At 60.6% G+C, this 57,671-nt stretch carries 44 protein-coding genes and 4 tRNA genes (1 of these 48 running past the window's edge); 16 read left to right on the top strand and 32 right to left on the bottom strand.

Annotation, left to right across the window (positions count from 1 at the left end; genetic code table 11):
- Window positions 1-1,254: the 3' portion of a citrate synthase gene (gene gltA, locus JTJ32_RS24900; protein WP_004882582.1), read on the top strand. The gene continues 36 nt to the left of window position 1, outside the view; 1,254 of the gene's 1,290 nt are visible here — the last part of the coding sequence; the start codon falls outside the window, past its left edge; it ends in the stop codon at window positions 1,252-1,254.
- 69 nt (window positions 1,255-1,323) lie between these two features.
- Here gltA and JTJ32_RS24895 read toward each other — a convergent pair whose 3' ends face one another.
- The 9 genes from JTJ32_RS24895 to JTJ32_RS24855 form a co-directional block, all read right to left on the bottom strand.
- The gene (locus JTJ32_RS24895; protein ID WP_099227212.1) at window positions 1,324-1,935 is read right to left on the bottom strand and encodes an START domain-containing protein; all 612 of its coding nucleotides are present in this window, start codon (window positions 1,933-1,935) and stop codon (window positions 1,324-1,326) included.
- Window positions 1,936-1,989: 54 nt separating this feature from the next.
- Window positions 1,990-2,247 (bottom strand): YkgJ family cysteine cluster protein, encoded by a 258-nt coding sequence (locus JTJ32_RS24890; RefSeq protein WP_210043634.1) that lies wholly within the window; start codon window positions 2,245-2,247, stop codon window positions 1,990-1,992.
- A gap of 91 nt (window positions 2,248-2,338) precedes the next feature.
- Window positions 2,339-2,998 (bottom strand): translation initiation factor 2, encoded by a 660-nt coding sequence (locus tag JTJ32_RS24885; protein ID WP_210043632.1) that lies wholly within the window; start codon window positions 2,996-2,998, stop codon window positions 2,339-2,341.
- 111 nt (window positions 2,999-3,109) lie between these two features.
- Window positions 3,110-4,549, bottom strand: a complete 1,440-nt coding sequence (locus JTJ32_RS24880) for an aminotransferase-like domain-containing protein (RefSeq protein WP_099227210.1) — start codon at window positions 4,547-4,549, stop codon at window positions 3,110-3,112.
- Window positions 4,550-4,830: 281 nt separating this feature from the next.
- Window positions 4,831-5,646 (bottom strand): OmpA family protein, encoded by an 816-nt coding sequence (locus JTJ32_RS24875; protein WP_099227209.1) that lies wholly within the window; start codon window positions 5,644-5,646, stop codon window positions 4,831-4,833.
- Window positions 5,643-5,993, bottom strand: coding sequence for a DUF4398 domain-containing protein (locus tag JTJ32_RS24870; RefSeq protein WP_099227239.1), 351 nt, complete (start codon window positions 5,991-5,993; stop codon window positions 5,643-5,645). Before JTJ32_RS24870 ends, JTJ32_RS24875 begins: the two co-directional genes overlap by 4 nt.
- Before the next feature lie 10 nt (window positions 5,994-6,003).
- Window positions 6,004-6,846 (bottom strand): substrate-binding periplasmic protein, encoded by an 843-nt coding sequence (locus JTJ32_RS24865; RefSeq protein ID WP_210043630.1) that lies wholly within the window; start codon window positions 6,844-6,846, stop codon window positions 6,004-6,006.
- 119 nt (window positions 6,847-6,965) lie between these two features.
- On the bottom strand, window positions 6,966-7,895 hold the full coding sequence (locus tag JTJ32_RS24860; protein ID WP_210043628.1) for an electron transfer flavoprotein subunit alpha/FixB family protein: 930 nt from the start codon (window positions 7,893-7,895) through the stop codon (window positions 6,966-6,968).
- Window positions 7,896-8,645 carry an electron transfer flavoprotein subunit beta/FixA family protein gene (locus JTJ32_RS24855; RefSeq protein ID WP_029241471.1) on the bottom strand — a complete coding sequence of 250 codons (750 nt, stop codon included), beginning with the start codon at window positions 8,643-8,645 and terminating at the stop codon, window positions 7,896-7,898. It abuts the gene before it with no gap.
- Between the two features lie 538 nt (window positions 8,646-9,183).
- Between JTJ32_RS24855 and JTJ32_RS24850 the strand changes: the two genes are divergently transcribed.
- Window positions 9,184-10,839: an electron transfer flavoprotein-ubiquinone oxidoreductase gene (locus tag JTJ32_RS24850; RefSeq protein WP_099227208.1), complete on the top strand. Its 1,656-nt coding sequence runs from the start codon at window positions 9,184-9,186 to the stop codon at window positions 10,837-10,839.
- A gap of 58 nt (window positions 10,840-10,897) precedes the next feature.
- Here JTJ32_RS24850 and JTJ32_RS24845 read toward each other — a convergent pair whose 3' ends face one another.
- The gene (locus tag JTJ32_RS24845; RefSeq protein ID WP_210043627.1) at window positions 10,898-11,803 is read right to left on the bottom strand and encodes an AraC family transcriptional regulator; all 906 of its coding nucleotides are present in this window, start codon (window positions 11,801-11,803) and stop codon (window positions 10,898-10,900) included.
- A 180-nt stretch (window positions 11,804-11,983) separates the two neighbouring features.
- Here JTJ32_RS24845 and JTJ32_RS24840 point away from each other — a divergent pair, with 180 nt between their 5' ends.
- On the top strand, window positions 11,984-13,036 hold the full coding sequence (locus JTJ32_RS24840) for an NAD(P)-dependent alcohol dehydrogenase (RefSeq protein ID WP_099227238.1): 1,053 nt from the start codon (window positions 11,984-11,986) through the stop codon (window positions 13,034-13,036).
- Between the two features lies 1 nt (window position 13,037).
- On the opposite strand, the gene JTJ32_RS24835 is transcribed toward JTJ32_RS24840, so the two are convergent.
- From JTJ32_RS24835 to leuC, 10 genes are all read right to left on the bottom strand, one after another.
- On the bottom strand, window positions 13,038-13,850 hold the full coding sequence (locus tag JTJ32_RS24835) for an IclR family transcriptional regulator (protein WP_210043626.1): 813 nt from the start codon (window positions 13,848-13,850) through the stop codon (window positions 13,038-13,040).
- A 65-nt stretch (window positions 13,851-13,915) separates the two neighbouring features.
- Window positions 13,916-15,226 carry an MFS transporter gene (locus JTJ32_RS24830; protein ID WP_099227205.1) on the bottom strand — a complete coding sequence of 437 codons (1,311 nt, stop codon included), beginning with the start codon at window positions 15,224-15,226 and terminating at the stop codon, window positions 13,916-13,918.
- Between the two features lie 183 nt (window positions 15,227-15,409).
- Window positions 15,410-16,558: a galactonate dehydratase gene (gene dgoD / locus JTJ32_RS24825; protein ID WP_210043625.1), complete on the bottom strand. Its 1,149-nt coding sequence runs from the start codon at window positions 16,556-16,558 to the stop codon at window positions 15,410-15,412.
- Window positions 16,559-16,619: 61 nt separating this feature from the next.
- A complete protein-coding gene (locus tag JTJ32_RS24820; RefSeq protein WP_184323278.1) occupies window positions 16,620-17,249 on the bottom strand; it encodes a 2-dehydro-3-deoxy-6-phosphogalactonate aldolase in 630 nt (209 codons plus the stop codon).
- A gap of 1 nt (window position 17,250) precedes the next feature.
- Window positions 17,251-18,255, bottom strand: a complete 1,005-nt coding sequence (locus JTJ32_RS24815; RefSeq protein WP_184323277.1) for a 2-dehydro-3-deoxygalactonokinase — start codon at window positions 18,253-18,255, stop codon at window positions 17,251-17,253.
- 176 nt (window positions 18,256-18,431) lie between these two features.
- Window positions 18,432-19,544 carry an aspartate-semialdehyde dehydrogenase gene (gene asd / locus JTJ32_RS24810; RefSeq protein ID WP_210043624.1) on the bottom strand — a complete coding sequence of 371 codons (1,113 nt, stop codon included), beginning with the start codon at window positions 19,542-19,544 and terminating at the stop codon, window positions 18,432-18,434.
- A 70-nt stretch (window positions 19,545-19,614) separates the two neighbouring features.
- Window positions 19,615-20,697: a 3-isopropylmalate dehydrogenase gene (leuB, locus tag JTJ32_RS24805; RefSeq protein ID WP_099227201.1), complete on the bottom strand. Its 1,083-nt coding sequence runs from the start codon at window positions 20,695-20,697 to the stop codon at window positions 19,615-19,617.
- 67 nt (window positions 20,698-20,764) lie between these two features.
- Window positions 20,765-21,529, bottom strand: a complete 765-nt coding sequence (locus JTJ32_RS24800; RefSeq protein ID WP_210043623.1) for a class I SAM-dependent methyltransferase — start codon at window positions 21,527-21,529, stop codon at window positions 20,765-20,767.
- A gap of 214 nt (window positions 21,530-21,743) precedes the next feature.
- Window positions 21,744-22,385 carry a 3-isopropylmalate dehydratase small subunit gene (gene leuD / locus JTJ32_RS24795; RefSeq protein ID WP_210043622.1) on the bottom strand — a complete coding sequence of 214 codons (642 nt, stop codon included), beginning with the start codon at window positions 22,383-22,385 and terminating at the stop codon, window positions 21,744-21,746.
- A 10-nt stretch (window positions 22,386-22,395) separates the two neighbouring features.
- On the bottom strand, window positions 22,396-23,820 hold the full coding sequence (gene leuC, locus JTJ32_RS24790) for a 3-isopropylmalate dehydratase large subunit (protein ID WP_184323274.1): 1,425 nt from the start codon (window positions 23,818-23,820) through the stop codon (window positions 22,396-22,398).
- A 144-nt stretch (window positions 23,821-23,964) separates the two neighbouring features.
- Here leuC and JTJ32_RS24785 point away from each other — a divergent pair, with 144 nt between their 5' ends.
- The gene (locus JTJ32_RS24785; protein WP_099227197.1) at window positions 23,965-24,822 is read left to right on the top strand and encodes a LysR family transcriptional regulator; all 858 of its coding nucleotides are present in this window, start codon (window positions 23,965-23,967) and stop codon (window positions 24,820-24,822) included.
- A 92-nt stretch (window positions 24,823-24,914) separates the two neighbouring features.
- On the top strand, window positions 24,915-27,113 hold the full coding sequence (locus JTJ32_RS24780; protein ID WP_184323273.1) for a putative bifunctional diguanylate cyclase/phosphodiesterase: 2,199 nt from the start codon (window positions 24,915-24,917) through the stop codon (window positions 27,111-27,113).
- Between the two features lie 43 nt (window positions 27,114-27,156).
- Here JTJ32_RS24780 and JTJ32_RS24775 read toward each other — a convergent pair whose 3' ends face one another.
- The 9 genes from JTJ32_RS24775 to uvrB all read right to left on the bottom strand — a co-directional run bounded on the left by JTJ32_RS24775 (window position 27,157) and on the right by uvrB (window position 33,641).
- On the bottom strand, window positions 27,157-27,600 hold the full coding sequence (locus JTJ32_RS24775) for an Hsp20 family protein (RefSeq protein ID WP_099227195.1): 444 nt from the start codon (window positions 27,598-27,600) through the stop codon (window positions 27,157-27,159).
- 101 nt (window positions 27,601-27,701) lie between these two features.
- The gene (locus JTJ32_RS24770; protein WP_099227194.1) at window positions 27,702-28,682 is read right to left on the bottom strand and encodes a tRNA dihydrouridine synthase; all 981 of its coding nucleotides are present in this window, start codon (window positions 28,680-28,682) and stop codon (window positions 27,702-27,704) included.
- A gap of 29 nt (window positions 28,683-28,711) precedes the next feature.
- Window positions 28,712-29,173: an acyl-CoA thioesterase gene (locus JTJ32_RS24765; protein WP_210043620.1), complete on the bottom strand. Its 462-nt coding sequence runs from the start codon at window positions 29,171-29,173 to the stop codon at window positions 28,712-28,714.
- Between the two features lie 175 nt (window positions 29,174-29,348).
- Window positions 29,349-29,424 (bottom strand) — tRNA-Glu (locus JTJ32_RS24760).
- Between the two features lie 45 nt (window positions 29,425-29,469).
- A tRNA-Ala gene (locus tag JTJ32_RS24755) sits at window positions 29,470-29,545 on the bottom strand.
- Between the two features lie 52 nt (window positions 29,546-29,597).
- Window positions 29,598-29,673, bottom strand: a tRNA-Glu gene (locus JTJ32_RS24750).
- Between the two features lie 75 nt (window positions 29,674-29,748).
- Window positions 29,749-29,824, bottom strand: a tRNA-Ala gene (locus JTJ32_RS24745).
- A 187-nt stretch (window positions 29,825-30,011) separates the two neighbouring features.
- Window positions 30,012-31,493: a glutamate--tRNA ligase gene (gene gltX, locus JTJ32_RS24740; protein WP_184323270.1), complete on the bottom strand. Its 1,482-nt coding sequence runs from the start codon at window positions 31,491-31,493 to the stop codon at window positions 30,012-30,014.
- Between the two features lie 132 nt (window positions 31,494-31,625).
- A complete protein-coding gene (gene uvrB, locus JTJ32_RS24735; RefSeq protein WP_099227191.1) occupies window positions 31,626-33,641 on the bottom strand; it encodes an excinuclease ABC subunit UvrB in 2,016 nt (671 codons plus the stop codon).
- 385 nt (window positions 33,642-34,026) lie between these two features.
- Here uvrB and JTJ32_RS24730 point away from each other — a divergent pair, with 385 nt between their 5' ends.
- The gene (locus tag JTJ32_RS24730) at window positions 34,027-35,223 is read left to right on the top strand and encodes an amino acid aminotransferase (protein ID WP_210043619.1); all 1,197 of its coding nucleotides are present in this window, start codon (window positions 34,027-34,029) and stop codon (window positions 35,221-35,223) included.
- A gap of 286 nt (window positions 35,224-35,509) precedes the next feature.
- Window positions 35,510-35,812, top strand: a complete 303-nt coding sequence (locus JTJ32_RS24725; protein WP_210043618.1) for a hypothetical protein — start codon at window positions 35,510-35,512, stop codon at window positions 35,810-35,812.
- A gap of 59 nt (window positions 35,813-35,871) precedes the next feature.
- Here JTJ32_RS24725 and pvdQ read toward each other — a convergent pair whose 3' ends face one another.
- Entirely contained in the window at window positions 35,872-38,211 is a 2,340-nt protein-coding gene (gene pvdQ / locus JTJ32_RS24720; RefSeq protein ID WP_210043617.1) for a bifunctional acylase PvdQ, read from the bottom strand.
- A 196-nt stretch (window positions 38,212-38,407) separates the two neighbouring features.
- Between pvdQ and JTJ32_RS24715 the strand changes: the two genes are divergently transcribed.
- Genes JTJ32_RS24715 through JTJ32_RS24705 form a run of 3 tightly spaced genes read left to right on the top strand, consistent with a single transcriptional unit; the run spans window position 38,408 to window position 42,948 of the window.
- Entirely contained in the window at window positions 38,408-39,580 is a 1,173-nt protein-coding gene (locus JTJ32_RS24715) for an efflux RND transporter periplasmic adaptor subunit (RefSeq protein ID WP_210043616.1), read from the top strand.
- Complete coding sequence (locus JTJ32_RS24710) at window positions 39,581-41,548, top strand: MacB family efflux pump subunit (protein ID WP_099227187.1); 1,968 nt, start codon at window positions 39,581-39,583, stop codon at window positions 41,546-41,548.
- An 11-nt stretch (window positions 41,549-41,559) separates the two neighbouring features.
- Window positions 41,560-42,948, top strand: a complete 1,389-nt coding sequence (locus tag JTJ32_RS24705) for an efflux transporter outer membrane subunit (protein WP_210043615.1) — start codon at window positions 41,560-41,562, stop codon at window positions 42,946-42,948.
- 171 nt (window positions 42,949-43,119) lie between these two features.
- On the opposite strand, the gene pvdP is transcribed toward JTJ32_RS24705, so the two are convergent.
- The gene (gene pvdP, locus JTJ32_RS24700; RefSeq protein ID WP_210043614.1) at window positions 43,120-44,754 is read right to left on the bottom strand and encodes a pyoverdine maturation tyrosinase PvdP; all 1,635 of its coding nucleotides are present in this window, start codon (window positions 44,752-44,754) and stop codon (window positions 43,120-43,122) included.
- A gap of 322 nt (window positions 44,755-45,076) precedes the next feature.
- On the opposite strand from pvdP, the gene pvdM reads away from it, so the two are divergent.
- The 6 genes from pvdM to JTJ32_RS24670 all read left to right on the top strand — a co-directional run bounded on the left by pvdM (window position 45,077) and on the right by JTJ32_RS24670 (window position 55,563).
- Window positions 45,077-46,420, top strand: coding sequence for a pyoverdine-tailoring dipeptidase-like protein PvdM (pvdM, locus tag JTJ32_RS24695; protein ID WP_210043613.1), 1,344 nt, complete (start codon window positions 45,077-45,079; stop codon window positions 46,418-46,420).
- Window positions 46,417-47,697: a pyoverdine-tailoring periplasmic protein PvdN gene (gene pvdN / locus JTJ32_RS24690; protein WP_210043612.1), complete on the top strand. Its 1,281-nt coding sequence runs from the start codon at window positions 46,417-46,419 to the stop codon at window positions 47,695-47,697. Before pvdM ends, pvdN begins: the two co-directional genes overlap by 4 nt.
- A 57-nt stretch (window positions 47,698-47,754) precedes the next feature.
- The gene (gene pvdO / locus JTJ32_RS24685; RefSeq protein ID WP_210043611.1) at window positions 47,755-48,615 is read left to right on the top strand and encodes a dihydropyoverdine dehydrogenase; all 861 of its coding nucleotides are present in this window, start codon (window positions 47,755-47,757) and stop codon (window positions 48,613-48,615) included.
- A 63-nt stretch (window positions 48,616-48,678) separates the two neighbouring features.
- A complete protein-coding gene (locus JTJ32_RS24680) occupies window positions 48,679-50,343 on the top strand; it encodes a cyclic peptide export ABC transporter (RefSeq protein ID WP_210043609.1) in 1,665 nt (554 codons plus the stop codon).
- A 306-nt stretch (window positions 50,344-50,649) separates the two neighbouring features.
- The gene (locus tag JTJ32_RS24675) at window positions 50,650-52,896 is read left to right on the top strand and encodes a TonB-dependent siderophore receptor (protein WP_099227180.1); all 2,247 of its coding nucleotides are present in this window, start codon (window positions 50,650-50,652) and stop codon (window positions 52,894-52,896) included.
- 237 nt (window positions 52,897-53,133) lie between these two features.
- Window positions 53,134-55,563: a TonB-dependent siderophore receptor gene (locus JTJ32_RS24670; protein WP_408004638.1), complete on the top strand. Its 2,430-nt coding sequence runs from the start codon at window positions 53,134-53,136 to the stop codon at window positions 55,561-55,563.
- Between the two features lie 242 nt (window positions 55,564-55,805).
- Here JTJ32_RS24670 and JTJ32_RS24665 read toward each other — a convergent pair.
- A partial coding sequence (locus JTJ32_RS24665) for a thioesterase domain-containing protein (protein WP_210043607.1) occupies window positions 55,806-57,671 on the bottom strand: 1,866 nt, incomplete at its 5' end.

Here is a 57,671-nt window from a genome sequence, read left to right as displayed (position 1 = left end):
GCTGCCCCCGTCGAGCTGCCAATTCTGACCGGTACAGTGGGTCCGGACGTGATCGACGTACGCGGTCTCACCGCCACCGGCCGCTTCACATTCGACCCGGGCTTCATGTCGACCGCCTCTTGCGAGTCGAAGATCACCTACATCGATGGTGACAACGGAATCCTGCTGCACCGCGGCTACCCTATCGAACAACTGGCCCAGCACTCCGATTATCTGGAGACCTGCTACCTGCTGCTCAACGGCGAACTGCCAACCGCCGAGCAGAAAGCCCAGTTCGTCGCCGTGGTCAAGAACCACACGATGGTCCACGAACAGCTCAAGACCTTTTTCAACGGCTTCCGTCGCGACGCCCACCCGATGGCCGTCATGTGTGGCGTGGTCGGTGCCCTTTCAGCGTTCTACCACGACTCGCTGGACATCAATAATCCGCAGCATCGCGAGATTTCCGCCGTGCGCCTGGTCGCCAAGATGCCGACCCTGGCAGCCATGGTCTACAAGTACTCCATGGGTCAGCCCATGATGTACCCGCGCAATGACCTCAGCTACGCCGAAAACTTCCTGCACATGATGTTCAACACCCCGTGCGAGATCAAACCGATCAGCCCGGTACTGGCCAAGGCGATGGACAAGATCTTCATCCTTCACGCCGATCACGAACAGAACGCCTCGACGTCCACAGTGCGTATGGCGGGCTCTTCGGGTGCCAACCCGTTCGCCTGTATCGCCGCAGGCATCGCGGCACTCTGGGGCCCTGCTCACGGCGGCGCCAACGAAGCCGTACTGACCATGCTCGATGAAATCGGCGATGTTTCGAACATCGACACCTTCATCGCCAAGGCCAAGGACAAGAACGATCCGTTCAAGCTCATGGGCTTCGGCCACCGCGTCTACAAGAACCGCGACCCGCGTGCGACCGTGATGAAGCAGACCTGCGACGAAGTCCTGAAGGAACTGGGCATCACCAACGATCCTCAGCTCGAACTGGCCATGCGTCTCGAAGAGATCGCCCTGACCGATCCGTACTTCATCGAGCGCTCGCTGTATCCAAACGTCGACTTCTACTCGGGCATCATCCTGAAAGCGATCGGCATTCCAACCAGCATGTTCACCGTGATCTTCGCACTTGCGCGGACCGTCGGATGGATCTCGCACTGGAAGGAAATGCTCTCGAGCCCTTACAAGATCGGCCGCCCACGCCAGCTGTATACCGGCAACGTGCAGCGCGACATCGTCGAGCTCAAAGACCGCAAGTAAGCCGCACCGCAAAACGAAAAAGGGCTGCCAATGGCAGCCCTTTTCAGTTATTGCATCAAGACCGCAACATCACTTCGATTGCGCAGCCCTCTCCCGCAACGCTTTCAAGGTATTGAACGGCGCATCGACAACGAACTTGTTGGCCAGCATGGACGGTACGCTGCCGCCGGGCTCGGTGTGCACCTGATACGTCACCTCGGTCTGATTCGGCCCCTTGGGCACCAGCTTCCAGAAACCCTCAACCTCAGCCACACGTACATAGCCCTTTTCTTCAGGGATGTAGTCGGGCTGCTCCTGAATATTCCGGGTCAGACTGCCATCGGCACCCTCCTGCGTGGTAATCAGCAGCACCGAGTCGCGGGGTGTAACGGGCCAGGGCGTATTGAATCGCGTATAGGTCCAGGCCTTGTTGCCTTCATGCTTGAGCACCTTCTGTGACTGACACTCATGGATCCAGGCACAGGCGCCCGCCACATCCTCCTGTAGCGCACGCAACCTGCTCACACTGGCGTTGATGGTCGTCACCCCACGATAAGCCTTGTACTTGGAGCCCGGCACATCACTGAGTGAAACCTTGATGCCATCTTCGTCCTTGGCAACCTGCCAGTCTTCAGCCTGAACGGCGCCCACCAGCATTACAGTCAAGCCACACGTTACAGCCATGCGATATAGCGGACCCATTGTCTTATTCCTTATTGTTTAGATGCCGACGAAACCATGATGCAGACAGCTGATTCAGGCGACTGAAGTCATTTTTTCCCACCAGCCGATCAGACGTATCGCGTCTGCCTGATCGACGCCACATACATCTTCGGCAGCCTTGAACTGACTGCAGACCGCTGGCCGTTCAGGGCGACCGAACAGCCCGCAGAGAGACTGGATGGAAAGATGAAGACAGCGCTCCCCCGCCGGCTTGCCGTTCGGCATACCCGGTATGGGAGACGTGATGGAAGGCGCGATGCAGCACGCACCGCAACCCGAGCGGCAGTCCATGACGCGAACCCTTGCTGAATGATTGAAAGAAACAGGATAGTACTCATCAATACGCACGCTTGAAAACGGCGTTCCGGACGATGATGAGACCTTACTGGTGGAATTTGAAGTCCAGCGCTGCACCTTCGACGTCGCGACGATTGTCGTTGCGCATCTGCAGCTGCATTTCGTTGGACAACAATCGACCGTTCAACTCGAATGGACCCGAGTCCGAAGGCGAGTCTTTGCTGCCGAACATCTGCGGCAATATGGGCTTTCGCTTGGCCGTGATGACATTGGCGGGTGGATCGAGCGCCTTGACCATCTCGGGTGGCAGACTCAGGTCCAGCTTCGGCCGATTGAGCCGCACATCCTTGGCCTTGACCTCTTTGCCAGCCTTGGCGGCCACCTCACGCTTACCCGTTGCAGGCTTTGTGGTTACCGCCTTGCCAGTCGATCGTGCCGGGGCAGCCACTTCGTGGATTGGCCTGGGTGCCACGGGCTGAGAGGCTTCCTTGCCGGCCACCACAGGTTTCACCGGGATATTGGGCATAAGCTCATGCGTGGTGACGGGGGCCTTGTCGGATGCCGAGTCGGTGACCACGGACTCGCGCGGCGAATCGACCGTGGAACGCGCCTCGGCAGCCACAGGAGCCTGCACGGCGGCAGGCGCACCGCTTTCGGTCTTTGGTTTGGGCACCGGCGCTTCCCGAGCATCACACGCGCCCAGTAAAACGATGACGGACAGCCCCAGACAGCGAAACATATTCATAGGCAAAAATCAGACAAGACAGTGGCAAAGCCGAAAGAGCTACATGCTGTGCCTTTGAGGCATACATGACAAGCCAAGAGTTCCGAACAATTGACGAAAATCAGTTGACGCTCAGTAGGCTGGCGACACTTCCTGACACAACTGTTTCGCCAACATCCCCAATGTCATCAACGCGCGCTCGGCTTCCCTGTTCCAGGGCATGCCGCAGTTAAGGCGAATACAGTGGTTGAATTGCTCGGTGTTACTGAAAATAAGCCCTGGCGCAATACTGATGCCCTGTTCAAGCGCCCTGACATGAAGTTCCTGAGTATTGACCCGGCCAGGCAGACTGACCCAGAGAATAAAACCACCTGCCGGCCTGCTCATCTGCGTGCCTTCAGGGAACGACTGCTGAACAGCGAGCTGATAGGCACTCAGATTCTTGCGGTATTCCAGCCGAATGAACCGCAGATGTCGGTCATAGCCGCCATTCTCGAGGTAAGCGGCGATCGCCATCTGCGTCACACTGCAGGCCGAATGGGTGCTGAAGGTCTGCAAACGCTGGATTTCGGCCTGATACTTGCCAGCAATGATCCAGCCAATGCGCACGCCCGGTGAAAGCGTCTTGGAAAAGCTGGAGCAATAAATCACCCGGCCCAGCCGATCAAACGCCTTGAGGGCCTTGGTCCGCCCCACCTCGAACATCAGCTCGCCGTAGACGTCATCCTCGACGACCTGAATGTCGAAATCAGAGGCCAGTCGCAAAAGATTTTTCTGCCGCTCTTCCGGTATGGTGCCGCCCAATGGATTACTCAGTCGCGAGGTCAGCACCAGCGCCTTGATCGACCACTGATTGGCGGCGAGCTGCAAGGCTTCGAGACTGATACCAGTGGCAGGGTCGCTTGGAATCTCGATGACTTTGAGGCCAAGCAGATCGGCCAACTGGAGCAGGCCATAGTAGGCGGGTGACTCGGCGGCAATCAGATCGCCGGGACGGGTCAAAACACGTAACGCCATCTGCAACGCATCGACGCAACCGTGAGTGATAACCACCTCAGAAGGATCGACCACCACGCCTGCATCACGCATTCGAATGGCCACCTGCCGGCGCAGTGGCTCGAAACCCGGACTGAACATGTAACTGAAAGCCCGCGGACTGTGAAAACGTGTGACCTTGGCCAGTTGCTGATGCAAAGCGCGAACGGGGAGATAGTCGACATGAGGCACCGCCGCACCCAGCGCAAAGACACCTTCCCGGCGCGACTCTTCGAGCACCTGTTGAATGATGCTGCTGCGCGTAACCAGACCCGGACGCTCAACACGGGCGATGTCCGGCGTCGAAGCCGTCAACGCAGGCGTCTGATGCACGTAATAACCGGACTGCGGTCGAGCCCGGATAAGCCCTTGATCTTCAAGATTGGCATACGCCTGCAAGACCGTGGCGTGACTGACGTTAAGCTGCGAGCTCATCTTGCGCACCGACGGCACACGCTCGCCTGGCTGATAAACGCCGCGCCGAATGTCTTCAGCCAGTTGCTGAGCGATGCGCTGATAGAGCAAAAGATTGGTCATGACCACAGCCTCATGAAGACCGGCCATTTATTTTTGTATAACAGATAGGTGGCTGCCGGCCATTGTCATGAAGTGTACTGGAACAGTTTAAGAACGGGCCAGCGAATCTGTGGGCTGCAGGTGTTTTAATGAGACCGCGCTCAAGCCAAGTACTGATCGTGTCCATTTGCGCGGACGTCATTCGAGAGCGGACAGACGGCGGACTCAGTGAGCCAGGCGCGCGACTCACGTCACCCTCCCCCTTGCTAGCTCAATTTCACGGCGCAAAGCGCCCCCCCCACCTACCGAGCGGCACCCAGCTGACCCTTGTCGTCGGAAAAGACGATTTCAACTCGACGATTCTGCGCGCGCCCACGTTCGGTTGCGTTCACGCTGACCGGGAATTCCTGGCCATAGCCCTCGACCTTGATCCGCTTTTCATCAATGCCCAGATCCATCAGCACGTCAGCAACAGCCTGCGCCCGATCACGGGAAAGCTTGAGGTTTTCCTGACGATCGCCAGTGCTGTCGGTGTAGCCCTCGATCCTGACGATCCGGCGTGGGTTGATCTGCAGGAACTGTACGACTTTGAGCACGGTACGACTGGCCGAATTCTTGAGCTCGGCATGCCCGGCATCGAACAGCACATCGCCCAGGGTCATGACCAACCCACGGTCGGTCTGGGTCGTGGCGAGGCTGAGGATCTGGTCTTCAAGCCACCTGCCCTGCTGCTGGGCGCTGGCCAGCTTGGCCTCACGCAAACCCAGTTGCAGGCGCTGACGCTCCATCTCCATCTTCGCCAGACGCTCCTGGCTCAGCATGAGGTTACTGTGCTCACGGGCGATTTCGCTGTAGCGGCTGCTCAGGTAGGCGTAATGACTCACGTCGGCGCCACTGCCCAGGTAAGTGGAAAGACGCTCGGCACGGGCCAGCGATTCACCGGCGCGGATCACGTCTTTCGGCGCACTGCGCAGCACGTCGGTGTCTTCCTTGACCTTCTGGAAGTCCGTACTGGCCTGCTGCAGGGCCTGATCAGCGTTCTGGTGACCGGCGCAACCGTAAAGACCTGCCGACGCCAGCAAGAGACCTACACTCATGGCACGCGGGATACGGTTCATTGAGCCTCTCCCAGTTGCTTGCGCAAACGATTCAGGCGGGTGTTCAACTGCGTGATCTGCTCCTGACTTTTCAGCGTAAGAACGCGCGCCTCGGCCAGGCGCGCATCCAGTTCAGCCTGCTCAGCCTTCATGCGCGCATCCTTGTAGGACTTGTCAGCCATGTCCGCACGGGCATCGGCGAACTTGGCCTCGGCCGTTTCCAGCTCGGGCTGCTCGTCAGCACCGACGGCCTTGGCCTGCTCAAGCGCCTGCTCGGTCAATTTGAATTGTTCGGTCGGAACCGGATCACTGACGCAACCGACCAGCGTGGCGATTGCCAGGGCGGCGATTGAAAAACGAATACTCACAAAAAACATCCTACTTGGTTGAGGCGCTGGCACTGGCAGGCTGCAACAGCTGGGCTTTCCACAGATCCAGATTGTGTCGGATCACCTCGCCTGCGAGGCCGGAGGCGGCCGATTCTGTCATCTTTTTCGCCAGCTGTCCGCGCAACCATGGATCGTTGCAAGCCGAATTGAACGACAGAGCCAGGTAAAAACCAGGCCTGTCTAGGGGCAAAGGCTGGGCGACCACGTCAGATGACAAGCCCAGTGTCTGCACCATGACCATTCCTGCGTAGCGGCCGGCCAGCACATATTCAACCTCACCGAGCGCCAGCTTCTGGAAGGCAGGAGTCAGACCGGAAACCCGCTCCAGCGTCAACTGTTGCCGGGCTGTCTCATCGAAGGCGGGCGTCAGTCGCGTCTTGTCAGAGATGGCACCACCATGCCCATGAAGCTCGCTCAGCGTGGTCAACGGAACATCATGATCACGGCGCGTCCAGATCACGATATCGTTCTGAACGATGGCAGGATGGATGTAGTCGAGGGCATCCAGTTGCGCGGCATTCATGGGCGCATCAGCCAACAGGTCCATGCGCCCGGTACGCACCTCTTCCAGCGCCTGACTGCGCTTGCCTGCGTACAGAAACTCGACCTTGATACCCAGCGTCCCCGCTGCCTGCTTCAGCAGATCGGCGTTGGCCCCCATCAGGTGCCTGGGGTCCTGAGGGTCGCGCCACAGGTAAGGCGGCGCATCCGGACTGCCGGTCACGAACAGCCGCTCGCATTTGCCAGCCGCGAAACCCGGCGTCGGAGACACGAGCAACCCCAGCAGGAGCGAACCAAACAGTCTGGAACGGCGAACGGAATGGCGTTGCATGGACAGCCCTTTCACAAGTCGATAAAAAACCCGCTCATCAGGCTTCAGACACCACAGGCAAGCCTGACAGCGCATGAAGCCGAATAGAACGGGTTCTCTTTATAGTGGAAGAGAGTGGATCAGACCAGCTTCTCAAGCTCCGGGATTGCTTCGAACAGGTCTGCTACCAGACCGTAATCGGCCACCTGGAAGATCGGTGCCTCTTCATCCTTGTTGATCGCCACGATCACCTTGGAGTCCTTCATACCTGCCAGATGCTGGATCGCGCCGGAGATACCGACCGCAATGTACAACTGAGGCGCGACGATCTTGCCAGTCTGACCGACCTGCATGTCGTTGGGCACGAAACCGGCATCGACGGCCGCACGCGAGGCACCGACCGCAGCGCCCAGCTTGTCTGCCAGCGCATACAGATGCTTGAAGTTGTCACCGTTCTGCATGCCGCGTCCGCCGGAAACGACGATTTTGGCGGCCGTCAGCTCAGGACGGTCCGACTTGGCCAGTTCTTCGCCAACGAAACTCGACTTGCCCGCGTCGTGAGCAGCCGAAACCGCCTCAACGGACGCCGAACCACCTTCTGCAGCAACCGGATCAAAACCGGTGGCACGCACGGTGATGACCTTGACCGAAGCAGTGGACTGCACGGTGGCAATGGCGTTACCGGCGTAGATCGGACGTGTGAAGGTGTCAGCCGACTCGACCGAGATGATTTCCGAGATCTGGTCCACATCCAGCTGCGCGGCCACGCGTGGCAGGATGTTCTTGCCGTTGGAGGTGGCGGCACCCAGTACGTGGCTGTGACCCGCAGCCAGCTCGACGACCAGCGGCGCGACGTTTTCCGGCAACTGGTGTGCGTAGGCGGCGTTGTCGGCCACCAGCACTTTTGCCACGCCAGCGATTTTCGCAGCGGCTTCGGCAACGGCGCTCACGCCGGAACCGGCAACCAGCAGGTGAATGTCGCCACCGATCTTCTGGGCAGCAGCGAGGGTGTTGAGCGTCGCTGGAGCTACGGTTGCATTGTCATGTTCAGCGATAACCAGGATCGTCATTTAGATTACCTTCGCTTCGGTTTTCAGTTTCTCGACCAGTTCGGCCACCGATTTGACCTTGATGCCCGCGCTGCGTGCAGCCGGTGCTTCGACCTTGAGGGTTTTGTTGGTCGAGGCCGTGGAAACGCCCAGTGCATCGGGTGTCAGCACTTCAAGCGGCTTCTTCTTGGCCTTCATGATGTTGGGCAGCGAGGCGTAACGTGGCTCGTTCAGACGCAGGTCTGTGGTCACGATGGCCGGCAGGCTGAGGGAAACGGTTTGCAGACCGCCGTCGATCTCGCGGGTCACGGCAACCTTGTCGCCGGACACTTCGACCTTCGACGCGAAGGTGCCCTGCGGATAGCCGCTCAGCGCAGCCAGCATCTGGCCAGTCTGGTTGTTGTCACTGTCGATGGCCTGCTTGCCAAGGATGACCAGTTGCGGCTGCTCCTTGTCGACAACGGCCTTGAGCAGCTTGGCGACAGCCAGGGACGTCAGTTCTTCGGCGGACTCGACCAGCACGGCGCGATCGGCACCCAGTGCCAGCGCGGTACGCAGTTGCTCTTGTGCAGTGGTCGGGCCGATGGTCACCACGACGATTTCAGTCGCTACGCCCTTCTCTTTCAGGCGCACAGCCTCTTCCACAGCGATTTCGCAGAAAGGGTTCATGGACATTTTGACGTTAGCCAGATCGACGCCGGAGTTGTCCGCCTTGACGCGAACCTTGACGTTGTAGTCGACCACTCGTTTGACAGCTACAAGAACCTTCATGGATTCCTCACTCTCCGGTGAAAAGAAGTCGCCCGGCAATACCAGGCGATCGATATGTGTCCTCAACAAGCAATCGTATTCGTGCAGGCGAACATGACTTCATGCAAATCCCGCCAAAAGCCCGATAAAAACAGGGCGTCACCCGTCATGCACCGGCAGGGTGTGTAAAATGCGCCGGGCGACACTGGCCGTTTACGTGAGTGCCTGCACTGCATTTGCCTGATGCCTTTTTCCGGGGTCCGCTGCAGATATCCGCAAGAGATGTCCGTGGAAGCCCGTTTCAGCCTACGGCAAATGCAAAACCGCCCGTATCTTGACTGCAACGCCTTTTCCGGTCAATACGCCAAATCGGCCAGTCATGAGTCGCGCATCTTTGATTTATCTGGCCTGCGGCCGATTCAAACAAACGTTTGTATTGGACCCGTACAGTGGTGTAGATATACTGCACGCCTTAAAAAGATGTGCGGTCCAAGTCCGTATGTCGGTCCACCGTGACCCATAAAAAAATACCGTGAGCCTTGAGAGTAGGAGATAGCCTGTGGAACGCGAATACATGGAATTCGACGTCGTCATCGTCGGAGCCGGCCCGTCCGGGCTTTCAGCCGCTTGCCGCCTCAAGCAGAAGGCTGCCGAAGCCGGGCAGGAAATCAGCGTCTGCGTGGTGGAAAAAGGCTCGGAAGTCGGTGCACATATCTTGTCCGGTGCGGTGTTCGAACCCCGCGCCCTGAACGAACTGTTCCCTGACTGGCAGGCGCTAGGCGCCCCGCTCCACACGCCTGTCAAGCGCGACGACATTTATGTCCTGAATGATGCCGAGAAGGCTCGCAAGGTCCCGAACTTCTTCGTGCCCAAGACCATGCACAACGAAGGCAACTACATCATCTCGCTGGGCAATCTGTGCCGCTGGATGGCCCAACAGGCTGAAAACCTCGGCGTCGAGATCTACCCCGGCTTCGCGGCTCAGGAAGCCCTGTTCGACGAAAACGGCGTCGTGCGCGGCATCATCACCGGCGACCTGGGTGTCGACCGCGAAGGTAACCCGAAAGAAGGCCTTTACACGCCCGGCATGGAATTGCGCGCCAAGTACACGCTGTTTGCCGAAGGCTGCCGTGGCCATATCGGCAAACAACTGATCAAGCGCTTCGATCTGGACAATGAAGCCGACGTGCAGCATTACGCCATCGGTCTCAAGGAAATCTGGGAAGTCGATCCGGCGAAGCATGAACAGGGCCTGGTGGTGCATACCGCAGGCTGGCCACTGGACGACGCCAATCCGGGCGGCTCCTTCCTTTATCACCTGGAAAACAATCAGGTGGTGGTCGGTCTGATCGTCGATCTCTCCTACGCCAACCCGTACCTGTCGCCGTTCGACGAATTCCAGCGCTACAAGCATCACCCGGTCATCAAACAATACCTGGAAGGCGGCAAACGCATCAGTTACGGTGCCCGCGCCATTGCCAAGGGCGGCCTGAACTCGTTGCCGAAGATGGTCTTCCCGGGCGGCGCACTGATCGGCTGCGACCTGGGCACCCTGAACTTCGCCAAGATCAAGGGCAGCCATACCGCCATGAAGTCAGGCATGCTGGCGGCCGACTCGGTTGCCGAAGCCTTGCTGGCAGGCAAGGAAGGCGGCGATACACTGACTTCCTACGTCGAGGCGTTCAAGGCCAGCTGGCTGCATGATGAGCTGTTTACAAGCCGTAATTTCGGCGTGGCGATTCACAAGTACGGCGCGATCAAGGGCGGTGCGTTCAACTTCATCGACCAGAACATCTTCGGTGGCAGACTGCCGTTCACGCTGCATGACACCAAGCCGGACTATGCCTGCCTCAAGCTGGCCGCCGACTCGAAGAAGATCGACTACCCGAAACCCGACGGCAAGCTCAGCTTCGACAAACTCAGCTCGGTATTCCTCTCCAGCACCAACCATGAAGAGGAGCAGCCTTGCCACTTGAAGCTGACCGACCCGAGCATCCCGATCAGCAAGAACCTGCCTCTGTACGACGAACCCGCCCAGCGCTACTGCCCGGCGGGCGTGTATGAAGTGATCACCAAGGAAGACGGCGAGAAGCGCTTCCAGATCAACGCCCAGAACTGCGTCCACTGCAAGACCTGCGACATCAAGGACCCCTCCCAGAACATCACCTGGGTGGCACCAGAGGGCGCTGGCGGTCCGACCTACCCGAACATGTAAAAGTTGCTACCAGTCAATAAAGGCTCCCTCGGGAGCCTTTATTGTTTGTATCAGCAGATCAGGCGGAAACGCCCGGATAGGCACCCTCCTCACCCGGACTGCGTTCGAAATAGCGTTTGTACTCACGACTGAATTGCGACGCGCTCTGATAACCGACCCGCAACGCCACCTGCGCAACGCCCAGCCCTTCAGCCACCAATAACTGCTGAGCCTTGAGCAGTCGCAGGCGTTTGAGGTACTGCACCGGAGACAACAAGGTGCTGCGCTTGAAGTGTTCGTGAAAGGTCGAGGTGCTCATGTTCGCGCAGCGAGCCAGCGTATCGACGTTCAGTGCTTCGGCGTAATGCTCATGCAGGTAGGTCACCGCCGATGCGATCCGGGCGAACTGCCCTTGCTGCTCGACCAGCGCACGCAGCACGCCTGATTGCGGGCCGCGCAACGCGCTGTACAGCACATCGCGAATCCGCGCCTGACCCATCGCCTGACATTCCAGCGGGTCGTGCAGGCAGCGCAGCAGCCGCTCGACACTGTCACGCATTCCGGCATCGATCAGTACCGAGGTCATGGACTCCGGCGTCTGCGGCTGGCAATCCTGTGGCGACAGCGAACCCATCACCTGCACGAGTTCACCCAGCAATACCCGGTCGATGGATACCGATACGCCATACAGCGGCTTGTCCGGCGTGGCAAAGGTCTCGCATTTGAAGGGCACCGACAGCGCCTGAATCAGGTAATGGCCAGTGCCGTATTCGAATGTGCGCGTCCCCAGGCAGGCGATCTTGCTGCCCTGCACCACGATCATCAGGCTAGGCTCATACATCTGCGGGCTACTGGCCACATAGCTGAATGCCGAGAGCACGCGCACCTCAGGCAGGTGCGTGTCGACAAAGCCCGGGCGCACCGCCAGCGGCTGGATCAACGAAGCCAGAACAACATTGCCATCGACAGGATGAAGGAGTGACATAAGGCGTACCGGCAGAGAATCAGACAGCTCTATGATCGCAGATTTGCGCGCTTGAGCGGCACCCGGATTCTGGCTCCGGAGGAATAGGCATGAAACACGGAGGAATCACCCTAGCGATACACGTCCATCACGCGGACAATGATTCGCCTCTTCTCCGTATCATTTCGCGAGGTCATCTTTATGTACACAGCCATCGGTTACGCCGCCCAGTCAGCCACCGCTCCCCTCGCCCCGATGACTTTCGAACGTCGCACTCCGCGTGCCGACGACGTTGCCATCGAAATTCTCTACTGCGGCGTCTGCCACTCCGATATCCACCAGGCGCGCAACGAATGGGGCATTGCCGTTTATCCGTTGATGCCAGGCCATGAAATTGTCGGCCGCGTCACAGCCACCGGCGCCAACGCGACCAAATACAAAGTCGGTGATCTGGTCGGAGTCGGCTGCATGGTCGACTCCTGCCGCCAATGTTCGGCGTGCCAGTCGGATCTCGAGCAGTATTGCCTCGAAGGCCCGACCATGACCTACGCCACGCCTGATCGCGTGGACGGCAGCAACACCATGGGCGGTTACTCCAACAGCATCGTGGTCAGCGAGCACTTCGTGGTGCGCGTTCCCGAGAAGCTGGATCCGGCCGCTGCTGCTCCGATTCTGTGTGCAGGCATCACCACCTATTCGCCGCTCAAGCACTACGGCGTGAAAGCCGGCGACAAGGTCGGCATTCTGGGCATGGGTGGCCTGGGCCACATGGGCATCAAGTTCGCCAAGGCGATGGGCGCTGAAGTCACCCTCTTCACCCGTTCCGCGTCGAAAGCTCAGGAAGCGCGTCGTCAGGGCGCCGATCACGTGATCGTCTCCACCGATGCCGAACAGATGAAAGCGGCCGCAGGTCACTTCGACTTCCTGCTTGATACCATTCCGGTCCAGCACGATCTGAACCCCTACCTGCAGACCCTGCGTTTCGATGGTGTGCACATTCTGGTCGGCCTGATCGAACCGGTTGAACCGCCGGTCCATGCCGCCAATCTGGTGATGAGCCGTCGCGTACTGGCCGGCTCGCTGATCGGCGGTATCGCAGAAACCCAGGAAGTGCTGGATTTCTGCGCCGAGAACGACATCACCTGCGACATCGAGATGCTCGACATCCGCAACATCAACGAAGCCTACGAGCGCATGCTGGCCGGTGACGTGAAGTACCGCTTCGTCATTGACATGGCGACGCTCAAAGCCTGATTCAGGCGGCCCCGAGTTCGGCCGACAGTCCCGCTGCGATCTCTTTGATCAGCGGGACCAGTTCGGCCATCTTTTCAAGGGGCATGTACGGAACCGTACTGGCGACGCTGATGCCGGCCACGATCTGCTGGCTGGCATCACGCACCGGCGCTGCAACACAACGGATCGACGGTTCGTTGTCTTCCAGATCGAACGCGTAACCTCCCGCCACATATTCCTGCCTGCGCTGCTGCAGCTGTTCCCATGTCTGTTGTTCATGATTGGGCCACAGCGGATGCCTGCCTGATGCTGGCAGACTGATTTCATACAGACGCAGCCACTCGGCCTCCGGGCTGTCCAGCAACAGGGCCTTGCCGATACCGGTACGCACCAACGGCATGCGATGCCCGACCCGGGAACGCATCTCCGGGCCATAGCGACCGGGATTCTTGTGCAGGTACAGCACATCATCGCCTTCGCGTACCGCCAGATGCACGGTGTCTCCGGTCAACGCCGACAGCCTGTCCAGAAACGGTCGCGCCAGAATCGCCAGCGGCACTTCTTCACGTGCCTGAAAACCCAGTTCGATCAGTTTCGGCCCCAACAGATAACCCACCTGCGGAACCACGCGAAGATAGCGCTCGTCCACCAGACAACTGGCCAGACGATGGGTGGTGCTGCGCGTGGTGCCGATCAGACGGGCGATTTCCTTCAGGTCCCGGGCGCCACTGGCCACGGCCTGAACCACACCCAGGCCGCGCAACAGGGTCTGGGTGCCGGCGGGTGCCGACTCTTTGCCTGCAGGGTTTTCAGCGGGAAGCGGTTCGTTGTGCATGACAAGCCTTAATCAGATCGGGACGCTGACGGCATTATCGTCGCCAGCGTCAGGACACGTCGATATCAGAGTTCGATACGCTCGACTTTGCCCACCAGCAGGATGTAGGACAGCGCACCCAACAGTGCCAGCACCGAGATGTAGGTGATGGCCGGTGCGAACGAATCGCCCGAGGCCAGGAAACCGATCACGATCGGCGTGGCGATGGCCGCCAGATTGCCGATGAAGTTGAAGGTGCCGCCTGTCAGACCCAGAAGACGCGCCGGGGCCAGTGTTGAAACCAGCGACCAGGTGATCGAGGCCAGTCCGTTGCCGAAGAACGCCAGCGCCAGGAACGCGATGACCAGCGGCGTGGATTCGACGAAGTTGGCGCCTATGATCGACGTGGAAATCAGCAGACCGGCAATGATCGGCAACTTGCGAGCAAAGCCCACCGTATGCCCGCGACGGATCAGCCAGTCGGAGAAGAAGCCGGAACACAACACGCCCACGAAGGCAGCCAGAAACGGCAGTGACGCCAGCAGCCCGGACTTGATGAAGTCCATGCCCCGGTATTTCACCAGATAGGTAGGAAACCAGGTCAGGAAAAACCAGAGTGTGGAGTTCAGGCAGAACTGGCCAAGGTAAATACCCCAGAGCTTGCGCTTGCTCAGCACGATGCCCAGGTCCAGCCAGCTGAAACCCTGCTTCTGCTTTTCGACGTCCTTCTGAATGTCCACCAGCCCGCCGCCTTCGCGGATCAGGTCGATTTCCTGCTGGTTGACGCCCTTGAAATCGCGCGGCTCGCGATACACCGCGTACCAGATCACCGCCCAGAGCACACCGACGCCGCCGGTGGCGACGAACACCATGTGCCAGCCGTAATGCGCCTGCAGCCAGGCCAGCACCGGCGTCAGAAATGCCAGACCAACGAACTGCCCGGACGTGTAGAACCCAATCGCCGTGGCACGCTCGCGCTCAGGAAACCAGGTGGTCACCACGCGGCTGTTGATCGGATAGGCCGGTGCTTCCAGCGCGCCGACCGCCATGCGCAGCACGAACAGCGCAATGAAACTGGCGGCAAAACCAAGCATGATGGTGGCGATCGACCACAACATCAGCGCCACGGTGTAGAGAATGCGCGGCGGCACGCGGTCCACCAGCCAGCCACCCGGCAACTGCATGGCCGCATAGGTCCAGCCGAAGGCGGAGAAGATCAGACCCACGTGAACCGGATCGATGCCCAGCTCGGACGTCAGCGCCGGTGCGGCAATGGACAGGTTGCTGCGGTCCAGGTAATTGATGACCACGGTGATGAACAGCAGCACCATGATAAAAAAACGTTTGCGGGACGGCGTCACCAGTGATGCCGCGCCCTCCATCGTACGAGTGCGCATTCAGATGTTTCCTCTTTTTGGATTTATTGAGGACGGTGTGGTGTCGGCAGATCGTGTAGATCGTTCCTCACGCGCTGCGTGGGAATGCCGCTCGGGACGCTCTGCGCCCTTCCCCTGACAGGGGCGGCGTGCCCACGCAGAACATGGGCACGATCAGGCATGCGGCGCCTGCTCCGGGTCAGATCACCACTCGGCAAAACTGCCATCGGCATGACGCCAGATCGGGTTGCGCCAGCGATGGCCGATGGCGGCGCGCTCCTTGACGTATTCCTCGTTGATCTCAATGCCCAGGCCCGGTCCGTTGGGGATCTTGACCATGCCCTTGTCGTAGTCAAAGACTTCCGGGTGCTTGACGTAGTCCAGCAGGTCGTTGCTTTCGTTGTAGTGAATGCCCAGGCTCTGCTCCTGGATGAACGCGTTGTAGCAGACCGCATCCAGTTGCAGGCACGCCGCCAGTGCGATCGGGCCCAGCGGACAGTGCAGCGCCAGCGCGACGTCGTAGGCTTCGGCCATGTTGGCGATCTTGCGCGTCTCGGTGATGCCACCCGCATGGGACGCGTCCGGCTGGATGATGTCGACGTAGCCTTCACTCAATACACGCTTGAAGTCCCAGCGCGAAAACAGCCGCTCGCCCAGCGCAATCGGCGTGCTGGTCAGCGGTGCAAGTTCTTTCAGCGCTTCGTAGTTTTCGCTGAGCACCGGCTCTTCAATGAACATCAGCTTGTATGGGTCCAGCTCTTTCATCAGCACTTTGGCCATCGGCTTGTGTACGCGGCCATGGAAATCGACACCGATACCGACGTTCGGACCGACCGCATCACGCACGGCTGCGACGTTAGCCAGGGCCAGATCGACCTTGTCGAAGGTGTCGAGGAACTGCAGCTCTTCGGTGCCGTTCATCTTCACCGCCGTGAAGCCACGCTCGACCGCGTCCCGTGCAGCTCGCGCCGTGTCGGCCGGGCGGTCGCCACCAATCCAGGAATAGACACGAATCTTGTCACGCACCTGACCACCGAGCAGGTCGCTGACCGACACACCCAGCGCCTTGCCCTTGATATCCCACAGCGCCTGATCGATACCGGCCAGCGCGCTCATGTGGATCGCCCCGCCACGGTAGAAGCCGCCGCGGTACAACACGGTCCAGATGTCTTCGATGTTGCGTGGGTCCTTGCCGATCAGGTAATCGGAAAGCTCTTCAACGGCAGCGGCGACGGTATGGGCACGGCCTTCGACGACCGGCTCGCCCCAGCCGACGACACCCTCGTCGGTCTCGACTTTCAGGAAACACCAGCGCGGCGGAACGATGAAGGTGGTCAGTTTGGTGATTTTCATGAGTACGGTTTCTCTTATTGATTCTCTTGTCGAGCGGCTGCGTCTGGCGCGCCGATCCGTTTCAAAGCGACGAAGTCTGTTCTTTCCAGGCGGCCACATAGGCCTTGGCGCGCTCGGCGACGTCGGCCGCACTCATGCCCGGCTTGAACAGCCCTGAGCCGAGGCCGAAACCTTTGACGCCCGCGTCGAGAAACACCTTCATGTTGTCTGGCGTGATGCCACCAACCGGCAACAGGATCGTGCCTGCAGGCAGCACCGCCAGCCAGGCCTTGACCACCGCCGGCGACATTTGCTCGGCCGGGAACAGCTTGAGCACATCAGCGCCTTCCGACAGCGCGGCAAAGGCCTCGGTCGGCGTAGCCACGCCCGGCGAGAGGAACAGGTTGGCCGCTTTGGCCGCACGCAGCACCCTGGGATCGCTGTGCGGCATGACGATGACCTGCCCGCCTGCGTCCTTGACCTGCGTGACCTGCTCAGGCGTCAGCACGGTTCCGGCACCGATCAGGCAATCGGCAGGCAGGCGCTGGCGCAACAGACCGATGCTGTCGAACGGCTGGGGAGAATTGAGCGGCACTTCGATGACCCGAAAGCCCGCCTGATACAGCTCGTCGCCTATCGCCGGAGCTTCTTCGGGGCGCAGGCCGCGCAGAATCGCGACCAGGCCGTTTTCCTTCAATGCTTGCTTGAGCATGTCACACCTCTTGAACGTAATGGGACGACTGGCGCGCGACCAGGCCAGCCTGAACCGCGACCTGCCAGAGGCCGCGCTCGGTCGCCTGAGCGGCCACCGTCACCCGAGGAAAGCCACAGGCGGTCAGGCCACGCGCATAGCGCTCGCACAGCGACTCGCTGCCGATCAGAATCACTGCGGGGAGATGGCCATGGGCGTCGTATTGAAGTCTGGCGAGCGAGGTCAGTTCATGACCGATCAGCAGACCGGACAGGTAATCCGGCTGGCTGCTCGCAGGCAACTGGCCGGTAAGGCCGAGCGTGCGGCAACTGAAGATGGTGGACAGAGGACCGGCAGCGCCCTCCTCCGACTGTGCATTGGCGAGCCCACGATCAAACGCGGCGCTGTCGAACGTATCGCCCGGCCGCATGGTGCGCCCAAGAATAGTATGGGCGCACAACGCCGCGTAGACCTCGCCGGTCATGAAGGTATCGAAATGAACGATGCGGTCCTGCGCCACCTGCACCCACTTGGAGTGGCTGCCCGGCAGACCGATCAACAGCGGCTGGCTGGCCGACTGCCCGTCAAGGCCGGCCAGCACGCCCAGTACCTGGGTCTCTTCACCGCGCATGACATTGGGCAGCGTCGAACGCTGCAGCACACCGGGGATGATATGGACGGTGACGCCACGCACGCTGCGTACGGTTTGCAACGCCGCACTCAGTTCGTCGACGCTGGCCGGCGCCTCGCGATAGGTTGCCTCGCGCCAGCCCTGCGCGCTGCCCACCATGCCGCAGGCGATCACCGGCACATCGGGCCGCGCGTCGATCCAGTCGCCGCACGCTTCATCGAAGGCCAGCTCGAAACCGTCGCTGCACAGCACGCCCGCGATCATTCGTGGGTCATTCGGCAATTGCATGATGCCCGCGCTCAGAGCGCGTTGTTCCAGGACCTGGCCGTGTTCGCCAAGTCGATAAGCACGAAGAGAGGTCGTCCCCCAGTCGAGCGCGATCAAGTGCGCCTGCATTGCTTCACCTTTTGTATTTTTGGAAGTGAGTGCAGGACAGACTATAAACCCGAAATCGAAATTATCTCAATATGTAAATTTCAATCCCATATATTGGGATTGAAATCAGTTATCAGCAGGCAATAAAAAACCCGCGTCCTGATCAGGGCGCGGGTTTGGATGCAGCAGCGTTGCGATCAACGTTCCAGCAGGATTCTCAGCATGCGGCGCAACGGCTCGGCAGCACCCCACAGCAGTTGATCACCGACAGTGAAGGCGCCCAGATACTGCGAGCCCATGTTCAGCTTGCGCAGACGACCCACCGGAATGCTCATGGTGCCGGTCACAGCCGTCGGGCTGAGGTCCTGCATGCTGGCTTCACGGTTGTTCGGTACCAGCTTGACCCAAGGGTTGTGCTGGCTGATCAAGCCTTCGATGTCCGCAATCGGCACATCCTTGTTCAGCTTGATGGTCAGTGCCTGGCTGTGGCAACGCATGGCGCCGATGCGCACGCAGATGCCGTCGACCGGAATCGGGCTCTTGAAGCGACCCAGAATTTTGTTGGTCTCGGCCTGGCCTTTCCATTCTTCACGGCTCTGGCCGTTCGGCAGCGCCTTGTCGATCCAGGGAATCAGGCTGCCAGCCAACGGCACACCGAAATTCTCGGTCGGGAACGCTTCGCCGCGCATGGCTTCAGCCACCTTGCGGTCGATGTCCAGAATGGCACTGGCCGGGTTGGCCAGTTCATCGGCAACCGACGCGTGCACAGCGCCCATCTGCTTGATCAGTTCACGCATGTTCTGCGCACCGGCACCGGAAGCCGCCTGGTACGTCATGACGTTCATCCACTCGACCAGACCGGCTTCGAACAGACCGCCCAGCCCCATCAGCATCAGGCTGACGGTGCAGTTGCCGCCGATGTAGTTCCTGGTACCGGCGTCGAGCTGCTGATCGATGACCTTGCGGTTGACCGGATCCAGCACGATGACAGCGTCATCCTGCATGCGCAGGCTGGACGCCGCGTCGATCCAGTAACCCTGCCAGCCCGCCTCACGCAGCTTGGGGAACACCTCGTTGGTGTAGTCGCCGCCCTGACAGGTCAACACCACGTCCAGGGTCTTCAGCTCGTCGATGCTGTACGCATCTTTCAGTGGCGCAACGTCCTTGCCCACCGAAGGCGCCTGGCCACCGACATTGGAGGTAGTGAAGAACACCGGCTCAATGAGATCGAAGTCCTGCTCTTCCCGCATCCGCTGCATGAGCACGGAACCGACCATGCCACGCCAACCGATCAGACCTACACGTTTCATCGCAACACACCTAGAAAAAAAGTGGGACCGCTATTCTGCGGATGCACAGCAGAATGGCGGGCCAGAGAGATTACAGATTCCGCAGCGCGGCGACTACTGCGTCGCCCATTTCTTGCGTGCCGACCTGGGTGTTACCCGTCGAAAAGATGTCGCCGGTGCGCAGCCCCTGATCCAGAACTACGCTGACGGCTTTTTCGATGGCGTCGGCGGCGTCGGTCAGATTGAAGCTGTAACGCAGCATCATCGATACCGAAAGGATAGTCGCCAGCGGGTTGGCAATGCCTTTGCCTGCGATGTCCGGTGCAGAACCGTGACAAGGCTCGTACATGCCCTTGTTATTGGTATCGAGCGACGCGGACGGCAGCATGCCGATGGAGCCGGTCAGCATCGAAGCCTGGTCGGACAGGATGTCGCCGAACAGGTTGTCGGTCACGATCACGTCGAACTGCTTGGGTGCACGCACCAGTTGCATGGCGGCATTGTCGACGTACATATGGCTCAGCTCGACTTCAGGGTAATCCTTGGCGACCTGCTCGACGATTTCGCGCCACAGCTGGCTGGACGACAGCACGTTGGCCTTGTCCACCGAGCACAGTTTCTTGTTGCGCACCATGGCCATGTCGAAGCCGACGCGAGCGATACGACGGATCTCGCTCTCGCTGTACGGCAGCGTGTCGTAAGCTTCGCGCTCGCCATTGTCCAGCACACGTACACCCCGTGGCGCGCCGAAGTAGATACCGCCGGTCAGCTCGCGCACGATCAGGATGTCCAGACCGGCAACGATTTCGGGCTTGAGGCTCGAGGCGTCGGCCAGTTGCGGATAGAGAATCGCAGGGCGCAGGTTGCCGAACAGGCCCAGTTGCGCACGGATCTTCAACAGGCCACGCTCAGGACGGATGTCGCGTTCGATGGTGTCCCACTTCGGGCCACCCACGGCGCCGAGCAGAACGGCGTCGGCTTTACGGGCGCGGTCCAGGGTTTCGTCGGCCAGCGGCACACCGTGCTTGTCGATGGCGGCGCCACCGATCACGTCGTGAGTCAATTCAAAACCCAGCTGATACTTCTCGTTGGCCAGCTCCAGCACCTTGACCGCTTCGGTCATGATTTCCGGACCAATGCCATCACCCGGGAGAATCAGAATCTGCTTGCTCATAACTTCCTCGATGTTTTATCGACGCCTCGGACAGCGCCCGTTTATAACGTTTCAAGCCGCAAAAAGATTAACGCTCGGCCCAAAGCACCAGCACATCGGTACTGAATGAACCCTGCGCATCAATCTCGAAATACTGACGCACTTCATCGCCCATCGCCTGCTGCAGCTCGCGTATGGCCACCCGCAGTGGCTGTGGCGTGCGCATGCGCTCCACCCACGAACCGAACTCCAGATGCAGGCGCTGGCGGGTATGGCTGCGGGTGAACAACCCCGCGTCGCTGACCTGATGCAGCCATTCGGCGGCGGAATAATCGCGCACGTGGCTGGTATCGCGCAGCACTTCAACCGTTTGCAAATACGTATCCAGCAACGGACTGCCCGGCGACATCACGTCAATGAACGCCGCCACACCCCCCGGCTTCAATACCCGGCGCACTTCACGCAACGCCAGGGCCAAATCGCTCCAGTGGTGAGCCGAGTAGCGGCTGAACACAAAATCGAACTCGCCATCGGCAAATGGCAAGCGTTCGGCCGCGCCGCATAACGTGCGAACGTTGCTCAACCCCTTGTCGATAGCCGCAGCGGCGACCACATCGAGCATCTGCTGCGACAGGTCATACGCGATCACTTCAGCGACAGACGGCGCAACATTGAAGCTCACATGGCCTGCGCCGCACCCCAGATCCAGCACCCGCGCATCGCCCCGCCCCCTGACCGCGCTCTGTAACAACGCGAACTCGGCCCCTTGCGCGTGCACGGCGCTGTTCAGGTAGGCCGAAGCCTGTTCGCCGAATTGACGTTGTACAACCTGGGTGTGGGCGGAGGTGGTCATGGGTGGATGCTCTGATGTTCAAGGGTATTTAACTGCGGCGTTCGTGCCATGGCTTTCGCGAGCACAAGACCGACAGACACGCCGACATTTCCTGTGAGAGACGGCGTGCCGGCGATGGCGTCATCTCGGGCATGGAGATGTCGCCCCTAAAACAGCATCGCCGGCAAGCCGCCTCCCATAATTTCTGCGATCGCCAGGCGACAGCCGCTGTATGTCAGTCGCGAAACAACCACGGCTGGCTAGCACGGTGCCGGCTCTCGAACGTCGCAATGGCATCGGCGTCCATCAGCGTCAGGCCGATGTCGTCCAGACCATTGAGCAGGCAATGCTTGCGAAACGCATCGATCTCGAAGCTCAGCACCTTGCCGTCGGGACGGGTCACGGTCTGGGCCTGCAGATCGATGGTCAGCTGATAACCCGGACTGGCTTCGACCTGCTTGAACAGTTCGTCAACTTCAGCTTCGGTGAGGATGATCGGCAGCAGGCCGTTCTTGAAGCTGTTGTTGAAGAAGATGTCGGCATAGCTGGGCGCGATGATCGCGCAGAAACCGTACTCTTCCAGCGCCCATGGCGCGTGCTCGCGGCTGGAGCCGCAACCGAAGTTCTCGCGGGCCAGCAACACGCTGGCACCCTGATAACGCTCGTGATTGAGCACGAACTCATGGTTCAACGGGCGTTTGGAATTGTCCTGGTAGGGCTGACCCACATCCAGATAACGCCACTCATCGAACAGGTTCGGACCAAAGCCGGTGCGCTTGATCGACTTGAGAAACTGCTTGGGAATGATCTGGTCGGTGTCGACGTTGGCGCGATCCAGAGGAGCGACCAGGCCATTGTGCTGGGTAAAGGCTTTCATGCGGGTGTCCTCAATGCTGGATCAGGTCGCGAACGTCGATGAAACGGCCGTTGACGGCGGCTGCGGCCGCCATCGCCGGGCTCACCAGGTGAGTGCGGCCGCCAGCGCCCTGACGCCCTTCGAAGTTGCGGTTGGACGTCGAGGCGCAGTGCTCGCCGGAACCCAGGCGATCCGGGTTCATCGCCAGACACATGGAACAGCCCGGCTCACGCCATTCGAAACCGGCTTCGATGAAAATCTTGTCCAGACCTTCCTGCTCGGCCTGCGCCTTGATCAGGCCTGAGCCCGGCACCACGATGGCCTGCTTGATGGTCGCGGCCACCTTGCGGCCCTTGGCGATATCGGCGGCGGCACGCAGGTCTTCGATGCGCGAGTTGGTGCACGAACCGATGAATACACGATCCAGCTGAATGTCGGTGATCGGCTGATTGGCCTTGAGGCCCATGTACTTCAAGGCGCGCTCGATCGAACCACGCTTGACCAGATCCATTTCCTGCGCTGGATCGGGCACGTTCTGATCGACAGCCAGTACCATTTCCGGCGAAGTCCCCCAACTGACCTGCGGCTTGATGTCTGCAGCGTCGAGCCTGACCACGGTGTCGAACACTGCGTCCGGGTCGGAGACCAGATCTTTCCACGCTTCCACCGCCAGATCCCACTCGGCACCCTTTGGCGCAAACGGACGACCCTTGACGTACTCGACCGTTTTTTCATCGGTGGCCACCATACCGACGCGAGCGCCTGCTTCGATGGACATGTTGCAGATGGTCATGCGGCCTTCGATGGACAGGTCGCGAATCGCGCTGCCGGCGAACTCGATGGCGTAGCCGTTGCCGCCCGCGGTGCCGATCTTGCCGATCACTGCGAGCACGATGTCCTTGGCGGTCACGCCGAATGGCAGTTGCCCTTCGACCGACACCAGCATGTTCTTCATCTTTTTGGCGACCAGGCACTGAGTGGCCAGCACGTGCTCGACCTCGGACGTACCGATGCCATGAGCCAGTGCGCCGAAGGCACCGTGCGTGGAAGTGTGCGAGTCACCACAGACCACGCTCATGCCCGGCAGTGTTGCGCCCTGTTCAGGCCCGATCACGTGGACGATGCCCTGACGCGGATCGTTCATCTTGAATTCGGTGATGCCGTATTCGTCGCAGTTGTCGTCCAGGGTCTGGACCTGCAGACGCGAAACCTGATCTTCGATGGCACCGATGCCGCCCTTGCGTTCCGAGGTGGTCGGCACGTTGTGGTCGGGCGTCGCGATGATCGAGTCGATGCGCCACGGCTTGCGTCCGGCAAGGCGCAGGCCTTCGAAGGCTTGTGGCGAGGTCACTTCGTGAATGATATGACGGTCAATGTAGATCAGCGCCGAACCATCGTCGCGCTGTTTGACCAGATGCGAATCCCAGAGCTTGTCGTAGAGCGTTTTACCGGCCATTGGACGTACTTCCTCATCAGCTTTTTTATGCCTTGGGCTACGGACGTCCATGGGCCCTTGGCTTGTGTGACCATCCTATGGAATGTGCTTAAATAACTCAAATTCATATTTTTTATGCTTTGGATAACCAACTGGAATGCGACAATGGATCTCGCCAATTTGAATGCTTTTCTGGCCATTGCCGAGACGGGAAGTTTTTCCGGTGCAGGAGAACGCCTGCACCTGACCCAACCGGCCATCAGCAAACGGATCGCAGGCCTTGAGCAGCAACTCGGCGTGCGTCTTTTCGATCGTCTGGGCCGTGAAGTCAGCCTGACCGAGGCAGGACGCGCCCTGCTGCCAAGGGCCTATCAGATCACCAACGTACTGGATGATACGCGCCGGGCGCTGACCAACCTGAACGGCGAAGTGTCCGGGCGCTTGAAGCTGATCACCAGCCACCATATCGGTCTGCACCGTCTGCCACCTTTATTGCGCGAGTTTACGCGCACCTATCCGGCCGTGGCGCTGGACATTCGGTTCATGGACTCCGAAGCGGCCTATGACGAGATTCTGCATGGCCGCGCCGAGCTGGCTGTCATCACGCTTGCCCCGGAACCTCATCCACTGGTGCGCGCCACCGCAGTATGGGACGACCCGCTGGACTTCGTGGCGGCGCCGGAGCACCCGCTGGCCAATAGCGGTCCGATGAAACTGGAAGAGATCGCCCGCTACCCGGCAGTGCTGCCCAGCGACAATACGTTCACTCACAAAATCGTCAGCAACCTGTGCGAGGCCCACGGCCTCAAGCCTGATATCGCGATGAGTACCAACTACCTGGAAACCATAAAAATGATGGTATCCATCGGGCTGGCCTGGAGCGTTCTGCCACGCACGATGCTCGATGAACAGGTTGCGCGCATTCCGTTGACAGGCGTGCAACTCAATCGCCAGCTAGGCTACATCCTGCACACGGAGCGGACTCTATCAAATGCGGCAAGGGCATTCATGAAATTGTTGTAATGCACGATACAGCGATTGATAGTGTTTTTTTATGCGATACAGGATGCAGAACGATCGTTTTACTGGCTTTATTCATTAAAGGCTCGTGATCAATGCCCAACCTTCTGGACCCGACCATGCTGCTGGCGTCCGCACAGCCTGCAGCCGCACCAGCGGCACAGCGCACTGTGGAACAGACCCTCAAGGAAACGCAGGATCGTCTGGATCTGGCGTTGAATTCCGCGCAGATGGGCATCTGGGAATGGGACATTGCCACCGATCAACTGCACGCCTCCGCTCGAGCCGCTCAACTGCATGGCCGCGAAAACCAGCCACTCGATTACAACTTCACCCGTTTTCTGGCCGGCGTGCCGACGGCGGAACGTCACCGCATGCGCAATGCCTACGAGGCGGTAGCGGCCGGCAAACAGGACATCTTTCAGCTGACCTACCGTTTTCAGTTGCAGAACGGCCTGTCACGCCTGCTCGAAAGCCGCGCCATTCTTTACCGCAACACCGACGGCACGCCATCGAGACTGACCGGCACGCTGCTGGACATCACCCAGCAACAGGCACAGGCCGCACTGGAAGCCAGCGAGGAGAAGTTCGCCAAGGCGTTCCATTCCAGCCCTGACTCGATCACCATCACGGAACTGGGTACCGGCCGATATGTGGAGGTCAATGACGGCTTCTGCCGCCTCACCGGTTACACAGCACCCGAAGTGCTGGGCAGGACGGTTCAGGAGATCGGTATCTGGACGGATCCCGACCAACGCCAGAACATGATCGATCAGTTGCGCGACACCGGTCGGGTGCATCACCGGGAAATGGCGGGCCGCAACAAGAATGGCGATCCGCTGACTCTCGACGTATCGGTGGAGTTCATCACCCTTAACGAAACCGCCTGCCTGCTGATGAACGCCCGGGACATCGGCCAGTTGAAAAGCGCTCAGGCACAGATCCAGCACCTGGCCTATCACGACCCGTTGACCGGCCTGCCCAACCGCGCGCTGCTCATGGACCGCCTGAGCGAGCAACTGTCGCTGCTCAGGCATCATCGCCTGCGTGGCGCCCTGCTGTTCATGGATCTGGACCACTTCAAGCACATCAACGACTCCCTGGGCCACCCTGTTGGTGACAGCGTGCTGAATATCGTCTCCGCACGACTGGAGGCCAGCGTTCGCCTCGAAGACACCGTGGCGCGCCTTGGCGGGGACGAATTCGTGGTGCTGGTCTGTGGCCTGGAAGGATCTCGTCACGAGGTCACTCAGCAGGTTCAGGAACTGTCCGATAACCTGCGCGAGTTGCTCGCAGAGCCCATGTTCCTCGACGGCCATCGGCTGCAGGTGACACCCAGCATCGGCATGGTACTGATCCCGGATGACGGTTCGACCCCTGCCGACCTGCTCAAGCGTGCCGATATCGCGCTGTACCGCGCCAAGGATTCGGGCCGCAACGCCGCGCAATTTTTTCATAGTTCCATGCAAAAGGCGGTAAGCCAGCGCCTGCGCATGGAAAACGATCTACGCCTGGCGCTGGCCCGCAACGAGTTCCACCTGCACTTTCAGGCTCAAGTGGACTGCCGGAACGAAGCGCTTACCGGCGCCGAGGCACTGCTGCGCTGGCAGCATCCGGATTACGGCGTGCTGCCGCCCACCCAGTTTGTGCAGATCCTTGAAGAGAGCGGGATGATTCTCGAAGTGGGCAGCTGGGTGCTGGACGAGGCATGCAGGACCGCAGGTCGCCTGCTCAAGCAGGGGCTGATCGCACACAATGGCTTTCTGATGGGCGTCAACATCAGCCCGCGCCAGTTCAGGCAGACCGACTTTGTCGCACGCGTGGAGCGCAGCCTGACACTGCATCAATTGCCTGCCACCATGCTGAAACTGGAAATCACCGAAGGGATCGTCATTCAGAACCTGGAAGACACCATTGCCAAGATGCGCGGCCTGAAAAAGCTCGGGATCAGCTTTGCCATGGACGACTTCGGCACCGGCTATTCGTCGCTGACGTATCTCAAGCGTCTTCCGGTGGATACACTCAAGATCGACCAGTCATTCGTGCAGGACGCCACCAGTGACCCTAATGACGCCGAAATCATTCGCGCCATTGTGGCCATGGCCCAGAGTCTCAACCTCAATGTCATCGCCGAGGGCGTCGAGACCGTCGAGCAACTGGCGTTTCTCGAGAAACTGGGGTGCCACGTGTATCAGGGGTACCTGTTCAGCGAGCCGCTGGACGACTCACAATTTGAAGCGCTGCTGCGGCTGAAACAGCCTGTTCGGCACCCGAGCCTGCTGCCGGATCGCTAAACGCAGAAAGGCGCCCGAAGGCGCCTTTCCGTTACAGCAATCATCACTGCTCGATGGCTTTCTGAGTATTCAGCGGAATCCGCTTTGGCTTGGCTTCTTCAGGCACATTACGCACCAGGTCGATGTTCAGCAGCCCATGGGACAAGTCAGCACCCCGAACCTCGATATTGTCTGCCAGCCGGAACGACAGCTTGAATTCGCGCCGGGCAATGCCCTGATGCAGATAGGTCACGTTTTCGGCTTCGCGTTCGCGCCTGCCGCCAGTGACTGTCAGCACCCCTTTCTCGACCTGCAAGTCAAGGTCTTCTTCCTGCATGCCTGCCGCCGCGATCACGATCCGGTACTGATCGTCGCTATGCCGCTCCACGTTGTAGGGAGGGTAGCCACTGGACGAATCATTACGTGCCGCCGACTCGAAAAGGTCGTTGAAGCGGTCGAAGCCCACTGAGTGACGAAACAGTGGAGCCAGAGAAAATGCAGTCGTCATGATAATTCTCCTGTTAATCAGCGAGTAGTTTGCGCGACCCGGATTCGGCATCGCGTAATCCCCAAACTAGGGTCGGCCACTGACTTTTCAAGAGCGATTTTTTACGAAAAACATAACCGTTCGTCGGGCTGACTTTCGGCTGAATAACCCAGCAAAACACTGATCCGGTCGCAGTCGGTTTCACGCCGCAACGCGTTGAACATCAACGTGGCTTCAGGGTAACTCTTGGTCAGCAACACCAACCATTGCTTGAGACGGCCCGGCGCCTGCACCAGGGTCATCTTGGCCAGACAATCGCCCCAGAACGTGCGCAGCATCGGTTGCAGCTCGGTCCAGGTCATCTCGACCACCTCTTCGCCCGCGTGGGCTGCCGCAATCTGCATGGCCAGATCGGGACGCGCCACCAGACCACGACCGATCATGATGTCACGTGCACCGCAGATTTCCCGACAACGCCGCCAGTCCTCGACTGTCCATATCTCGCCATTGGCGACGACCGGCACCTTGACCACTTCCTGGATACGCGCGATCCATTCCCAGTGCGCTGGCGGCTTGTAACCGTCGACCTTGGTGCGCGCATGAACCACGATGCGCTCGGCACCGCCATCGGCCAGCGCTCGTGCGCAGTCCAGAGCACCGTCGGTGTTTTCATAGCCCAGACGCATCTTGGCAGTGACGGGAATCTCGCCGGGCACCGCGCGACGCACCTGACTGACGATCGAGTGCAGCAGGTCAGGCTCCTTGAGCAGAATTGCGCCGCCACGGGAGCGATTCACGGTCTTGGCCGGGCAACCGAAGTTCAGGTCCATGACCGGCGCGCCCAGTTCACAGGCGAACGCAGCGTTTTCTGCCAGGCAGACGGGGTCGGAACCCAGCAATTGCACGTGCAGCGGTACGCCTGCTGCCGTTTTGGCATCGGTGTGCAGCTCAGAGGCCATCTTGTAGTAGTAGGTGGCGGGCATGACCCGCTCGGTCACCCGGATGAATTCGGTCACGCACCAGTCGATGCCGCCGACGCGAGTCAGCACATTACGCAGGATGTCGTCGACCAACCCCTCCATGGGCGCCAGAGCAATTTGCATGGGTCACACTCGAAAAAAAGTCCGGCAGTTTACTGTTCGTCACCGGGATTGGGAACGCCGGCGTCCAACATTGCCGCACCATAGCCCTCGATGAACTCGGCGGGCATACGCTTCGGGCGACCCGTGGACAGCTCGATACAGACAAAGGTGGTTTGCGCCCGCAACAACGTGAGGTTGTCTGCGGGACGCTTGAGCTGAAAGCAGCGAGTCATCTTCAGGCGACGATCCCAATCGACAATCCAGGTTGCCAGCTGCAACTCATCGCCCTCGTAGGCGCTGGCCAGGTAATCGATTTCGTGCCGAACCACGGCCATGGCCCGATCCAGTCGCCGGTACTCACTCAGATCCAGCCCCAGATACTGCGAATGACGCCAGGCGCAGCGTTCGAGCCAGGTGACGTAAACCGCGTTATTGGCGTGCCCCAGACCGTCGATGTCATCGCTGCCGACATTCAGGTCGATGACGAAAGGCGTTGTCCGATCCCAGACCATGCTCGCTCCTGTTTGGATAATAGGTTGGCGGCAGTGTAGCTGGAATGCAGGCCCGGCAAGGCATGCCTGGAGGGTTCTGGAGAGAGATGAAGGGTTCTACGAAAATAAAACCCTGAAAAAACAAAAGGGCCATTCAATAATCGAATGACCCTTGGTCCCGCAGAGCGGGAAATCGTGGCGTCCCCTAGGGGACTCGAACCCCTGTTACCGCCGTGAAAGGGCGGTGTCCTAGGCCACTAGACGAAGGGGACGCAAAACCTTCAGTCAGGTTCATCAGTGATGAACCCTGGCAAAATTGGTGGAGCTAAGCGGGATCGAACCGCTGACCTCCTGCATGCCATGCAGGCGCTCTCCCAGCTGAGCTATAGCCCCGGATTTATCGCCTCGCGGCGGAGTTCAACCTTCCGGCATCACTCGGTGAAACTGGCGTCCCCTAGGGGACTCGAACCCCTGTTACCGCCGTGAAAGGGCGGTGTCCTAGGCCACTAGACGAAGGGGACAAACCTTCTACCTGATCAGAGTTGGGACTCCGATCGATTCAACATCCTGTTTTACCAGGCCTTGAACCTTGAATTTGGTGGAGCTAAGCGGGATCGAACCGCTGACCTCCTGCATGCCATGCAGGCGCTCTCCCAGCTGAGCTATAGCCCCACATCAGTGGACGGGGCGCATGTTAAGCGTGAGTCGCTAACCTGTCAAATTTATTTTCGAGAAATTTGAAAGTTTTTCGTCGGCATAACAATCACTTACCGTTTCGACCCGCAAATCCGAGGCCGAGTCGGCCACTGTCTGCCCCACTCGCGCTGGCACACAATGGCTTCTTCACATCATTGACGGGTCAGGCAATCGCGCCCAGCAGTTTTTCCCACTCTTTGTTTTCTTTCTTCGAGACGCCGCCCAGCAGATCAATGGCCTGACGCAGACGGAAACGCGTAAGGTCCGGACCGAGAATCTCCATGGCGTCCAGCACCGAAACGGAACTGGCCTGCCCGGTGATCGAGGCGAACATGAGCGGCATGGCGTCACGCAGCTTGAGGCCAAGGTGCTCGACCACCGCCTGGATGCAGGCGGTGATCGGGTCCTTCTCCCACTGACGCAGCGACTCCAGCTTCCACAGGATCAGTTGCATCAACTGGCGCACCTGGTCACCCGACAGTTTCTTGTGCTCGAACAGTTTCACGTCCGGGGTAACGCCACCGGCGAAGAAGAAGCTGGCCAGTGGCGCAATCTGACTGAATGTCTCGACCCGACCCTGCACGTGCGGTGCGATCTTCATCATGTACTCGGGGTTCAGCGCCCACGTCTGCACACGAGTGGCAAATTCCTCGACGGGCAGCTCACGCAGCCATTGACCGTTGAGCCAGGACAGCTTCTCGATATCGAAAATCGGACCGCCCAGCGACACGCGGGACAAGTCGAAGTGCTCGACCATTTCCTGCAGCGAAAACTTCTCGCGCTCGTCCGGCATCGACCAGCCCATGCGGCCCAGGTAGTTGAGCATGGCTTCAGGCATGAAGCCCATGCGCTCGTAGAACGTCACCGAGGTCGGGTTCTTGCGCTTGGAGAGCTTGCTCTTGTCCGGGTTACGCAGCAGCGGCATGTAGCACAGCTGTGGCTTGTCCCAACCGAAGTACTCGTACAATAGAATCAGTTTCGGCGCCGAAGGCAGCCACTCTTCGCCACGCAGCACGTGGGTGATGCCCATCAGGTGGTCATCGACCACGTTGGCCAGAAAGTAGGTCGGCAGCCCGTCGGTCTTCATCAGGACCTGCATGTCCATGCGGTCCCAGGGAATTTCCACTTCACCACGCAAAAGGTCCGGCACCACACAGACGCCTTCAGTCGGCACCTTCATGCGGATGACGTGCGGCTCGCCAGCGTCCAGACGCCGTTGCACTTCTTCCTTGGAAAGCAGCAGCGCACGGCCGTCATAACGCGGGGTTTCGCCCCGGGCCATTTGTTCGGCGCGCATTTCATCCAGCTCTTCAGCAGTGCAGAAGCACGGGAAAGCGTGACCCATTTCAACCAGTTGCTGAGCGTATTTACGGTAGATCTCGCCCCGCTCGCTCTGCCGGTACGGACCGTGCGGCCCGCCGACATCCGGACCTTCACTCCACTCGATGCCCAGCCAGCGCAATGCGTCGAAAATCTGCTGCTCAGACTCGCGGGTCGAACGCAACTGATCGGTGTCTTCGATCCGCAGGATGAACTCGCCACCGTGCTGCTTGGCAAAGCAATAGTTGAAAAGGGCGATGTAAGCCGTGCCAACGTGGGGGTCGCCCGTGGGCGATGGCGCGATGCGGGTACGAACGGTGGTCATGGAAAATCCCGAAATAAGGTCGATCAAGCGCGGAATGTTAACAGGCCGGAGGCGTCGGGCTCCAGCATGGGCGCTGGCGGAGCTGTGATGGCTCCCGAGCCCGGCGCTCACCCTGTCATCGGAAAACCAGCCTCAAACCGTCAGCAAGCGCTCGCGCAGCTTGCCGATTTCGTCGCGCATCTGCGCCGCTGCCTCGAATTCCAGGTCGCGGGCAAGTTGGTACATCTTCTCTTCCAGTTGACGGATGCGCTTGGTGATTTCGCTGGGCGAGCGCAGTTCGTTTTCGTACTTGGCGTTTTCCTCGGCGGCCTTGGCCATGCCTTTGCGCTTCTTGCTGCGTGAGCCGGGCACGGTGGCGCCTTCCATGATATCCGCCACGTCCTTGAATACGCCTTTCGGCGTGATGCCATGCTCCAGGTTGAACGCGATCTGCTTATCACGGCGCCGCTCGGTCTCGCCGATGGCGCGCTCCATGGAGCCGGTGATGCGATCGGCGTACAGAATCGCCCGGCCATTGAGGTTACGTGCCGCCCGGCCGATGGTCTGGATCAGCGATCGGTCGGAACGCAGGAAACCTTCCTTGTCCGCGTCCAGAATCGCCACCAGTGACACTTCCGGCATATCCAGACCTTCGCGCAGCAGGTTGATCCCCACCAGCACATCAAAGGCCCCCAATCGCAAGTCGCGGATGATCTCGACCCGCTCCACCGTGTCGATGTCCGAGTGCAGATAACGCACCCGCACGCCGTGGTCGCTGAGGTAATCGGTCAGGTCCTCGGCCATGCGTTTGGTCAGCGTGGTCACCAGCACCCGCTCGTCGATAGAGGCGCGCTTGTTGATTTCCGACAGCAGGTCATCGACCTGGGTCAGCGCCGGACGAATCTCGATCTGCGGGTCCACCAGACCGGTCGGCCGCACCACCTGCTCGACAATACGCCCGGCATGTTCCTCTTCGTATTTGCCCGGAGTCGCCGAGACGAAGATGGTCTGCGGGCTGACGTTCTCCCACTCTTCGAAACGCATCGGCCGGTTGTCCAGCGCCGACGGCAGACGGAAACCGTATTCCACCAGCGTTTCCTTGCGCGAGCGGTCGCCTTTGTACATGGCGCCCACCTGCGGCACGCTGACGTGGGATTCGTCGATCACCAGCAAGGCGTCCGCCGGCAGGTAGTCGTACAGTGTCGGCGGCGGAGCGCCGGTCGGACGGCCCGACAGGTAGCGAGAGTAGTTCTCGATGCCGTTGCAGTAGCCCAGTTCCAGAATCATCTCCAGATCAAACCGGGTGCGCTGCTCCAGACGCTGGGCTTCGACCAGTTTGTTCTGGCTGCGCAGGTATTCCAGACGCTCGCCGAGTTCGACCTTGATGCCTTCCATCGCCTCCAGCAGTGTTTCGCGGGGCGTGACGTAGTGGCTCTTGGGGTAAAAGGTGAACCGCGGCAGCTTACGGATCACTTCGCCGGTCAACGGATCGAAGGCCGACAGGCTTTCGACTTCGTCGTCGAACAGCTCGACACGAATCGCTTCCAGATCCGATTCGGCCGGATAGATGTCGATCACATCACCGCGCACCCGGAAGGTGGCCCGGGCAAAGTCCATGTCGTTGCGGGTGTATTGCAAGTCAGCCAGACGGCGCAGCAAAGCGCGCTGATCGAGTTTGTCGCCCCGGTCAATGTGCAGCACCATGCGCAGATAGGTTTCCGGACTGCCCAGGCCATAAATGCACGACACCGTGGTGACGATGATGGCGTCCTTGCGTTCCAGCAGGGCCTTGGTCGCGGACAGCCGCATCTGCTCGATGTGGTCGTTGATCGACGCATCCTTCTCGATGAAGGTGTCGGACGACGGCACATAGGCTTCCGGCTGATAGTAGTCGTAGTAGGAGACGAAATATTCGACGGCGTTGTTTGGAAAGAACGCCTTGAATTCGCCGTACAACTGCGCCGCCAGGGTCTTGTTCGGCGCCAGCACCAGCGTCGGACGCTGCACCTGAGAGATCACATTGGCGATGCTGAACGTCTTGCCCGAACCCGTCACACCCAACAGGGTCTGGTGCGCAAGTCCGGCGTCGATCCCTTCGACCAGTTGGCGAATGGCCTCGGGCTGATCACCTGCGGGCTCAAAACGGGTAACGAGCTGGAACTCGGACATAACCTACCTCTTGAATTCGTTCGCGTCGGGGTTCGCGACAAGGACTCGTCCGCGCGGCCTGTACCGGCAATGACGAAATCACCACCGACGACTCATCCCGTCAACGGGAGACGACGTACGGCAGTGACAGTGCTTGAAGTGATGCACTGTAAATGGAGACGTTTGCGCATGTTTCAAGGCGCTCATTTGATCAGTGGCTACATCATTGAGGTTTCAACGGGACGAACGTTCTGCAAATAAACCGAAAAACCTTGAAAAAACCCGCCCTGCCCTGTCGCCCCTCAGGGGGATGCTCTTTATACTAGGTCCCCGTTTGTGCACCGCTTTGGCGCATTCGGCCGCGGCGTGCATACCCCTCCCTCCTTCATTCAGAGCTGCCGCAAAAATGAGCCTCTTCTCCGCTGTCGAAATGGCACCCCGCGATCCTATTCTGGGTATCAACGAAGCATTCAACGCCGACACCCGCACCACCAAGGTCAACCTTGGCGTGGGCGTCTACTGTGACGAAGACGGACGCATCCCTCTGCTGCGTGCAGTGGCTGAAGCCGAGAAGATTCGTGTTGCGCAGCACGCACCTCGTGGTTATCTGCCGATCGACGGTATCGCCGCCTACGACCAGGCCGTGCAAAAACTGCTGCTGGGTGCCGACTCGCCATTGATCGCATCGGGCCGCGTGCTGACCACCCAATCGGTCGGCGGCACCGGGGCGCTGAAGATCGGCGCTGACTTCCTCAAGCAACTGTTGCCCAACGCCGTTGTGGCCATCAGTGATCCGAGCTGGGAAAACCATCGTGCGCTGTTCGAAACCGCGGGCTTTCCGGTCCAGAACTACCGCTACTATGATGCCGCTTCCCACGACGTGAACCGTGGCGGCATGCTCGAAGACCTGCAGAACCTGCCTGACCATTCCGTGGTCGTGCTGCACGCCTGCTGCCACAACCCGACCGGCGTCGACCTGAATCTGGAAGACTGGAAAAAGGTTCTGGAAGTGGTCAAGGCCAAAGGTCACGTACCGTTTCTGGATATGGCTTATCAGGGCTTCGGCCAGGGCATCCAGGAAGACGCCATCGCGGTCCGTCTGTTTGCCGAGTCCGGCCTGACCTTTTTCGCCTCCAGTTCGTTCTCCAAATCGCTGTCGCTGTACGGCGAGCGTGTGGGCGCGTTGTCGATCATCACTGAATCGAAAGAAGAAACCGCCCGCGTCCTGTCCCAGGTCAAGCGCGTGATCCGCACCAACTACTCCAACCCGCCGACCCACGGCGCAATCATCTCCGCAGCCGTGCTCAACGACCCGGCGCTGCGCGCCATGTGGGAAGCGGAACTGGGCGAAATGCGCGTGCGCATCCAGAGCATGCGCAAGGCAATGGTCGAGCGTCTGGCCGACAACCCGGCCGGTCAGGACTTCAGCTTCGTGGGTCGCCAGTGCGGCATGTTCTCCTATTCAGGCCTGACCGCCGAACAGGCCCAGCGCCTGCGTAGCGAGTTCGGCATTTACGCGCTGGACACCGGCCGCATCTGTGTCGCGGCGCTGAACCAGAAGAACATCGACGTGGTGTGCGACGCGATCAAGAAGGTGTTGTAAGTCACCTGCCCGGCACACAGAACGGTGCGAGACAGCGCCGCCTCATCGAGGCTGCACCGTCTCGCAGCAAACAAGGGATTGTGGGAGGCGGCTTGCCGGCGAGGGCGTCGGGCAGGTCGCTGATAGGGCGCTGGGTAAAACGCATCGCCGCAAGCCGCCTCCCCCATCGCGCAGTGTTCAAAACGCCATCCCCGCGCCTACCACTCGGCAATCCAATCGAACGATCCCCTTCTCCTGGACCTCGAAAGTCTGTCAGCCATTTCTGAAGCAGACTTTCGAGGTATTCATGTCTACCGAACCGCAACGGCAAAAAGAACAGGCACCCGGTCAGCACACGCCGCCGGACCAGGGCACGGACCGCAACGATCCGGCCATCGATCCACAAGAGCCGGACGCTGTACCGGATTCGAGCGGACATGAAGACCAACGCCAGAACCAGCAGCAGAGCCAGAGCCAGAGCCAGTCGCAAGGATCGCCGGGACAAAGCGCCTACGTGCCTGACTATGAGCCGCAGGAAAAGCCCCAGACCCAGCGCAATCATCAACCTACCCAAGGCGTCGATGCGGACATTGATACTCAGGGCGGTTGAAGTCTTGCGGTTGCCACGTGGATTGGGTACTGAGGCCCAATCCATCCGTGCACTACCCCCTAAGGCTTGCGCTCTTCCCGGATTTCCTGCACCTGATACGCCGGATCGGCCTTGATCTGCTGTTCGGTGAAAGGGAGTTTGGCCCGCTGCTTGTTGGAGAACGCCTCGGTCTGGTCACGCGAGTGCGTCGACTGCGGATTGCTTGACTCGGAGAACGCCAGCAAACCCTCGGCCTGTGGGCCATGTTCATCGAACGTCACCACTTGCAAATAGCTGGTGCCGCTGACCACCTCACGCTTGCCGTTCTTGCCCGCCACTGTCTGCATGGCGTTGTAGACGCCCAGTGTGGCAGGACCGCCGTGGATCGGAATCGGCACGCCGCTCAGGCTCGACACCTGAATATCACCCCAGGTCGTCTTGTCTGACAGACCCGCCTTGCTCACTTCCTCCTGCGCGGTCAGCATGGCAGCGCGTAACGCCGTGGCGACTTCCGGGTATTCGATGGCCAGGCCGCGCGGCGTGTGAATCGGGTCGTTGGCATCGAACACCACCCGCCAGCGCGAGCCGACGGACTGCATGGCGGTCATGATCTTCTGGAAATAAACAAAGCCCACGCCGCTGCTCAGGTCAACTCGACCGTCCCAGGCTTTCAGGGCCGTGCACAGCGGCGTCAGACGCTTTTCATCATCGCCCAGTCCGGTCGCACAGAACTGCAAGAGGTCCGGCAACACTTGCCCGGCCTGATACACCTCGTTGTCCATCACCATCGCCTGCAGGTTCTCGACACCGACTTTGCCCGCCTGCTGCAGCTTGCCGAGTCGATCCAGCGCAAAACGCGCCCGCAGCCCGAGCGGCTGGCCTTCCTGGCTGATCAGCGGCGAAAAGTTTTTCTGCGGCGCGGCCGGGTTGACCATCCAGGCCGAGTCATTGGAATGCTGTACGAAATCGGTCCGCAGCAGTTGTGGCTGACGCGACGACGGATAGATACCGGGTTGCGCCGCCTCGGGCGCGATGTCCCAGTTACAGTCGCTGCGCGACCCGTCGAGGATGATCAATTCGGTGCCGATGCGCGGGTCGCTGCACGTGGCAAGCTTGACCGCGTCAACATTCGGCACCACCGACAGGTTCATGTACAACGCCTGGCCACTGGCATCGACCGCCACGGTGTTCACCCATGGAATCCCTTGAATGCTGCGCACCGAATCCTGAAACGCCTCGAGGCTTTTCGCCTGCCCCATGGCGTACCACTGCTGCAGCACGCGATCATTCTGGACGTTCGCGTCGCGCAGGCTGAAGGCGTACTTGTCGTCCCAGTCGAGCTTGCCCGGCCATTGCACCACAGGGCCGAATTTCGACGAATAGATCGTGCGGGTTACAGGCTTGATGCTGCCGTCGGCCTGTTTCGCCTCGACACTCACCTGCTGCCTGCCCATCGCCACTGATTTGCCGTCGAGCATGTAACGGGTCGAATCCCTGGGATCAAGCGCCAGTCGATGCAGCGTGAAGTGCTTCGACGTATCGACGGTGTGAGTCCAGGCCAGGTGCTGATTGAAGCCGATATTAATCAGCGGCAGACCCGGCAACGCCGCGCCCATCACGTCCAGCTTGCCGGGGATGGTCAGGTGCATCTGGTAGAAGCGCATACCACCACCCCACGGAAAATGCGGGTTGGCCAGCAACATGCCGCGTCCGTTCGCAGACAGCTCGCGTCCGATCGCCACCGCATTGCTTCCACGCTCCAGCGCGAACTGTTCATTGCGGGCGGCAGCCAGTCGCAGGGCCTCACGCTGCTCGTTCTGAAGCCCGGCCTGAGCACCCGCTTGCGGCGGTGCCGCACCGGCCAGCGCTTCGGTGAACTGAACCACGCCACCCTCGACCAGCAATCGACGGGTCAGGCGCACCAGATCGTCGGTGCTGATCGGCCGTACCCATTCGGCGGCGCAGGCTGTCGGCAACCCTTTGGCACGCTGCTCATCCAGTGAGCGGTTATAGCCAGCCGCGTAACCTTGCATCAGATGACGAATCCCGGGCGGCTGGGCCTTCCAGAAATGCGCGAGTGTTTCAGGTGTGTTCAACCATTTGAACAGCAGGTCGCTGGCCATATTGTTGCGCTGCTCGAGGGTCGCCTTGTCGGGGCCGAAATAGCGGGAACGTTCACCATTGACCGTGACAATCTCGTTGGCCAGCAGGCACAGGTTGTCCTGGGCATAGGCGTAACCGATGCCGTAACCCAGCCCGCGTTCGTCGGCGGCCACGATATGCGGGACGCCGAATCCGGTGCGACGCACTTGCGCCGAGGCGTTGTGATTCTCGGAGGCAACCAGTGCCTGGGCGGGCAGCACCAGCCCTAACGAAAGACTTGCAACAAGCAAACCGGGCAATGGTCTGGACATGATCATGCTGACGCCACCTCGAAAGGAAAACGGAATACGACGGGAATGAGTTGCTCCCGTTAAACGATCAGGCAGAACGAAATTTAGTGAATACAGCCAATTAATTGACAGCGCTAAATTCCGCCGCACTCGCCTCGTCTTAATGACAGCCCCCGTAGCCGTCGCCCGTCGACCGGCTGATTTTTTCCAGGCAGGATCCTGCATGAAACGCTCTCGACTCCCTCGACGCACTGTCCTCGCGGCACTGTGCCTGTTTCCGGTCATCGCCGTGTGCGCATGGCAGATCCTGCCGGGCGACCATGACAGGGCGCCCACCGTGACGGTGACACGCAGCAGCATTGAAAACAGCGTGACAGCGTTAGGCACGCTGCAACCGCGCAGTTACGTGGACGTCGGCTCGCAGGCAACCGGGCAGATCATGAAGATCCATGTGCAGGTGGGTGATCAGGTCAAGGAAGGTCAATTGCTGGTCGAGATCGATCCGTCCACACAAAAGGCCAGGCTTGATGCAGCGCGCTATGCCATCGACAACCTCAAGGCCCAGCTTCAGGAGCAACGCGCGCTGCACGAACTGGCGCAGCAGAAGCAGCAGCGTCAGCAACGTCTGGCGGCCGGTGGCGCGACGCGGGCCGAGGATGTACAGGCGGCCGAGTCCGAATTCCGAGCCACCCAGGCCCGGGTCGACATGTTCAAGGCGCAGATCCTTGAAGCCCGGGCGGCGCTGCGCAGTGACGAGGCCGCGCTGGGTTATACGCGCATTTATGCGCCCATGAGCGGCACAGTGGTCGCACTGGATGCCCGCGAGGGTCAGACCCTCAACGCACAGCAACAGACTCCGCTGATCCTGCGCATCGCCCGGCTGTCGCCGATGACCGTGTGGGCCGAAGTCTCCGAGGCTGACATAGGCCACGTGAAACCCGGCATGAATGCCTACTTCACCACCCTGAGCGGCGGCAGTCGGCGCTGGAAAAGTACCGTGCGGCAGATTCTGCCCGTGCCACCCAAGCCGCTGGAACAGGCCAACCAGGGCGGCGGCAGCCCGAGCAGTTCGCGCAAGAGCGGCGGAGGCCGAGTGGTGCTGTATACCGTTCTGCTGGACGTCGACAACGATGATCAGGCACTGATGGCCGAAATGACGGCGCAGATCTTTTTCGTCGCAGGCAGCGCGCAGAACACCCTCACTGCACCGCTTTCGGCGTTCAAGATCGGCACACAGGACGACCTGCAGACCGCACAGGTGCTGACCGCCAGCGGCGAAGTCCAAAGCCGTCAGGTGCGTACTGGCATCAGCGACCGTTTGCGGGTGCAGATACTCGACGGTCTCGAGGAAGGCGACCGTCTGCTGGTGCCCTCCGCGCTTGGCAGCGGAGGCTGAATGCAGACGCCGCTGATCGACCTGCGGGCCATCCGCAAATCTTACGGCGGAGGCGACAGTCCGCAGGTCAACGTACTGCAGGGCATCGACCTGTCGATTCATGCCGGAGAATTCGTCGCGATTGTCGGCGCGTCCGGTTCCGGCAAGTCGACACTGATGAATATTCTGGGCTGTCTGGACCGGCCCACCTCGGGCGAGTACCGGTTTGCCGGCGAAAACGTCGCCGAACTGGGCAGTGACGAACTCGCCTGGCTGCGCCGTGAGGCGTTCGGCTTCGTGTTTCAGGGCTATCACCTGATTCCGTCCGGCTCAGCCCAGGAAAACGTCGAGATGCCAGCGATCTATGCCGGCACACCCGCCGCGCAACGCCATGCCCGCGCCGCCGCTCTGCTGGAACGGCTGGGCCTTGGCTCGCGTACGGGCAATCGCCCGCATCAACTGTCCGGCGGCCAGCAACAACGGGTGTCCATCGCCCGCGCCTTGATGAACGGCGGCCACATCATCCTTGCTGACGAACCGACCGGCGCGCTGGACAGCCACAGTGGCGCGGAAGTGATGACATTGCTGGATGAGCTGGCCAGTCAGGGCCACGTCGTCATTCTGATTACCCACGACCGCGACGTCGCTGCCCGCGCCAGACGCGTCATCGAAATCAGCGACGGGCGCATCGTCAGCGATACGCTCAGCGAGACTGTCGGGAATGCTCAGCCAACGGGCGCACTGCAAGCGGTGGATCTGCAGGCGCGACTGGCTCAGAGCAGCAATGCCCGCAGCGCGTGGAGGGGCGAGTTGCTCGACGCCGTTCAGGCAGCGTGGCGAGTGATGTGGATCAATCGCTTTCGCACTGCACTGACGTTGCTGGGCATTGTCATCGGCGTAGCCTCGGTGGTGGTGATGCTGGCGGTGGGCGAAGGCAGCAAGCGTCAGGTCATGGCGCAAATGTCGTCGTTCGGTTCCAACATCATTTACCTGAACGGCAAGGCGCCCAGTCCGCGCGCACCGAAGGGCGTCATCACACTTGAAGAGGTCGCCGCGCTGGGTGATCTGCCCGAGGTACGCATGATCATGCCGGTCAACGGCGGACAGGCAGGTGTGCGCTTCGGTAATGTCGACCATTCCAGCTACGTGGGTGGCAACGACACGCACTTTCCGGCGATCTTCAACTGGCCGGTGGTGGAAGGCAGTTACTTCACTGAGGCTGATGAACAGAATGCAGCGGCAGTGGCCGTGATCGGACACAAGGTTCGGCAGAAACTGTTCGGCGAGCGTATCGACCCCATCGGCCAGTACATTCTGATCGAGAACGTACCGTTTCAGGTGGTCGGCGTGCTTCAGGAAAAAGGCGCCAGTTCGGGTGACCTGGACAGCGACAACCGCATCGCGATTCCCTATTCGGCGGCCAGTATTCGCCTGTTCGGCTCGCAGGACCCTGAATACATCACCATCGCCACCCGCGATGCCGACAACGTCAAACAGGCCGAAGCAGCGATCCGCGGCCTGCTGAATCAGTTGCACAATGGCAAGCCGGATTATGAGCTGACCAATAACGCGGCAATGATCCAGGCAGAGGCCCGCACTCAGAACACGCTGTCGTTGATGCTCGGCTCGATTGCCGCCATCTCGCTGCTGGTCGGCGGCATTGGCGTGATGAACATCATGCTGATGACCGTGCGCGAGCGGACCCGTGAAATCGGCATCCGCATGGCCACCGGCGCACGCCAGAGCGACATTCTGCGCCAGTTCCTTACCGAAGCGGTGATGCTCTCGGTGGTCGGAGGTCTGGCCGGCATCGTGCTGGCGCTGGGCATGGGAGCGGTGCTGTTGCTGAGCAAGGTCGCGGTGGCCTTCTCGCTGTCGGCGGTCGCCGGGGCCTTTTGCTGCGCGCTGATCACCGGGGTGATCTTCGGCTTCATGCCCGCCCGCAAAGCGGCCCGCCTCGATCCGGTTGCGGCCCTCACCAGTCAATGAATGATCAATCCATGAAAACACGCCTGACGCTATTGACCACGTGCCTGTTGCTGGCCGCCTGCGGCACGCCTGTATCTGCCCCGGACAGCGGCATCCAGCCACCGCCAACCTGGGCGTTTGCGCAAAGCGCGGCGATTCAACGCAACGATGCCCGCTGGTGGCAACACTTCGGCAGCCCGGAACTCAACCGCCTGATCGAACAGGCCAGTCGTGACAGCCATGAAGTCGGCGCGGCCATGGCGCGAGTGCGACAGGCACAGGCAACGGCGATCATCGGTGGTGCGCCGCTGTTGCCCGAACTGGGTTACGACCTGCGTGGCGAACGCAATAAGTTCATGCGCAGCAGCGACCGCAAGGCCAACCCGTCGGACGACAATAACACCGACATGTTTACCGCCGCCCTGACCGCCAGTTACGAGGTGGACTTCTGGGGCGGCGTGGCGGCCGGTCGCGACAGCGCCGTGCAGCGCCTGCGTGCCAGCCAGTTCGATCAGGCGACCGTGGAACTGACGCTGCTCGGCAACGTTGCCGACCGCTACGCGCAAACCTTGTCGGCCCGCGAGCAAGGCCGTATTGCCGCGCTGAACCTGGCCAACGCGCAGAATGTGTTACGCCTGGTGCAGACTCGTTACGACTCAGGCTCGGCTACGGCACTGGAGCTGGCGCAGCAAAAGAATCTGGTCGCCACGCAGCAACGCGAACTGCCACGCCTTCAACAACTGGCCAACGAGCAGTTGATCACCCTCGCCGCCCTGCTGGGCCAGCCGGTGCAGAACCTCAGGCTCGGCAATCAGGCGTTCGACACATTGAGCTGGCCGGACATCGGCAGCAGCGTGCCCAGCGATCTTCTGACCCGCCGCCCGGACCTGGCCAAGGCCGAAGCCGAACTGGCGGCCGCGCATGCCGACGTTACGGTCGCCCGCGCCGCGATGCTGCCCACACTGACCCTGAGTGCCCGCATCGGTACCGAATCGGTCCGCGCTGAAGACTGGCTGCGCGCACCGTTCAGCAGTCTGGCGGCAGGTCTGGTCGGCCCGATCTTCAACAACGGCCGCCTCGGGGCCGAACGCGACCGAGCCACGGCGCGGCAGGAAGAGCTGCTGGAAACCTACCGCGGCGCGATCATCAACAGTTTCGCCGACGTGGAAAAAGCCCTGAACAGCATCGACGGTCTTGATCAACAGCGTGGCTGGCACGAAGAAGAATTGAAACAGGCACAAACCGCGTTTCGCATCGCACAGAGTCGCTATCAGGAAGGCGCAGAAGACCTGCTGACCGTGCTGGAAACCCAGCGCACGTTGTATCAGGCACAGGACGTCAGCGTGCAGTTGAGGCTGGCGAGGGTGCAGGCCAGTATTGCGCTGTACAAAGCGTTGGGAGGTGGGTGGCAGGTGCGCTGACGTGCATGGCAGACGCGTCCAGATACCCCTGAAGGAACACAATTCAGACTGTGGGAGGCGGCTTGCCGGCGATGCGGTTTTTGAAGCGCCCTATCAGTGACTGAGTTGACGCCATCGCTGGCAAGTCGCCTCCCACAAGCCGATGTTGACTGCAAGGAAGTAGTCAGGTGCTTAAAACCACTTCTCCGGCAACAGATTGCGCGCATACCACGGCCGACGCGGCACACGGCGGACCAGGTCGCCGAGTTTGTCATCGGCGGCGAAGGTAATGCGCAGCGCAAGCTTCATGACTTCCGGATCCATCTCCATCGACGTCCCGGCCTGCAGGCCCGGCGTGGTGCTGCAACCGTGGGTAGCCGGCCCCAGCCACGGGTCGCTGACTTCCACCCAGCGACCCGGCGCGAACCAGGGCACGCCGTTGACCTCAAGGCGCTTCACCTCACCGGGATGAAACCGTTCGTGTGCCCGGAACCAGTCATCGATACGGTCGTCGATCCAGCCATGGAACATCCAGAACACCGGGTTCACATGGGATGAGAACGGGTCGGCCAGAAAATCATTTTCCGGCCCGAACCAGCGCTCGGCAAAGTCATCCGAACGCCGCGCCATCGGCACCGGCTGACCGTTGGCCGGGTCGCGGGCCACGGAGGCCCAGCGCATGTGCAGCCAGTCGTGCAGTTCCAGCTCGACCTGCGAACCGAACTGCCCCAGCGTCAGCTTCGACAGAAAGCGCGGGTCACGGTACTGGGATTCCCAGACCTGAAAATGCGTGTGATAGGTCTCGGGGCTTTTGATGTCGCTGACCAGTTGGGTGTATTCCTCATCGCCCTGCGCCAGCCAGTTCGGCGGCAGTGAACAGCCGTCGTGGTTGTCGAAGTAACGCGCAAAGCCCAGCCGGTCACGCTCAAGCTCCGGCTGCGGCATCGGAAAACGCGGCCAGGATGGCAGGTTCTGAATCTGCCGCGCCTCAATCAGCATGTGCCGGTGCATGAAGAAGAAATCCACGCCAGAGCCGTTGCGATCCTTGTACGGTCCGCGAGCATCGCGCTCCTTGTCCCGCGGCCCTGGCTGCCAGCCAATCCCGCGCAACGCTTCTTGCTTGTCGGTCGGCAGTTTGTGCCACTTGTCCCGGGACGCATGCCACAACTGGTGAAACAGACGGTGCTCTTTGGAGATCAGCCAGGCATGAAACTCAGGCGTCAGGCTGACCCGCTCCCGCGCCTCGGGAAACAGTTGTCTGATCGCGATCACCCGGTTTTCCAGCTCCGGCAAGGCCAGCGGTCGATCAAGGCGCTCGATACGGCCACTCAGGGTGCCACTGCCCGCATTGCCGAATCCGCCCCACACCTCATCGAGGATCAGGCTGAACTCGTAATCCGGGGTATCGCTGCGCGGGTCATTGCCTGCGTGACCGTCCATGACCCGCAGATACAATGTGGCGGCGTTGGCCGGCTGCAGGTCGCCGATCACCCGAAAGCGTGGCATTGCGTCGCCGCGCAGGTTGTTGGCGGTATCAATGTAACCGCGTATTCCACGGCCGCGCGGGGCGATGTCGAGGAACATTTCCAGGCCGTGCAGCGGCGCCTCACACAATCCGGCATCGCGGCCCTCGAAGCGCAACGCCCAGACACCGCGCAATTTGTCGGCCAGACGCTGTGTGGCCGTGTCGGCCGGGCCCGCGGTGGCTTCGCCGGGTGTAATGGGCTCCTCGACGCGGGTGAGTTCCCGATGTGCATACCAGGCAGCCGGTACTGCCGCGCCGGTGAGCGCCAGACCTGCCATGAAACCTCGTCGAGAAATCGTCATTACCCTACCTGTTACAGCCCCCGAGACACCGGGTATCCAGCTAGAACGTAAAGCCTTGCCATAAATTTACTTCGCGGCTCGCCTGGGCAGGACGAGCACTGAGCGTGCCCGAGCGCCTGGCTCACTGAATTCACAGTCTGTGCCTTTTGGGACGCAGAGCGTCACGGCCTGCATGCCCACGCGCAGCGATGGGCACGATCAGTCGCGGCCTGACAAGACCACCGCTAAATTTTCCCGCCATCCGCTCGTTCTCCCCAGATAGCAACGGCCCTGCTGCCTGCATGCAAGGCTGACCTGCACCGATCACCTGAACGAGACGGCAATGACAAAACCGCGTTGGAAAAAGGCTCTTTTCATCGGCCTGCCCCTGGCTCTGGCCATCAGTGCAGGTGCGGGTTATCTGGCCTGGAATTACGGGTCGCCAGCGGGTTACCCGGTCAAGGTCATGAAGCAGGCCGAAGACCTTCAGGAGCGAATCATTTCCTTCGACAGCCACATCACGGTTCCGATGAAGTTCGGCAGCGAGCGTAACGAAGCCGACAAGGATGGCTCAGGGCAATTCGATCTGGTGAAAACTGCACGCGGCCGTCTCTCGGGCGCGGCCTTGACGGTATTCGGCTGGCCGGAAATCTGGAACGGCCCCAACGCACCGCATCGCCCGACACCCGGCTTTGTCGACGAGGCGCGTCAGCAGCAGGAGGTGCGCTACAAGATCATCACCGGCATGGTTCGCGACTTCCCGAATCAGGTCGGCATCGCCTACACCCCTGACGACATGCGCCGCCTGCAGGGCGAAGGCAAGTTCGCGATCTTCATCAGCATGCTCAACGCCTACCCGCTGGGCAATGACCTCGATGCGCTGGACCGCTGGACTGCCCGGGGCATGCGCATGTTCGGTTTCAGTTACGTCGGCAACAACAGCTGGGCGGACTCGTCGCGCCCGCTGCCCTTCCTGAACGATACGCCGGATGCACTGGGCGGTCTGTCCGAAATCGGCAAACAGGCGGTGCAGCGCCTGAACGACCTGGGCGTGATCATCGACGTGTCGCAGATGTCGAGCAAGGCGCTGGAACAGGTCAGCCAATTGAGCCGCACGCCGATGGTCGCCTCGCACTCGGCCCCCCGTGCGCTGGTGGACATTCCGCGCAACCTCAGCGACGAAGAAATGCAACTGATCAAGCAAAGCGGTGGCGTGGTGCAAGTGGTGGCCTTCCCCGCCTACCTAAAGCCCTTGAGCCAGAAGACCCAGGACAAGCTCAATGCGTTGCGCAAGGAATTCGACCTGCCGCCGTTGCCGAATCTGGCCATGGCGCTGATGCCCGGCGACGCGATCATTACGGTATGGCCAGAGCAGCGCTTCGGTGCCTACGCCAGCAAGCTGTACGCCATTCTCGAGGAAGAGCCCAAGGCCACGGTCAAGGATTTTGTCAACGCCATCGACTACACCGTGCGCAAGATCGGCATCGACCATGTCGGTATCAGTTCCGACTTCAATGACGGCGGCGGCGTAAAAGGCTTCAACGACGTCAGCGAGATCCGCAATGTGACCGCCGAACTGATCGAACGCGGTTACGCCGAAGCGGACATTGCCAAGCTGTGGGGCGGCAACTTCCTGCGTGTCTGGGAACAGGTGCAGGCCTCGGCAAAAGCGGTGGCCCAGCCATGACTGATCGCAGAACGTTCCTCAAACAGGCCGGACTGCTGGCCGCCGCCCTGCCGCTCGGATCAAGCCTGACGGTGCCTGCTATGGCCGCCACGTCAGACCCCGTGGACGCAGACAAGTGGACCGCACTGAAACAGCTGTTCAATCAGGATCCGGACTACATCCACTTATCCAACTTTCTGGTGACGTCGCACCCAAGACCCGTGCGCGAAGCCATCGAGCAACACCGCGCCCACATCGACCGCAATCCCGGACTGGCAATGGATTGGGATCTGCAGGAAACAGAGCTGCGTGAACATGATGTGCGGGTCTGGGCTGGCAGATACCTGAACGCCAAACCCGGCCAGATCGCCCTGACCGGCAGCACCACCGAAGGGCTGGCGATCATCTACGGCGGCCTGCACCTGCGGCCGGATCAGGAAATTCTCACCACTGAACACGAACATTCCTGCGCCCGCAGCATCCTCAATTTCCGCCAGCAGCGTGACGGCACTCAGGTGCGCCGAATCCGCCTGTTCAAGGATCCGGCGCAGGTCTCGGCCGACGAAATCATCGGCTCGATTGCCCGCAGCATTCAATCCAACACGCGCGTACTGGGCATGACCTGGGTGCAATCGGGCAGCGGCGTGAAGCTGCCGCTCGGGTCCATCGGTGATCTGGTCGAAGAGCACAATCGCAACCGCGATGCCAAAGACCGCATCATCTATGTGGTCGATGGCGTGCACGGCTTTGGGGTGGAGAATCTGGATTTCCCGGAAATGAAGTGCGATTACTTTGTGGCGGGCACCCACAAATGGATGTTCGGCCCACGTGGCACCGGAATCGTCTGCGCCCGTTCGGAACAGATGACTGATCTCACGCCGACCATCCCGACCTTCTCCGAAGCGACCAATTTCGCCACCACCATGACGCCGGGTGGCTACCACTCGTTCGAACATCGCTGGGCGTTGAACAAGGCGTTCGAGTTGCACCTGCAACTGGGCAAGGCCGACGTGCAAGCGCGCATCCATCAGCTCAACAGCTACATGAAGGAACGTTTGCAGGCCCAGCGCGCTATCGAGCTGGTCACGCCGATGGAACCGGCCCTGTCGGCAGGCTTCAGTTTTTTCAGAATCAAGGATCAGGCCAGCGACGACGTAGCGGCCTGGCTGATGAAAAACCGCATGGTGGTCGATGCGGTCAGCCGCGATGTCGGCCCGGTGGTACGCACCGCGCCGGGCCTGCTGAACAGCGAAGCCGAAATCGACCGCTTCATGGCGCTGCTCAGCCAGCGCACCTGACGCCTGAACACTCGTTCTGCATCACCTGCTTTCCGTTTTTTGCCACTGAGGCCTGTCATGAAAAAGATGCTGTTCACCCTGTCCCTGACCTCGCTGCTGGGCCTGTCCTTGAGCGGCACCGCTCAGGCGGCAACCCCCGAGGCTGGCAACGTCTTCAAGGACTGCAAGGATTGTCCCGAGATGGTCGTGCTGCCTGCGGGCACCTTCACCATGGGCGCGCCGGAAGAGGAACTGGGTCGCCAGCCGGACGAAGGCCCTATGCACGATGTGACCTTCGCCAAGCCTTTCGCCATCAGCCGCTTTCAGGTGCTGAGCGGCGAATGGGACGCTTACATCAAGAGTTCCGGTTACAAAATGCCGGATGGCGATACTCGTCCCGGACGCGAATGCAAAGCGGGCAAGCCTCGCTATCCGCTGGGTCCGCGTCAGCCTGCGGTGTGCATGGACTGGAACGAAGCCAAGGCTTACGTCGCCTGGCTGTCGAAGAAGACCGGCAAGTCGTACCGGATGGTCAGCGAAGCGGCCCGTGAATACGCCGCACGCGGCGGCAGCAAAGGCTCGTTTCCCTTCCCGATGGATGAAGGCAAGCCTTATGGCATCGCCAGGCACGCCAATACCTATGGCCCTGAAGACGGTTTCAGCTACACCGCTCCGGCGGGCAGCTACAGCCCGAACGACTTCGGCATCTACGATGCTCACGGCAACGTGTACGAGTGGACCGCCGATTGCGAGACCAGCAACTACAACGGCGCGCCCACCGACGGCAGTGCCTGGCTGGCAGGCGATTGCACCTGGAAGATGATTCGCGGCAACGACTGGACCGAAGCGCCGATCTTCTCGCGCTCCGGCAACCGCAACAGCCGCCAGCCGGACGTGCGTGGCGACTGGCTGGGCTTTCGGGTCATGCGCGACCTCTGACCGACTCATCGAGCCTGCGGCCTTTGGCAGGAGCCGCAATCACGGACACTCACGAGAACCATCATGACGCTCAAAACGCAAAGCCTCGCCGGGGAAACCCTGAGAATCCTCAAACCCTTCTGGTGGCTGGTGGCGCTGTCGACGGTGCTGGGGATCGTCAGTGGCCTGAGCGTAACGGCGCTGCTGGCCACAATCAATAACGCGATGAACGTGCCGGGCGGACCGAACACCCATACCGCGCTGCTGTTCGCCGGGCTGTGCGTGCTGACACTGGCGTGTTCGACGCTGTCGAACCTGTCGACCCACTACGTGGGTCAGCGTGTGGTCGCCAACCTGCGCCGCGAACTGGCGGCCAAGGTGCTGGTGGCGCCTATCGAGCAACTGGAACGCTACCGCGCGCACCGGCTGATTCCGGTGCTGCTCAACGACGTCAACACCCTCAGCACCTTCGCCCTATCGGTAGCGCCGATGGTGATCGCCTTCACCGTGACCCTCGGCTGCCTGACCTATCTGGCCCTGTTGTCCTGGCAGATTCTGGCGCTGACGGTATTGACCGTGGTACTGGGCACCGGCGCACAGTTCGTTGCCCACCGATTCGGCATGCGCAGCATTCTGGCGGCGCGCAACGGTGAGGACGAACTGCAGAAGCACTATCAGGCGCTGTCGGCAGGTGCCAAGGAACTGCGCATCCAGCGCAAGCGTCGCCAGCACATGCTCGATGAAAAGATTCAGGGCACCACCGAACAGATCTGCCGTTCGAACATTCGCGCGGCGAATATCTTTGTCAGCGCAGAGACCTTTGGCTCGATGCTGTTCTTTGCGGTGATCGGCATGGCCATCGCCTTCCAGGCCATGTGGCCGACCACCGAGAAGACTGTGCTGGGCGGTTTCGTGCTGGTGATGCTGTACATGAAAGGCCCGCTGGAGCGCCTGATCAACTCCCTGCCCGCCATCAGCCGTGCACAGATCGCCATGCGCCGCATTGCCGAGCTGTCGTGGAAGTTTTCAAGCCCCGAGCCTCACCTGCTGGTCAGCGACCGCCCCAATTCGCTGGCCAGTCTCAAGACCCTGGAACTGCATCAACTGCGTTACGACTATCCGCCTGTGGAAGGCAGCGACGCGTTCCACCTCGGCCCGGTCAACCTGAGCATCAAGCAGGGCGATATCGTGTTCATCGTCGGCGAGAACGGCTGCGGCAAGACCACGCTGATCAAGCTGCTGCTGGGCCTGTACACGCCGCAACAGGGCGAAATCCGCCTCAACGGCCAGACAATCACCCCGGAACACCTGGACGACTATCGGCAGTTGTTCACCACCATCTTCGCCGACTATTACCTGTTCGATGAGCCGCTGCAGGGTCAGGCCAGCCTGCCCGAAGACGCTGGCAAATACCTGGAGCGTCTGGACATTGCCCATAAGGTCAGCATCCGCGACGGCGCGTTTACCACCACCGACCTGTCCACCGGTCAGCGCAAGCGTCTGGCGCTGATCAATGCCTGGCTGGACGAGCGTCAGGTGCTGGTCTTCGACGAGTGGGCCGCCGATCAGGACCCGGCCTTCCGTCGCGTGTTCTACACCGAGCTGCTGCCCGAGCTCAAACAACAGGGCAAGACGATTATCGTGATCTCCCACGACGACCGGTATTTCTATATAGCCGACCAACTGGTGCGCATGCAGGCCGGCAAAATCGACGTCGAACAGGTGCAGAACGCCTCCGTTTCCGCCTGATTTCAAGTGCTTTCCGAAACCCCGCCCGGCCTGTCCGCGAGCGGGGTTTTTTCATTCTGCGGGCAACCTGCGCATGAGCATTACTAGCCATCCGCCATCTTTTTTCGGGGCATGTGAAAAATTCATTAAATAACAGTGATTCGCGTTCGTTCTCATTTACAGCAACGGTGCGCATGGCTGCCTTCCCGCCCGATTGCTCATAAAAAAAGTTGCTCACGACTGCGCGAATGGCCGGCTGGACCAGACGGCGCAGATCTGATCGACGCTATCTGCCCTCTGCCGATACTTACTAAAAAGAGCCACGTCATGCACAACCCGTCACGACTCACCCCGCTCAGCAAAGCCTTGCTGCTCAGCCCGATGTTCAGTTCCCGACCCTCCATGGCAGCCATGGGTTTCGCGCTTTGCATGCCGCTGGCCGCGCAGGTTCAGGCAGAGGAAGTCACTCAGGATGGCTCGACCACCGCAGGCACGGTGACCCTGGCTCCGACGGCCATTGACTCCAAATCGCTGGGCACCACCACGGACGGAACCGGTTCCTACACCACCGGCGCCGTGAGCATTGGCAAGGGCGCACCGCAGTCACTGCGTGAAACGCCGCAATCGGTCAGCGTCGTGACCCGTCAGGTGATGGACGACAACAACCTGAACAGCCTCAGCGACGTTCTGGAAGACACGCCCGGCATGAGCTTCCAGTACCGCAACTTCGGCGGTCACGTGTACACCTCGCGCGGATTTTCCCTGCTGGCGGAAAGTTTTCTGGTCGATGGCATCGGCGGTCAGGGCTATCAGATCACCGGCTGGATGCAGCCGGACATGGCCATTTACGACCGTGTCGAAGTGTTGCGTGGCGCCTCCGGTCTGCTGGTCGGCGCAGGTCAGCCTGGCGGCGCGGTGAACCTGGTGCGCAAGCGCCCGACCGCCGAAAACAAATTTTCCATCACCACCCGCGCCGGTTCCTGGGACCAGTACCGGGTCGATCTGGACGGCAGCGGCAAGCTCAATGATTCGGGCACCCTGCGTGGCCGTATGGTCGCCGCCTATGACGACAGCGGTTCGTACCTGGATGGCCGCGACAGCCGCACGCCGCTGCTGTACGGCATCGTCGAAGCCGACGTGACCGACAACACCACGCTGACCATGAGCCTGCGTCGTCAGGAACAGGTAATCAACGGCTACTCCATCTACGGCCTGCCGCGCTACAGCAACGGCCAGTCGCTGGGCCTGTCGCGCTCGACCAACCTGGCGCAGGACTGGAACCGCCTCGAAAGCGACATGACCGAGGTGTTCACCGAAATCGAACACCGTTTCAACGATGACTGGAGAAGCCGTACGTCGTTGACGTATTCCCAAGGCGGGTTTGATCAGGCGATTGCGTATGCACGCGGCGCGGTGAACCCGGTCACGCTGGCAGGCTCGACCTTCCAGAACACCTTGTTTCGCAAGGACGAAGTCAACAGCACCGGTCTGAACAGCCAGTTGGAGGGCAACTTCAACGCGTTCGGCCTGAACCATCAGTTGACGCTGGGGGCTGACTGGTCCAGACAGGAATCCAATACCAAACAGGCGACGGTCAGGACGGCTTCGCCCATCAACATTTTCAATGTCAACCAGAACGCCTTCGCCAAGCCGGTGCGTCCGGCCTGGGGCAACGACATCGACATGACCGAAGAACGCGCGGGCCTTTACGCCAACGCGCGCATTCACTTGAGCGAGCCGTTGAGCGTGGTACTCGGGAGCCGCTTGAGCTGGTACGACTACGAATACGACGTCAAACGCGGTGCCGCCAACAGCTACGAATCCAAGCAGACGCAGGAATTCACACCGTTCGCCGGTCTGATCTACGACATCAACGACAACTGGTCGTGGTACGCGAGTTACGCCGACATCTTCACCCCGCAGGCCGATTTCGTCGACGTGGGTGGCTCGCCACTGGATCCGGCCATCGGTTCCAACTACGAAACCGGCTTCAAGGGCGAGCTGTTCGACAAGCGTTTGAACCTGTCCATGGCGCTCTTCTACATCAAGCAGAAAGACGTCGCGGCGGTGGATCTGTCGGCAGAAGCCTCGGAAGTGTTCTGCCCTAACAGCTCTGACGGTTCGTGCTACGTGCAGGACGGTATCAAACGCAGCAAGGGCGTGGAAATCGAGGCCAGCGGCGAAGTGCTGCCGGGCCTGCAAGTGTTCGGTGGTTACACCTACAACATGCTGCGTAACAACGGTGATGCGGAAGTCGCCTACGAAACGCCGAAACACATGCTGCGCCTCAACACCAGCTACAACCTGCCGGGCGCCTGGAATCGCCTGACCCTGGGTGCCGGTGTATCGGCGGATTCGGGTTATGAAGTACCGTCCAATGACCAGTTGGGCGTTTCAGGTCGCGCAATCTGGGATGCGCGTGCCTCCTGGAAGCTGGACGAAAACTGGCGTGTTTCGCTCAACGCCGAGAACCTGTTCGACCGCAAGTACTACACCACTGCCGTGGCCACCGACCGTTCCAACGTGTACGGCGAACCCCGCAGCTACGTCCTGACCCTGCGCGGAGATTTCTGATCCGCCGCAGACTCACGGATAACTGCAACAGCCACAAAGCCAAGGGGAAACCCTTGGCTTTTTGTGCTTTCGCGGCGCTGACATCGAGGGTATCTGCCCGATGCCGGAAACAGCCTGTGACTGGAGCATGCACATGCCAAACACAATGAACGTGCTGAGCAAGACTGACACCCCGAACCACCCGAGCGACGACAAATACACTATCCTGCACGCGCGTACCAAAAGAGCCCTCCTGCTATGCCTCCACCCTTCGAACGCTGCCACTCGGGACGCGTAAAACCCTTCGACAAAAGCCCGAACTCCGGGGTGACGTTGAGGGGGCTGGGTCTGGTTTTTTCGCTGTTTCTTCAGGGTAATGCGATGGCCGAAGCGTTCGATTTCGACATCCCCGCCCAGCCCTTGAACAGCGCCTTGAAAGAACTGGCGCGCCAGGGCGATCTGCAAGTGCTGTACAACCCGGATGACGTGCGCGGCAAGACCGGCGGCGTGGTGCGCGGCAAACTCACGCCCGAGCAGGCAATCACGGATCTGCTGCGCAGGGCCGGAGTGGCCCATACCTTCGAAGCCAACACCCTGACCCTTGGCGTGACGCCGCTTTCGCCGCCTGTGACCCTCAAGCCGGTGGCGATTCAGGCGCAGCAGTTTGGCGTCACCACCGAAGGCAGCGGCTCGTTTACCACCACGGCCGTGAGCCTGAACAAAACGCCTCAGTCACTGCGTGACACGCCGCAATCGGTGACCGTGATGACACGCCAGTTGATGGACGACAAAAACCTGACCGGCCTCGACGAGGTGATGGCGCAAACGCCGGGCATTACCTTCTCGCAACGCAACTTTGGCTCGCACGTCTACAGCTCACGCGGATTCGCCATGGAGGATGAAAGCTACACTCTCGATGGCGTTTCCGGGCAGGGCTACAGCGTGACCGGCTGGATGACGCCGGACATGGCCATCTACGACCGCGTCGAAGTGCTGCGCGGTGCTGCCGGCCTATTGATCGGCGCAGGCAATCCGGGTGGAGCGGTCAATCTGGTACGCAAGCGCCCGACCGCCATTCCTCAGTTCTCGGTCACCACCCGCGCAGGCAGTTGGGACAACTATCGCGTCGATCTGGATGGCAGCAGCAGGCTCAATGACTCGGGCAGTGTGCGCGGTCGCTTCGTGGCCTCGTATGAAGACCGGGGGTACTTCATCGATGTGCTGCACAAGACCGCCCCGCTGCTCTACGGCATTCTGGAAAGCGACCTGAGCGAGGACACCACGCTGACCCTCGGGGTACGCCACCAGCGTGCGGACACTCATGGCTTCTCGATATTCGGCTTGCCGCGCTACAGCGACGGCCGGGCGCTCGAGGTGTCGCGCTCGACCTCGCTCGCTCAGTCCTGGAACCGTCACGAGACGCAGACCCATGAAGTCTTCGGCGAACTGGAACACCGTTTCGACGACGACTGGACGGCGAAACTGTCCGCTACGCATTCCAACGGTTCGTTCGAACAGCAGGTCGCCTACGCCCAGGGAGCCATCGACCCACAAACGCGAGCAGGCTCCCGCCTGATCAAAACCCTGTTCCGCTCGGACGATCTGCAGAGTGACGGCCTGGACGCCCATCTGGACGGCCGCTTCGAGGGATTCGGCCTGACTCATCAGTTGACGCTGGGCGCCAATGGGTCCGAGCAGAAACGCGACTCACGTTATGCCACGGTCAATACGGTTCGAGCGGTCGATGTGTTCAATGTCGATCACGACGCGATCAACGAACCCGCACGCCCGGCCTGGAGCCGCACCGATTTCAGCGACAAGCGCTACGGCGTCTACAGCCATCTGCGGCTGGGCCTGACCGATGCGCTGAGTCTGGTCATGGGCGGCCGCATAAGCGGGTATGACTACCAGACCGAATCGGCAGGATTGACGACCCGCGCCCGACAGGACAACGAAGTCACGCCCTTTCTCGGTGTGATCTACGACCTGTCCCGGGACTGGTCGTGGTACGCCAGCTACACCGATATCTTCCTGCCGCAGAGCGACTATCGCACGGCGGGCGGCGCCCTGCTCGATCCGGCCATCGGCGCCAGTCACGAAACCGGGATCAAGGGCGAACTGTTCGACAAGCGCCTGAACGTATCCTTTGCGGTGTTCTATGTGAAACAGAAAGACGTCGCGGTCGAGGACGATGCCAATGTCGGCGAGTGCCTGATGAACGACGCCTACGGGACCTGTTACCTGAACGGCGAGGTGCGACGCAGCAAGGGTTTCGAGATGGAAGTCAGCGGCGAATTGCTGCCGGGGTTGCAGACGCTGGCGGGCTACACCTTCAACCTCACCCGCGGCAGTGACGGCCAGTCCATTTCTGCCGAGACACCGCGGCACATGGCACGCATCAGCAGCGATTACACCCTGCCCGGCGCCTGGAGGCGGCTGTCCATTGGCGCTGGTGTGTCGGCCCAGAGCGGCTACCGGGAAACCGAATCCACACAGGTCATCGAAAACCCCGGCCGGGCGATCTGGGATGCCCGTGTGTCATGGAAGCTCGATGAGCACTGGTCCATCGCGCTGAACGGCAACAACCTGCTCGACCGCAAGTATTACAAGGCCACGGGCGATATCGACCGGGGCAACTATTACGGCGATCCGCGCAATTACGTCCTGACGGTGCGTGGGGATTTCTAGCGGTCGGGCGGGTGACAGGACCACGTGAGCCGACACCAGACGGTGGGAGGCGGCTTGCCGGCGATGAACGATGACGCGTTTTACTGAAATACCGCGTCGCCTTCATCGCGGGCAAGCCCCCTCCCACAGCGGTGTGATCTGACCCCAAGAGGTCAGAGGGTTGTCCAACTGTTGGGGTGCAGACCAGGTAATGGCTGAAAGACAGCGCTGTGGCGCATTGTCTGGAATGCGTCCACAACGAACTAGGCCCTCAGGCGCGCCACCAGCCCATCCAGAAACGCATCGGCAATCACCACGTTGTCGTGGCGCTGATCGATCACGCTTGAACTCGCCAGCCCGTTCACCGAGCACTGTTCGAGCAATACCCGTTCAGCCTTGGCGATCTGGTCGGGCTGGCGGCTTTGCCCGGCCCACCAGCAGTCGACCTTGACGTTCAACCGTTTCAGCGTGAAGGCTTCGCTCAGGCGGGCGTTGGCGTCCAGCAGGCGGTAGCCGGTTTCGATTTCGTCCTGCACGGCGATGTCCTGGAACACGCTACGCAGGCTGTTGGCACTCATGCCTGCGTCCAGCGCGACCTGATCGACCACCCGGTCGATCACTTCACTTTCGCGTGAAGCCGACTGCCGTGCCGTCTCGATCAACTGAACAATGCTCTCTTCCTGCAAGCCCGGCACAAAGGCCTGAAGGCTCTTGATCAGGCTGCGGTAGTAATTCTCGTCCTGCTTTTGCCGGGTGACGTCAGGCGCTTCCTCAACCCACTCCATGCCGATGGAAACGGGCAACTGGGTATCCACCAGTCCCACGAACTCCACGCGTTCGCCAGCGCTTTCCAGGCAGTGCGCGATGTCGATGGCCAGCGCGCCGCCCATCGACCAGCCCAACAGACTGTAAGGCCCGACCGGCTGAGTGTTGCGAATCTGCTCGACGTAGTAATCGACCATGTCTGCCCACGATGTATCGAACCAGCCCGGCACCACGTACGCCTTGTTGACCAGCCCGTACACCAGGCGGTCGTCGCTCAGCTTCCCGGCCAACGGATAATAGCAATACGTACCGCCGCCACCCGGTGGCAGGCAGAACACCGGTGTCCGGGTCGAACCACTGGTGTTCATGGCAATGACTGCCGACTTGACCTTCGCCTCGCCCACGCGCATGAAATCGGCCAATTCGCCCAAGGTCTGCATCAGCAGAAAATCGTGCAGCTTGATCGACACATCGAAGGTGTCTCGAATCCGCCCGGCCAGCGAAACCGCCAGCAGCGAGTGTCCACCCAGGGCAAAGAAGTTGTCGTTCAATCCGACGTTCCCGACCTGCAGCACCTGCTCCCAGAGCGCAGCCAGGCGCTGTTCGAACTCGGTGCGCGGCGCCACGTAACCCTGAGCACGGCCTGCTTCAGGCTTGGGCAGGGCGCGGCGGTCCAGCTTGCCGTTGGCGGTCAGCGGCATGGCGTCGAGCAGTACAAAATGCGCAGGCACCATGTAATCCGGCAGGAGGGCCTTGAGCTGCGCTTTCAGCGTTTCACGCAAGGTGTCTGCATCCTGCGAACGATCACTCGGCACCAGATAGGCCACCAGTTGTTTGCCGGTCGGGCCGTCGATATCGATCACGCTGGCTTCGCGCACAGCGGTGTGTTCAAGAAGACGCGCTTCGATTTCACCCAGTTCGATGCGCAACCCGCGAATCTTCACTTGATGGTCGATACGCCCGGCATACTCGATCACGCCTTCATGGCGATAGCGCGCCAGATCTCCCGTGCGGTACAGCCGCCCTCCACCCTGTTCGTCGAACGGGTCCGGCACGAAGCGTTCCGCCGTCAGGGCGGCGCGGTTGTGATAACCCCGCGCCAGCCCGACGCCGCCCAGGTACAGCTCCGAAGCCACGCCCGGTGCGGCGGGCAGCAGCCCGTCGTCGAGGATGTGGGTCTTGAGGTTGTCGATGGGACGACCGATCGGCACGCTCAGTACGTCCTCCGGCGAACAGGTCCAGTGCGTGACGTCGATGGCCGCTTCGGTCGGGCCGTAGAGGTTGTACAGCCCGACCTGCGGCAGGCGCTTGAGCACCTGTCCGGCCAGTTCCGCAGGCAAGGCTTCGCCGCTGCACACCACTCG

The sequence above is a fragment of the Pseudomonas alliivorans genome (genome assembly GCF_017826695.1).
In the GTDB taxonomy this organism is placed as follows: Bacteria; Pseudomonadota; Gammaproteobacteria; order Pseudomonadales; family Pseudomonadaceae; genus Aquipseudomonas; species Aquipseudomonas alliivorans.
Note: the sequence above shows the minus strand (reverse complement) of the source record. Positions and strands in the feature narration are given on the sequence as shown.

What these genes read in the sequence shown, in the direction of transcription:
- JTJ32_RS24895 (WP_099227212.1), bottom strand. Translation starts at nt 1,935, where the DNA reads ATGGGTCCGCTATATCGCATGGCTGTAACGTGTGGCTTGACTGTAATG.
- JTJ32_RS24890 (WP_210043634.1), bottom strand. Translation starts at nt 2,247, where the DNA reads ATGGACTGCCGCTCGGGTTGCGGTGCGTGCTGCATCGCGCCTTCCATC.
- JTJ32_RS24885 (WP_210043632.1), bottom strand. Translation starts at nt 2,998, where the DNA reads ATGAATATGTTTCGCTGTCTGGGGCTGTCCGTCATCGTTTTACTGGGC.
- JTJ32_RS24880 (WP_099227210.1), bottom strand. Translation starts at nt 4,549, where the DNA reads ATGACCAATCTTTTGCTCTATCAGCGCATCGCTCAGCAACTGGCTGAA.
- JTJ32_RS24875 (WP_099227209.1), bottom strand. Translation starts at nt 5,646, where the DNA reads ATGAACCGTATCCCGCGTGCCATGAGTGTAGGTCTCTTGCTGGCGTCG.
- JTJ32_RS24865 (WP_210043630.1), bottom strand. Translation starts at nt 6,846, where the DNA reads ATGCAACGCCATTCCGTTCGCCGTTCCAGACTGTTTGGTTCGCTCCTG.
- JTJ32_RS24860 (WP_210043628.1), bottom strand. Translation starts at nt 7,895, where the DNA reads ATGACGATCCTGGTTATCGCTGAACATGACAATGCAACCGTAGCTCCA.
- JTJ32_RS24855 (WP_029241471.1), bottom strand. Translation starts at nt 8,645, where the DNA reads ATGAAGGTTCTTGTAGCTGTCAAACGAGTGGTCGACTACAACGTCAAG.
- JTJ32_RS24845 (WP_210043627.1), bottom strand. Translation starts at nt 11,803, where the DNA reads ATGTCACTCCTTCATCCTGTCGATGGCAATGTTGTTCTGGCTTCGTTG.
- JTJ32_RS24840 (WP_099227238.1), top strand. Translation starts at nt 11,984, where the DNA reads ATGTACACAGCCATCGGTTACGCCGCCCAGTCAGCCACCGCTCCCCTC.
- JTJ32_RS24835 (WP_210043626.1), bottom strand. Translation starts at nt 13,850, where the DNA reads ATGCACAACGAACCGCTTCCCGCTGAAAACCCTGCAGGCAAAGAGTCG.
- JTJ32_RS24830 (WP_099227205.1), bottom strand. Translation starts at nt 15,226, where the DNA reads ATGCGCACTCGTACGATGGAGGGCGCGGCATCACTGGTGACGCCGTCC.
- dgoD (WP_210043625.1), bottom strand. Translation starts at nt 16,558, where the DNA reads ATGAAAATCACCAAACTGACCACCTTCATCGTTCCGCCGCGCTGGTGT.
- JTJ32_RS24820 (WP_184323278.1), bottom strand. Translation starts at nt 17,249, where the DNA reads ATGCTCAAGCAAGCATTGAAGGAAAACGGCCTGGTCGCGATTCTGCGC.
- JTJ32_RS24815 (WP_184323277.1), bottom strand. Translation starts at nt 18,255, where the DNA reads ATGCAGGCGCACTTGATCGCGCTCGACTGGGGGACGACCTCTCTTCGT.
- asd (WP_210043624.1), bottom strand. Translation starts at nt 19,544, where the DNA reads ATGAAACGTGTAGGTCTGATCGGTTGGCGTGGCATGGTCGGTTCCGTG.
- leuB (WP_099227201.1), bottom strand. Translation starts at nt 20,697, where the DNA reads ATGAGCAAGCAGATTCTGATTCTCCCGGGTGATGGCATTGGTCCGGAA.
- JTJ32_RS24800 (WP_210043623.1), bottom strand. Translation starts at nt 21,529, where the DNA reads ATGACCACCTCCGCCCACACCCAGGTTGTACAACGTCAATTCGGCGAA.
- leuD (WP_210043622.1), bottom strand. Translation starts at nt 22,385, where the DNA reads ATGAAAGCCTTTACCCAGCACAATGGCCTGGTCGCTCCTCTGGATCGC.
- leuC (WP_184323274.1), bottom strand. Translation starts at nt 23,820, where the DNA reads ATGGCCGGTAAAACGCTCTACGACAAGCTCTGGGATTCGCATCTGGTC.
- JTJ32_RS24785 (WP_099227197.1), top strand. Translation starts at nt 23,965, where the DNA reads ATGGATCTCGCCAATTTGAATGCTTTTCTGGCCATTGCCGAGACGGGA.
- JTJ32_RS24780 (WP_184323273.1), top strand. Translation starts at nt 24,915, where the DNA reads ATGCCCAACCTTCTGGACCCGACCATGCTGCTGGCGTCCGCACAGCCT.
- JTJ32_RS24775 (WP_099227195.1), bottom strand. Translation starts at nt 27,600, where the DNA reads ATGACGACTGCATTTTCTCTGGCTCCACTGTTTCGTCACTCAGTGGGC.
- JTJ32_RS24770 (WP_099227194.1), bottom strand. Translation starts at nt 28,682, where the DNA reads ATGCAAATTGCTCTGGCGCCCATGGAGGGGTTGGTCGACGACATCCTG.
- JTJ32_RS24765 (WP_210043620.1), bottom strand. Translation starts at nt 29,173, where the DNA reads ATGGTCTGGGATCGGACAACGCCTTTCGTCATCGACCTGAATGTCGGC.
- gltX (WP_184323270.1), bottom strand. Translation starts at nt 31,493, where the DNA reads ATGACCACCGTTCGTACCCGCATCGCGCCATCGCCCACGGGCGACCCC.
- uvrB (WP_099227191.1), bottom strand. Translation starts at nt 33,641, where the DNA reads ATGTCCGAGTTCCAGCTCGTTACCCGTTTTGAGCCCGCAGGTGATCAG.
- JTJ32_RS24730 (WP_210043619.1), top strand. Translation starts at nt 34,027, where the DNA reads ATGAGCCTCTTCTCCGCTGTCGAAATGGCACCCCGCGATCCTATTCTG.
- JTJ32_RS24725 (WP_210043618.1), top strand. Translation starts at nt 35,510, where the DNA reads ATGTCTACCGAACCGCAACGGCAAAAAGAACAGGCACCCGGTCAGCAC.
- pvdQ (WP_210043617.1), bottom strand. Translation starts at nt 38,211, where the DNA reads ATGATCATGTCCAGACCATTGCCCGGTTTGCTTGTTGCAAGTCTTTCG.
- JTJ32_RS24715 (WP_210043616.1), top strand. Translation starts at nt 38,408, where the DNA reads ATGAAACGCTCTCGACTCCCTCGACGCACTGTCCTCGCGGCACTGTGC.
- JTJ32_RS24710 (WP_099227187.1), top strand. Translation starts at nt 39,581, where the DNA reads ATGCAGACGCCGCTGATCGACCTGCGGGCCATCCGCAAATCTTACGGC.
- JTJ32_RS24705 (WP_210043615.1), top strand. Translation starts at nt 41,560, where the DNA reads ATGAAAACACGCCTGACGCTATTGACCACGTGCCTGTTGCTGGCCGCC.
- pvdP (WP_210043614.1), bottom strand. Translation starts at nt 44,754, where the DNA reads ATGACGATTTCTCGACGAGGTTTCATGGCAGGTCTGGCGCTCACCGGC.
- pvdM (WP_210043613.1), top strand. Translation starts at nt 45,077, where the DNA reads ATGACAAAACCGCGTTGGAAAAAGGCTCTTTTCATCGGCCTGCCCCTG.
- pvdN (WP_210043612.1), top strand. Translation starts at nt 46,417, where the DNA reads ATGACTGATCGCAGAACGTTCCTCAAACAGGCCGGACTGCTGGCCGCC.
- pvdO (WP_210043611.1), top strand. Translation starts at nt 47,755, where the DNA reads ATGAAAAAGATGCTGTTCACCCTGTCCCTGACCTCGCTGCTGGGCCTG.
- JTJ32_RS24680 (WP_210043609.1), top strand. Translation starts at nt 48,679, where the DNA reads ATGACGCTCAAAACGCAAAGCCTCGCCGGGGAAACCCTGAGAATCCTC.
- JTJ32_RS24675 (WP_099227180.1), top strand. Translation starts at nt 50,650, where the DNA reads ATGCACAACCCGTCACGACTCACCCCGCTCAGCAAAGCCTTGCTGCTC.
- JTJ32_RS24670 (WP_408004638.1), top strand. Translation starts at nt 53,134, where the DNA reads ATGCCTCCACCCTTCGAACGCTGCCACTCGGGACGCGTAAAACCCTTC.